The 44,861-nt window shown below is 39.7% G+C and carries 22 protein-coding genes and 1 pseudogene (1 of these 23 only partly in view); 6 read left to right on the top strand and 17 right to left on the bottom strand.

What is annotated here, in order from left to right:
- The 5 genes from V7K25_RS17065 to V7K25_RS17045 all read left to right on the top strand — a co-directional run.
- A partial coding sequence (locus V7K25_RS17065; protein WP_335159726.1) for a fumarate reductase/succinate dehydrogenase flavoprotein subunit occupies nt 1-1,383 on the top strand: 1,383 nt, incomplete at its 5' end.
- A gap of 2 nt (nt 1,384-1,385) precedes the next feature.
- Complete coding sequence (locus V7K25_RS17060) at nt 1,386-2,096, top strand: HAD family hydrolase (RefSeq protein WP_335159725.1); 711 nt, start codon at nt 1,386-1,388, stop codon at nt 2,094-2,096.
- Nucleotides 2,097-2,441: 345 nt separating this feature from the next.
- Complete coding sequence (locus V7K25_RS17055) at nt 2,442-3,224, top strand: class I SAM-dependent methyltransferase (RefSeq protein WP_335159724.1); 783 nt, start codon at nt 2,442-2,444, stop codon at nt 3,222-3,224.
- Nucleotides 3,225-3,395: 171 nt separating this feature from the next.
- A complete protein-coding gene (locus V7K25_RS17050) occupies nt 3,396-3,623 on the top strand; it encodes a 4Fe-4S dicluster domain-containing protein (protein ID WP_069068766.1) in 228 nt (75 codons plus the stop codon).
- A 30-nt stretch (nt 3,624-3,653) separates the two neighbouring features.
- Nucleotides 3,654-4,616 (top strand): HEAT repeat domain-containing protein, encoded by a 963-nt coding sequence (locus V7K25_RS17045; protein ID WP_335159723.1) that lies wholly within the window; start codon nt 3,654-3,656, stop codon nt 4,614-4,616.
- Between the two features lie 33 nt (nt 4,617-4,649).
- Here V7K25_RS17045 and V7K25_RS17040 read toward each other — a convergent pair whose 3' ends face one another.
- Nucleotides 4,650-5,165 carry a 2'-5' RNA ligase family protein gene (locus V7K25_RS17040; RefSeq protein ID WP_335159722.1) on the bottom strand — a complete coding sequence of 172 codons (516 nt, stop codon included), beginning with the start codon at nt 5,163-5,165 and terminating at the stop codon, nt 4,650-4,652.
- 119 nt (nt 5,166-5,284) lie between these two features.
- Here V7K25_RS17040 and V7K25_RS17035 point away from each other — a divergent pair, with 119 nt between their 5' ends.
- Nucleotides 5,285-6,310: an Mrp/NBP35 family ATP-binding protein gene (locus V7K25_RS17035; RefSeq protein ID WP_335159721.1), complete on the top strand. Its 1,026-nt coding sequence runs from the start codon at nt 5,285-5,287 to the stop codon at nt 6,308-6,310.
- 356 nt (nt 6,311-6,666) lie between these two features.
- On the opposite strand, the gene V7K25_RS17030 is transcribed toward V7K25_RS17035, so the two are convergent.
- The 16 genes and pseudogenes from V7K25_RS17030 to V7K25_RS16950 all read right to left on the bottom strand — a co-directional run.
- Complete coding sequence (locus V7K25_RS17030; protein WP_335159720.1) at nt 6,667-7,470, bottom strand: SidA/IucD/PvdA family monooxygenase; 804 nt, start codon at nt 7,468-7,470, stop codon at nt 6,667-6,669.
- A 285-nt stretch (nt 7,471-7,755) separates the two neighbouring features.
- Nucleotides 7,756-8,367 (bottom strand): annotated as a pseudogene (locus V7K25_RS17025) (IS1634 family transposase); the annotation flags it as partial.
- Nucleotides 8,368-8,468: 101 nt separating this feature from the next.
- Nucleotides 8,469-10,151 carry a GUN4 domain-containing protein gene (locus tag V7K25_RS17015; protein ID WP_335159728.1) on the bottom strand — a complete coding sequence of 561 codons (1,683 nt, stop codon included), beginning with the start codon at nt 10,149-10,151 and terminating at the stop codon, nt 8,469-8,471.
- A 28-nt stretch (nt 10,152-10,179) separates the two neighbouring features.
- Complete coding sequence (locus V7K25_RS17010; RefSeq protein ID WP_335159718.1) at nt 10,180-12,354, bottom strand: ABC transporter ATP-binding protein/permease; 2,175 nt, start codon at nt 12,352-12,354, stop codon at nt 10,180-10,182.
- A gap of 272 nt (nt 12,355-12,626) precedes the next feature.
- A complete protein-coding gene (locus tag V7K25_RS17005; RefSeq protein ID WP_335159717.1) occupies nt 12,627-13,031 on the bottom strand; it encodes a hypothetical protein in 405 nt (134 codons plus the stop codon).
- Between the two features lie 128 nt (nt 13,032-13,159).
- Entirely contained in the window at nt 13,160-15,250 is a 2,091-nt protein-coding gene (locus V7K25_RS17000) for a patatin-like phospholipase family protein (protein WP_335159716.1), read from the bottom strand.
- Between the two features lie 131 nt (nt 15,251-15,381).
- Entirely contained in the window at nt 15,382-16,359 is a 978-nt protein-coding gene (locus V7K25_RS16995; RefSeq protein WP_335159715.1) for an MvdD family ATP-grasp ribosomal peptide maturase, read from the bottom strand.
- 78 nt (nt 16,360-16,437) lie between these two features.
- Nucleotides 16,438-17,430: an MvdC family ATP-grasp ribosomal peptide maturase gene (locus V7K25_RS16990; protein ID WP_335159714.1), complete on the bottom strand. Its 993-nt coding sequence runs from the start codon at nt 17,428-17,430 to the stop codon at nt 16,438-16,440.
- 291 nt (nt 17,431-17,721) lie between these two features.
- The gene (locus V7K25_RS16985) at nt 17,722-17,874 is read right to left on the bottom strand and encodes a microviridin/marinostatin family tricyclic proteinase inhibitor (protein ID WP_335159713.1); all 153 of its coding nucleotides are present in this window, start codon (nt 17,872-17,874) and stop codon (nt 17,722-17,724) included.
- Nucleotides 17,875-18,358: 484 nt separating this feature from the next.
- Complete coding sequence (locus V7K25_RS16980; RefSeq protein ID WP_335159712.1) at nt 18,359-20,350, bottom strand: ABC transporter ATP-binding protein/permease; 1,992 nt, start codon at nt 20,348-20,350, stop codon at nt 18,359-18,361.
- 102 nt (nt 20,351-20,452) lie between these two features.
- Nucleotides 20,453-21,274, bottom strand: coding sequence for a pyrroline-5-carboxylate reductase (gene proC, locus V7K25_RS16975; protein WP_335159711.1), 822 nt, complete (start codon nt 21,272-21,274; stop codon nt 20,453-20,455).
- 39 nt (nt 21,275-21,313) lie between these two features.
- A complete protein-coding gene (locus V7K25_RS16970; RefSeq protein ID WP_335159710.1) occupies nt 21,314-22,420 on the bottom strand; it encodes a zinc-binding dehydrogenase in 1,107 nt (368 codons plus the stop codon).
- A 48-nt stretch (nt 22,421-22,468) separates the two neighbouring features.
- Entirely contained in the window at nt 22,469-23,266 is a 798-nt protein-coding gene (locus V7K25_RS16965; RefSeq protein WP_335159709.1) for a 2OG-Fe(II)-dependent halogenase WelO5 family protein, read from the bottom strand.
- Nucleotides 23,267-23,480: 214 nt separating this feature from the next.
- Entirely contained in the window at nt 23,481-30,740 is a 7,260-nt protein-coding gene (locus V7K25_RS16960) for an amino acid adenylation domain-containing protein (protein WP_335159708.1), read from the bottom strand.
- Nucleotides 30,737-41,959, bottom strand: a complete 11,223-nt coding sequence (locus tag V7K25_RS16955; RefSeq protein WP_335159707.1) for an amino acid adenylation domain-containing protein — start codon at nt 41,957-41,959, stop codon at nt 30,737-30,739. Before V7K25_RS16955 ends, V7K25_RS16960 begins: the two co-directional genes overlap by 4 nt.
- Nucleotides 41,960-42,010: 51 nt before the next feature.
- Nucleotides 42,011-44,861, bottom strand: the 3' portion of a protein-coding gene (locus V7K25_RS16950; protein WP_335159706.1) for a type I polyketide synthase. 881 nt of this gene lie beyond the right edge of the window; the window shows 2,851 of its 3,732 coding nt (coding positions 882-3,732); its start codon lies off the right edge, out of view; its stop codon occupies nt 42,011-42,013.

Genomic DNA, 44,861 nt, shown 5'->3' with positions numbered 1-44,861 from the left:
TTTCAAAAAGATGCCCAAGGCAACTATGACTTAAAACAAGTGCATCGTGTGGGTAAATATGTCTTACCCATGCCAGAAGGTAAAGACCTCAAAACCATTCTTACCCGCCAAGTCAAACGCCACAAAGTCAAAGTGACAAATCGCGTCATGGCAACCCGTATCTTAGTCAAATCAGGACGTGCTATTGGTGCAGTAGGATTTGATGTCAGGAACGGTGATTATATTGTCATTCAAGCTAAAGCCGTCATCCTCTGTACAGGTGCTTGTGGCAGATTAGGATTACCCGCTTCTGGCTATCTCTACGGCACTTATGAAAATCCTACCAATGCCGGAGATGGCTATTCAATGGCTTATCATGCAGGTGCAGAACTCAGCAATATTGAATGCTTTCAAATTAATCCTTTAATTAAAGATTACAACGGCCCCGCCTGTGCTTATGTTGCTGGGCCTTTTGGCGCACATACAGCCAACGCCGAAGGGAATCGCTTCATTAGCTGTGACTATTGGAGTGGTCAAATGATGTTGGAAATCTGGAAAGAATTAAATTCTGGGAAAGGGCCAGTTCAATTGAAAATGACCCATCTTGATGAAGATACAATTGCAGAAATTGAATCCATACTTTGGGCAAATGAACGACCAAGTAGAGAACGCTTTCATCAAGGTAGAAATGAAGATTACCGCACTCACGGCGTAGAGATGCATATTTCCGAAATAGGCTTATGTAGCGGTCATAGTGCTTCTGGTGTATGGGTAAATGAAAATGCTCAAACAAGTATTCCAGGTTTATATGCAGCCGGAGATATGGCTAGCGTTCCCCATAATTATATGATTGGGGCATTTGTTTTCGGTCGCATAGCTGGAACTCATGCCATTGAATATATTCAAGATTTAGATTTGTTCGAACCAGATGCAGAGTTTTTAGAAACAGAAAAAGCTAGGATTTATGCACCTTTAAATCGTCCCAATGGTGTACCTCATACTCAAGTAGAATACAAGTTAAGACGCTTAGTTAATGATTATCTGCAACCACCAAAATCAGGTAATAAAATTGATATTGGTTTGAAACATTTTGTTCAATATAAACAAACATTAGATTTAATGGGCGCTCGTGATCCCCATGAGTTAATGCGTTCTATGGAAGTACATTTTATTAGGGACTGTGCAGAAATGGCAGCTAGAGCATCCTTATATCGTCAAGAAACTCGTTGGGGACTTTATCATTATCGCTTAGATTATCCAGAAAAGAATGATGACGAATGGTTTTGTCATGTCCATTTAAAAAAAGATGAAGTAGGGGAAATGGTTTTATTTAAGCGTCCAATTGAACCTTATATTGTAGAGGTAGATTTACAACGCGAAGTTTATCATGTAGTAGTGAAATAAACATGAAATATTTATTATGGGATTTTGATAATACACTAGGTTATCGTGAAGGAATGTGGAGTGGAACTTTACACTCAATATTAATAAGTAACGAAATCCACAATATACATTTAGAAGATATTCTACCATTCCTTAATATTGGCTTTACTTGGCATTCTCCTGAAACCCCCCATAGTTTATTATTTAATGGAAAAACATGGTGGGAGTATATGAATGACTATTTTGTAGAAGTATATGAGAAAGTAGGAATAGCTAAAAAGGAGGCGATAAAATATGCTTTGCAAGTCCAGAATGAATACAAAAATATCAACAAATGGCATTTATATAATGATGTAATTCCTACTTTAGAATCTACAATTAAAAATAATTATAAAAACGTTATTTTATCAAATCATATACCTGAACTTCACGAAATCATAGATAAATTAAATATAAAAAAATATTTTGATGAAATATATACCTCTGGAAAAATTGGCTATGAAAAACCAAGCCTCAAATTTTATGATTACGTCCTAAGTGATTTAAAGATTGAAAAAAAAGAATGTGTAATGATAGGTGATAGCTATAATGCTGATATCTCTGGAGCATTACGCGCGGGCATACAAGCAATTTTAGTAAGGAAGCCCAATGATAAAAATTATAAATTCTATAGTAAAGATTTAGAAAAAATACTAAAAATAATTAGAAAAATCTCAATAGATAAAAACCAATAAGGTTAAATATAGAGTGTGTTGCCGCGCAGAACACTATCAATAATAAAATTAGGTTAAATTAATAAGTGAGGGTTTGCTATACAATTAAAAGAAACTGATTTTCCATTATTGATTTGATTTATAAAAACCTAAACTGAGCCTAACAGAACAAAATGAGTTAATATTGATTTTTGCTATTACAACCGGAAAAACCAAGTTTTACCACAAGAAGCACAACCAAAGTTTATGATAAGTGAACTGTTGCAATTGCTAGAATTGCTTAACTAACAGATGTTTAATTTGTTCATTTAAAGTTCAATTTTAAATGGTTAATTTTAAATTATTTTGAAGAATATTATCATAAATATGTCTATCTATAATTCAATCGGTCAACAATACTCAAAAACTCGCGTTCCTGATATCCGTATTGTCAATAAATTAATTAATTTACTCAATTTACCCAAAAATAGCATTATTGCTGATATTGGGGCTGGTACTGGTGGTTACAGCCAAGCGCTAGCTAATCAAGGATTTTTTGTTAATGCTATTGAACCTTCTTTGGTAATGCAAAAACAAGCATTCGAATATCCGCAAGTTAAGTGGTTCACTGGCTATGCAGAAAATTTACCTCTACCAGATAAGTCTGTTGATGGCGTTGTAAGTATTCTAGCAATTCATCACTTTACTAATCTCGAAAAAGCGTTTCAAGAAATGCAACGAATTATTAGAGATGGGATAATAGTTTTACTAAGTTTTGATATTAGATTAGCTCAGAAGATATGGCTTTATGACTATTTTCCCTTTTTGTGGGAAGATGCCTTACGATTTTTACCACTTAATGAACAGATAAACTTAATTCAGAGGAATACTAAAAGGCGTGTTGAAGCCATACCCCTTTTGTTACCATACGATTTATCTGATTTATTTGCAGCAGCAGCCTGGAGGCGACCAGAGTTATACCTTCAAACAGAAGTACGTGCGGGAATATCATCTTTTGCATTAGGAAATCAAGATTTAATTGAGCAAGGAGTACAGTTACTTAGAGCAGATTTAAGTAGTGGGGAATGGACAAAACAATATGGCAATATTCACAATTTTACAGAGATTGATCTAGGCTATCGTTTTATCCGTGCAACGCTGGATAACTAAATAATTGTAATTTAAAATTAAATCCTGACAAATAAAGTTACTAATGATCATAAACTGGAAATTCATACTTCTGATTTAAACACCAGAATAAAAAGTGCTAAAGCATCTCCGTGGGAAGGGTTAGAATTTTTCATTTAAAGTTTATTAATTGAATTAGGGAGTAATAAATGTATGGCTTTAATCACACAAAGAATAGATGTTCCTGTGATCGTTGATGAATCTAAATGTTTAGAAAAATGTACAGCCTGTATTGAAGTTTGTCCCTTGGATGTGTTGGCAAAAAATCCAGAGACAGGGAAAGCGTATATGAAATATGATGAGTGCTGGTTTTGTCTACCTTGTGAAAAAGAATGTCCTACCAATGCAATTACAGTACAAATTCCCTTTTTATTACGCTAAATATTCTCTTATTATTTGTGGTAAAAATTAATGAACGATGAACTCAAGCACTGGCTAGAAATGCTGCGTTCGCCTGATGTAAATGACCGCTTAGTGGCTGTCAAAACTTTACAACATTTAGGCGATGAAGAAACAATAGACGCTTTAATTATCGCTTTGAAAGATGAAAATATTGCTGTACAAAAAATAGCCATATCTGCACTTTGGGAAATTGCCGAGCCTGTGGCGATTCCTGCTTTAATTGAATGCTTAAATTCAGCAGATTCAGATATTCGCGCTGAAGCTGCATCAGCATTAAATGAATTGGTGACACGAGATGAGTTGTTACTTTTATTAGATAAGTTACAAATTAATGATGTCAATATACAACTAAATATTTTAGTGCTGTTGCGAAAGATTCATGATATTCAATCTTTACCGTATATTTTACCCTTTTTAGAATCAAAAAATTCTGAGTTAAGAGAAGCAGCAATTACTACACTTCGATATATAAATCAAATAGAAAAATGTCCACAAGCTTTGGATTTAATTTTTGACCAAGAACCAATAGTCCGTCGTGCTACTGCTTTAACTTTAGGGCATTTACAAGATACACAAGTAATTACAATACTTGCTCAAGCACTTACAAATGATAGTGACTGGCAAGTTCGCCGTAATGCAGCCAAATCTCTGGCTATTCATGAAAATCAGCAAGCAACTTCAGCACTAGAAATAGCTTTAAATGATGAGCATTGGCAAGTACGCAAATCAGCAGCACAAGCTTTGCAAAAAATCCCAAATATTCAAGTTATGCCGAGATTAATTCAAGCATTAACAGATGAATATGCAGATGTCCGCAAAGAGGCTGCGATCGCACTTGGTAATTTAGCTCATCCTGATGTTATTAACCCACTGCAACAAGCCTTAGACGATCCTGACAAAGAAGTGTCCATCCAAGCGCAACGGGCAATTCAGAAGATTCAAACAGATAGAATAGTCTCAATTGACCAGTAAATCACTAAGGGAAATGTCAACCCGCTCAAAGTTTTAATAATTTCGCAATACAAATTTTTTACTCCAAATTATTGACCTCTGCTCATCAGCAATATTTATTAGGTGAACTTTATTGACAAAACAACGATAATTTAAATCTAATTGCTGTGCTTCTTCTAAAACCTGCAAAAATTGAGCTATATTTTTTGTAAATCTTCCTAACGTTAAATGTGGAATAAATGGTAAGTTATCTCTGCGATATTGAGCTAATATACCTGTGTATAATTCATTGTGTAATTCTATCATATCTACCTTTCCTTCTTCAACCATTAAAAACAGATATTCATCCCATGATTTTTGCAATCCTTTGAGACAAATAGGAAATGCTTTCCATTTACTCAATATATTATCAATATGAAGAATGAGATTGTTTTCATTAATAGACTCGATTATGGGAAATACAAGTGTAATATGTGCTTCTATTAAATAAACTTGTGGATCATATTTCTGCCTTATTTGATTGATATCTTCTGTGTTAATATTGGGGTAATGTACAATTGCGTAAGACATATTGATAAATTATTAAAGGTTATACGGAAAATTTCAACTTCTCTACTTCGCATAGCGTGTCCGAGACAGAGACTACGCTAACGTGAGGTACAGGAATACCCTTTTAACATCAAGAATATATGACTATAGCCCATCAGCAAGAAGTCGTCCAATTACTCAAACAGGTTATCGAACCTACCTTAAAAAATGACATCGTTAGTTTGGGAATGGTACGAAACTTACGCATAGTTGATGACTATATTTACTTACGTTTATATATTGGTTCTCATCAGCACCAATTACAGCCAGAAATTCAATATAAATTATCATCTTTATCTTGGTGCAAAAAAACTTATATTCAAATTTGTACAATTCCTGGTGTTAAAACAACTCTTGCAGTTTCTAGTGGTAAAGGTGGTGTGGGCAAATCCACAACAGCCGTTAATATAGCCGCAGCTTTAAAATTACAAGGTGCAAAAGTAGGACTATTAGATGCCGATGTTTATGGCCCCAATGTTCCCCAGATGTTGGGTTTAGGACAAGCTGATATTCAAGTAATTAATACTCCCACAGGTGATAAGTTTTTGCCTCTAGAAGTTCAGGGAATAAAAATAATGTCAGTGGGTTTACTTGCAGAAGCAAATCGTCCTTTAGCATGGCGGGGACCTGTATTGCATAAAATTATCACGCAATTTTTGCAAGATGTGCAATGGGGTGAATTAGATTATTTATTGATAGATTTACCTCCAGGTACAGGTGATGCTCAAATTACAATTATCCAAGAAAGCCCAATTTGTGGAGTCATTTTAGTGACAACTCCTCAACAAGTGGCTGTTGCAGATGTACGACGTAATATATATATGTTTCGCCAAGTGGGTGTTCCTGTTCTTGGCATCATTGAAAATATGAGTTATTTAATTTGCGGTGATTGTGGTTTACGCACACCGATTTTTGGTAGTGGTGGCGGCGAACAACTAGCCGCAGAATTACAAACACCTTTGTTGGGACAAATTCCTATTGATCCCCGCATTGGTAGCGGTAGTGATACTGGAAATCCGATTGCAATGAGTGAATACACTTCGCCAGCAAGGGAGGTTTTTACACAAATAGCTATTTCATTAAATAGTACTTTTATGCTACACGATGAGTCTACGCAGCTTGACTAAGCTTAGTATTTTACTTTTTAGGGTGCAACTGCATTGCAATCAACGTACAGAAGTTTTGTAATCGGTTTTGCAATCGCTGTTGTGACGTCTGACAATTAGCAACCTTCTCCAAACTCTTTAACTAAGCTGTAGTTTCAATAAATCTATTCAAACCGAAATATGTCAGACATTGCTGATTCTTCTGCTTCTCAACTGTTATCGCTATATCGCGATCGCCAGTTATCACCAGTGCAGCAACCAAAGCTGCCCTAGAACTGATCAATACTTACAATAGCTAAGTTAACGCCTTTGCGATCGCATCTGCGTGCAGACCATTTTAATTCACATTAGGCGTGAATTATAAACGCTACGCAGATTTAGCTGGCTGCCACCTTAACCTTAGCTTGCTGTTTCCACACCGCATCCGCATACAATGATGTGTCGAAGTCTGGCGAAATATTGCCGCTAGCGATCCGGGCTTCGTGTAATGACCAGTCAGTGAAGAATAAGTCGTGGCTGATGCGTGCCACTACTGCTGGCACATCGCGTCGGATACTAGGTACGTCACCGATGGGCAGACCGAAGCTTACGAAGCCAGCAGGATTGAACACATGGATGTCCTTCAGGTAGGGGGCGTTGCCTACTGCCTTAGCGCCTGATTCTAATGCTACTCCTGCCGCATCAAAGGCTGAGGCCGCAGCACCCAGCACTGCTACTGTTTTGCCACGCAGATTCTTGAAGTCGATTTCATCGGCGGTATGTGCATATAAGGTGCGTGGCAGAGATGCCAATACAGGCGGTATATTTGGGCCACCAGTGCCAGCTACACCGTTGGCGAAGATAATTTTACGTGTGGTTTCCACCTGCACGACACCGTTCACTTCTAGGTGTAGACGAAAGAAATCTGCGTCCGGCTCAATCCGCACCAACTTCGTCTGATACCGAACTGGAATGCCCAGAAAATGCCGATACCAGCTGAGGTACTCAGCCCACGCCACTCGTGGAATGCGGTCAAGCCCTGTGTATGCCTCAACACCGTGCCGCGCCTCGTACCAAGCTTGAAATGATAGTGCTGGAATGCCTAGTTCTGGCCCTGGCAGGTTTTTCGGTGTATTTTCTTGAAGTTTGAACAACAAGCAATCACGATGCCTAGCACACAGTAGCATCAACCAGTCTTGCAAAGTGTGAGGAGCGAGTTTTAGCCCTTGGTATCTCCTCCAACCACGCGAAAACTCGACTTAAATCCCACATTCCGCACTTCAATAAGTATTATGCAAAAACTACATTCATGGGTAATTCAAAACAATAGTTTTTAAAAATTAAGCAACTATCAAAAAATAAATTATGTACGTAAAAATTCTAGCTTTTTGATTGTGTTTAAAAAGCCAGTAGGGCAGTTTAATTTGAATTTTTAACCTAGTGATAAAAACATAAGACCATGTAATAGAGAATTCTATATTTTAAAACTAAGATAATAAATAATACTTTTGACAAGAATTAGGTAGGAATTGCAATATCCTACAATGTTCATCCGTTAAGTTAAGAATCCTCTGAACTCCTTGTCTAATTAGAATATGAATCCCCTGAAAACATTGAAATATCCACCTTAATATGGGAGATTCTGTGGGTTTATTCAGTTGATTTTTAACAGTAGCTTTTTATGCTTTTAATGCAATTCGTAATTGTCTTTGTCCCAGATTATAAACCAAAAGACACAATGCCATTAACATCATCATTGTCTCTACTCTTTCTGGATTTTTCACAAAAAGACTATCGGCAAAAAATAACGGGTCTTTAATAAATCTAAATCCTCGCTCTGTTGATTGCTGTTCCTTATATATTATCAATATTTCTGTAGGTGCTAATTTGGTTGTGTCTAAAATATTCGTTGCTAAAATAAATCGGCCACAAGAATTTTCATGTTTTGTGATTAATTCCTGATTTTCTATTAATTTACCTTTGACTTAATAAACTACTGTTTTTCCTTTTTTTAATCTCTCGCTAATTTCTATGTCCGATGTTTGATGATATTTTAATTTTGCTGCCAGGTCTTTAATTTTTAATTCTGCTAAAGATTTAAAACGCCATTTTCCAAAAAGTAAAATTTCTATTTCTGTATCCGAAAAATGCATATTATTCATTGACTTTCCCCCCTATTATTAAATAATGCGCGATTCACTCATGGTAAAGTTTCATAACAAGTTTTGGCACGAGTAAAAAATAAATGCATCTGCCATACTAGCCAAGATCCAACTCGCCAAGCTGCCATTGGCAGGGGGGCTGTAGATGAATATGGGGGTATGTCAAATATATTTTGGTCATAATGTAACCATTTAACTGGTAGATGTCCCATCGGTGTCGTCGGGGATAATTTAAAAGTTAGTTGATCGTAATTTAACCAGTTTCCCTCTTTTCGCCAACCCAGGCGATCGCCAAGTCTTTTTTCTGTTTCATAATCTATTTGACCGCCTATTTCGTTCCAAATACTTTGCTGAACACTAAAGCCAAAGTAACCATGACTGTATTGGTGCCAAAGTCGATCAAGTTTATAAAAAGCTTCACATGAAAAGTTAATAATATCTTCTTTATAAACTTCATTCCAATCATTCTTACCCATGACTTTTAGCATTAATTTAGCTGTTTCAATATCAGCTTCTTGCCACTTGTACTGTGTAAGAAGGTTTTGCAATTTACTGTAATCAATATTCCAATTACTTTTAAATTCTGTAGCTAACTCAATATCAATATTAGGTTGCTCCGCGAATTCTGTTTTCTCGATAAAAACTTGAGAATAATCAGAAGCAATATCTGTTTCTTCTATCCCTAGCACTTTTTTTTGAGCAACCAGTTGAGTAGACATATAATTAGATATTAAGTAAATAGCTTGATTTAAAGTTATCTCATTTTTACTTAAATCAAAGTCATGAACCTGCAAATCTAATAATTTTGACTGAAAAAAAGCATCTGGTAGTCTACCTTTTTTATCATAACTTGCCACTAATAAATTAAGGATGTCATGAGACATAGTACTAGTATCTTGTATCGTTAATAAATTAACTTGATAACTTAGAGTACTACTTGCTAAATTTTGAATTTCTCCTACAATTGCATAAAAATCTGCATCTACTTTTACTACATCATCTATTAAAGATTGAAACGGACTAAAGTAATCTTGTAGAGAGTTTTCTAGATTAATTGCGGTTTCAGCTATTTTTGCTATTTCTTGACGAATTTTTGTAGCTCTGACTTGGTATTCATAAATTTCTTGATACACCTCTATATCTTTAAGTATTTTCTGAATAGCTTGCTTTTGATTTTTGGTATCTTCCGCTAATTTTTTAATTCCTTCACTGAGTAGTTTTACTTTTTCTAAAATTAAAAAATTAGTATTGCTTAACAGCAAAATAGATTTTAAATTTTCTTCTTCTTCCCATTTTAACTTGTCAATTATTTGAAAATTTTTATTATTCTTTATCTCTAGCTTATTTCTTTGTTCATTTACTTTTCTAATTTCATAATATTTTTGGTTAAAGAGATTTTTCCAGTCATCTATAAATTTTAATAAAAAATTTTGATAACTATTTTTATAATTTTCTAAAAAATCAAGAAGTTGAGTATAATCTCTAATTAATAATTTAACCTCTGCTAAAGTTTCTCCTTGACTAATTTCTTTTTTCCGTTTGATTATTCCCCAAAAATAAGAATTATATTTAGTACCTTCTTTAATTAAGTTTTGGCATTTTCTAATTTTACTTTGAACTTTTTTTAGTTTGGGATTTTTTAAAGTAGGAAATTTATAACTTTTTTCATAAATCGTAATAGATTCATAAGTAACCAATTGTTTTTGCTTTCTAGTTAGCATCACTTGTTTTGAAATATATAAATAGTTACTAAACTCTTACCCATTTCAATACCTCCGGGTTTTTGTTATAGCGGTAGGTTACACCATCCTTAGTAGTCACAGACTTTTCTTGACTAGCCTTGGTTCTGATAGTACTAAGAGAATAGTCTGTTAATGTCTGAAGCTCTTTATGAGAAAGTCCTATAATTGTGGCGTAGACGCTTTGCGGTGAGGGAGTCGCAGTCTTCTCTACGAGAGGCTGCGCCAAGGCGGTTCCCGTCAATTGCGATAGCGTAGCGTTAGCGACGTTAGGAGCGTCACTCTCGAACCCGTTGGCGCAGCCTCTCGTAGAGAAGGGCTTGTCGTTAGACATCGCTGCTGATTCTAGTTTTATTTTGAGTTCATTTTCCGGGTAAATATCTATCGGAATTTGCTTCTTTTCTGATGGGTTAACAGCAATTCCTTTTTGCAATTTATAATCTGGCATAGAAACAAGTTGCCAATTAGATTCTTGTGAAAGTTCTAATACCCATTGATGATAATTAAATAAGCTTTCTCTATGTCCAACACTGATAAAAGTTGTTTTCGTTGATTGTAACTGTTGATATAAATTACCTTCGTTATTTAAATCTAAAGCGCTCGTCGCTTCATCTAAGATAGTGAAACTAGGATGTGTGATTAATAGCCGTGCAAAAGCGAGGCGTTGTTGTTCTCCTAAGGATAATATATTTTCCCAAGGAAATTCCGTATCAAAGCCATTTACGCGGGTAAGCAAGTGTTGCAGGTTAACTTGTTGCAAAATGTGTTCAAGTTCGCGATCGCTCATTTTCCTGTCTGTGTGAGGATAGAGCAACTGTTCGCGCAAAGTCCCTAAAATAATATAAGGCCGTTGGGGTAAGAATAATACTTCTTTTAGGGGAGGACGCACTAAACGACCAGTTCCCGCATTCCACAAACCAGCGATCGCTCTCAACAAAGAACTTTTACCCCTACCACTAGGGCCAACAATCAATAAACCTTCTCCTGGCTGAACAGCTAGTGACAAGTTTTCGACGATTACCTGTTCATAATTTGGCGTTTGTAAAGTGACATTCTCAAAAGCTAAATGTTCTTCTTCTATAATTTTAATAGTACTGGCGTTCTCTGGTTGTTTACTAGCAGCCTGTAGCGCATCTGAAAACTCTGCTAAACGCTTTACATAACCAGAAAATCGTCCTGAAATTCCAAACTCTGATATTAGTTCTCCTAGAGCATTAGAAAACATAAAACAAGCAAAACTAGCTTGGTTTATTTGTCCATAATCAATTTGATCTTGAAGAAATAAAGGTGTAAGAATAAACATTGAAAATACGCTAATAGCAGACTGATATGCTCTGCCAAAAGCGTCTTGTCCCCTCTCTAAATTCAGCCTGCGTTCAGAAGTTTTCAAAACATTATTAAATCGGCGTTTAATCATATTTAATTCTTCATTTTCTCCCTGAAAAAAGGCGATTGATTCAGCGTGATTACGAACATGAGTTAAGCAATATGCAAAATCTGCTTTAAATGCAATTTCTTCTTGATTAACTTTATTTATTGCTTGATTCAAGTAAACAACTATTAAATTACCTATAATTGTATAAATAACTAAATAAATCGCAATTTGTGAAGAAACTATCCAGAGAATTATCAAAGAACTTACCATTTCTAAAGATTTTTCTAGTAAAGAAGATGATAATTTTAAGCCAATACTAGTAATAGGTTCTATTTCTTGGGATAAACGTTGATCTGGATTATCTATATTAGATTTAAAATTGATTTTATAATAAGCTTGATTACTTAAATATTTTTCTATAACATGAATATTTAGCCATTTATACCAGTCAAGAATTATTTTTTTTCTAACATATCTCAAAAGAGTTACTAACAAGACCATCCCTACAATAATGAGGCTAGATAGCCATAAAGTACTATTGTATTTATCAAGGTCTCTCTGTTCAATAACGATATCAATTACATAGCGATTCCAGTAACTATTTGCAGCATTTGCACCGACAATCACAACTATTAATAATAATAAGAGAATGAGCATTCCCCATGAGCGAATTACATCTGAAAATACTCTTCCTTCTGCTTTTGTTGGATACCAATAAGGTTGAGCAACTACTTTCACATCCTGCCAAAATTGAATTAAGGCTGAAAAAGGATTTGTTGTGTTTTGCTCACGCACAGATGGAGTTTGCATATTTTAAAAATGTAGCCGTTACTAATTACACTAGGAATTTTCAAATGGTCTTTGAGAATTAAGTAAGACTCAAAGACCATTTTTCCTTTTAGAGAATGTCTGAAAACTTTTATGGTGTTGTATTCGAGATTTGTAGATCCCCATAAATTCCCCTTTTTAAGGAGGAATTTAATTAAATTTCCCCCCTTTTTTAAGGGGAGCCAGCTACGTTGTCAGCATTAAGGCAGGGAGGGTAGCAACTGGCGTGGGCTAGGGGGATCAAATCGAATGCATTAGGTCAATGGTTCGTCATCAACAATTTCGACTGTTCTCGGAAAAGGGCCTTGGTCAGGCTCAGTAACGACTACTGGGCTAATATGATGTTTCAGTTTGAGTTTTAACTCATCTGAAATGGGCAATTCTTGAATTTCTTTGAGAAGAAATCTGATAGATTCAGTTTTGCTACGTTCTGTATAAATGAGCTTGAGAATATTTTCAATTCCAAATCCCGCTATATATTCCCCTAAAACGGCTACCAGCCCAAGCAAGCCTAAACCTCCTAAGAGGCCTAAAGGTCCCCCCAGCGTTGAAAGCATAGCGACAACGGCAGCGACATTACCCCCTGATGCACCCGTTGCTATTACGAAAAGTATGCCAGGAAGTCCTAAACCAGAAATTTTTTTGACGAGTTCATCCATTGTACTTACCTACAATCCTTATAAAGTGAAAACATGACTAAGAGAGTCATTACTAATTTCTTTTGTGAAGAAATTAAAAATCTTACATCTTGCACTAGTTAGTTGGTGCAAGATATAAGAAATCTGATTTAGCCCAACAAAAGACTACACAGTTCATCAATTTGTTGACTTTTGTTAGATATTAGTCGATGGGCTATAGCTTGTAACTGACGAGTATTTTGAAGTTTGGTATTATCTATTTCTTCTAGTTCACTATCTAACAATGTTTGAAAGCGATAATAAAAACTTTTAGCTTCTTTATCAGTAGGTTCAAACAACTGTTCTAATTCTCCAGCTACTACTTCACTACTACCATCAAACATAATATTTAAAAGCGGTCTTCCCCATTGCAAAAGTCCCCAATTTTTGACTTCTTTATAAGGGTAGACGCTCGTCAGAGAACCTGTACCCAAAGAAACTACTAAAATATCTTCTGTATTGAGGACTTTTTGTGATTTTCGTTTACTACTAATTTGTGCTTCTAAAATAGCTAAATGGGCTGGATTATTAGCAAATACTCCACCATCGATTAAAGTATAGGCGATGCCGCTATTGTGGGGGTTGACAATCCGATGAGGAGCAAAATAAGTCGGAGTAGCAGTAGTTGCCAATGCTGCATCTAGGAGCGAAAAACCGCCACATAACTTCTGAAAATTCTTAGATTCTATCTGCTCTTTTTCTAGTTGGTTTGTAAAAAATATCGGAATTCGCTGCTCGATATCGTAACTCGTTACAAAAACTTCTTTGAGATTATTTTCTAGAGGGGCGTTACCAAAATATTGCCTGAAAATTTCTTCTTTGCTTTCGGAAGGATATTTTGGCTGGAGAAATATATCTTCTAATGGGCCAAGTAGTCTTTCAAACAACGGCTCATAAAATATTTCTACCCCATACTCAAGAAATAACTGTAGAAGATCCTCAGCAGTGTATTCAGCTACTGACAAGTTATCAGATACATCGGAACTTAATCGTGGTTTAGTTAATCCAAGCGCTAAAATTCCGCCACTGGAAGTGCCAGTAATTAAATCAAACAAACTGAATATAGGCTTTTGTGCCCGCCTTTCAATTTCTGCTAGGAGTAATGCAGGAATAATGCCCCGAATACCGCCTCCATCAATGGAAAGTATTTTATATTTGGCTTTTGTATTCATAGTTTCTGGCGATTCCTCCTGAATTAATATTTGTGCTTGTTGGATATTGAGGGGATCTTCAGTTTGGTCTGTTTTTGTTTCCTCGTCATGTGGATCGAGAGCGATCGCACTTGGAATAATCTCGGATTCTTCGCTGTTTATTTTTGTCTGTTGAATTTCCTTTGGTTGGTTTTCGTCGTTGCTTACTAACGATACCGTTGCTGCTAATAAACTTGTGGTTAGTGGTGAGATATTTTCTTCAGGAATAACTGCTGTCTCAGTTTGGATCTCTTCTTGAATATCTTCTTGATTGGATAATTCTTCTGCAAATGGAACTGGATTTGATGATTGTGTTGCGAATGGAATTTCTGCTAAAGTCCAAATAGGATTACCACGAAAATTTCCTTGATAAGACTTTCCAGTTTTATTTTTGACAGTTGTACCTTGTCCGTCATCTAATTTCCAGTAAGCCACTAATCCTGATTCATCTCCGACTATTAGCCCACAACGATGAGTCTGGATTTGTGCTTGACTACAGGGATAATTCCAAACACTAATATTTGCTAATTGTCCTTTGAAATAGACCTGTTTGTGTAACGTTGCTCCCAGAGTTATAGAACTTGTGGCTTTGTTTAAAGATGAACCTCTAAGAGAATCGTTGTATTCGTGCTCGTCAATGTATACGGCTAGTTGACCACTATTAAAAACAATAGCAAAAAAATGCCATTGTTCTATAGTTAGTTCTCCTTGTCCGAAGGTTTTGATACCTTTGCTAACACTTTCATCTATGTAGACATCTAGGTTTCCTGTTTCATTGATGCCGAATTCAAAATTATCGCTGTATCTTTCTGAAGAACGGGCAAAAAATACATTACGCGTCCCGTAACTAGTGGCTTTATTTGTTAGTTCATGTGGATTTACCCATCCTGAAATGGTAAAAGCTGAACTCCCTTGAGCGAAAACGCCGCCAATATCGTTTCTGCCAAAATCTATATAATCCTTTTCCCCATCAAATGTCAAAACTGTTTGTGTATTTACTAGGTTTATCACAAGGATTTAATCTCCAAATATAAATAAATTCATAATTTTAAATAAGGAATTTAATATTAACAAACTTAATAGTGAAATCTCACTAACACCTTTCAAAATGGAAGGCAATAAAAATATACTAGCGAAATTCCCTAATTTTTATTAGTCAGTAATACTTCTGCGATCGCTTGCGAAATAGGGTAGTGTGGTGAATATATCTCCATCCAAAAAAATTCCCCGACTGGGTTAACTTCGAGAAATACATGGCGACCATCGGGCGTGACAATAATATCAATTGCTCCATAGTTTAAGCCAAAATAAGCCATCAGTTTGAGCAGTTTTTTCTCAATATCTTCTGGCAAATTGTAGGGTTGCCAATTTTTAACTAAGGCTCTCCCCTCTTTGCGCCAGTCGTAAGTAGATCCTTCTAACCTTTGAGAATCTACTGCGGCAGTAAATACGCGGTGTCCAACAATAGTTGTCCGCAACTCCAGCGCTTTGGGCACATTTTCTTGAAACGTCATCGGGCAAAGACCCAGTCCTTCCATATTCTCCAGATCGTCATTTGTAACTGGAGTGGTAAACACAACGTTTTCTCGCCCCCGATCATCATAGATAGCAAAGGAAGAAAGCATTTTGGTAACTATACCTTGCTTACACTCTTGAGCAAATTGCTTGACTGCTTCTGGATTGTTTGAAGTCAGAGTATGTGGAGTTAGAAGACCAACTTTTCGTGCAACTTGCAATTGTAGTTGCTTATTATTAGCCCGATCCACATTGGACATTTGATCAAAGTGGAATCCCTGAAGGCTGGCAATCATACCCCTGACTGTGGCGCGACATTCGTTAATTGACGCATCTCTGTATTGCTTGTCCATTGATTCGGGGATTTTTTGTGCGTAGCGCATCCGCCGATACCAAACTGAGGAGACCTCACTCAAATCTAGCTTCTGTTCGCCATCAGTAATAATTACCCGTTCAGTATCGCCAGAGTAAATATCTAACTTGACTTCAGTGGGATATCTGTCTGTGTCAAACCGAAATACTTTTTCTCCTCTAGCCTCAATTTCTTTGATGACTAAAGGAATGCTTTCGTTGTCTTTACTAAACGTGACTATTAATACGGTCATAAAAAGTATGAAGTGTGAAGTATGTAGACACCTTTTGGGTGGCTTACCACAGGCTAATATCAAATATTAAATTTTTGATTATTCATTCCTTCTTTGAAGTAGGGCGTCTGCGATCGCACTTGCAATGGGTAAGTCTAAATCCTTTTCTAGCATTCCCCACTCCCCCACAGGGTTGATTTCCAAAAAGACGTATTCGCCTGATGGTGTGACGATGAAATCTAACGCTCCAAACAACAACCCAAATTTCCCCATAAAGGCTTTGAGACGACTAACTACTTCATCAGGAAGTTGGTGGTGTTGCCATGCGCCAACCTCAACACCTGGTTTACGCCAATCAACTTTGGCTGCTGCATACACATCTGCATTTAGCGCCCCCACAAATACATTACTATTCACATACACCACCCGTAATTCCTGTTGCTTTGGAATTTGCTCTTGAAAAACCATTGGGCAATAGCGCAGTGACTCGGCATCAACTAAATCTTCTTCCTTGACGATGCTGGTGTACAGAAAAAACGAGGAGTTAGCTTCCATACTGTAGGAAAGCGCAGTTAAGAGCTTGCTCACCATTTTTCCGTTGACTTGCTGAAAAAACTCTCGTGCTGCTTGAGCTTTGTTGGTGATAAGAGTCTGGGGAATAACAAAACCTACTTCAGACGCAATCCGTAGTTGACGCAGCTTGTTACTTGCATAATCTATCCGCTCTAAATTATCTACCCACGTAGCTTCCTTGAGACTATCCCAAAAACCATCCAAAGTTGCAAGTGATTCTCTAACACAAGCTTCTCGGAACTTTGGCGCTAATTCTTGACTCAGTTGTGGTTCCCAAATACGGCGCATCCATACAGCTTGCACCTGCTCTGTGCTAATAGAGTGGTTGTTACATTCTATAGTGTGGTAGCTTTTAGACTTATCAAAATGTGCTGCTAATTGCACTTCCAGAGGAAACTTATCAGTATCTAGACGAAATGGTTGCACCCCTTTTTTTGATAAGGCTTCTGCCACTCTATCTATTGTGAAGAAATCACCACTGTGGGTGATTAATAAAACAACATTACGAGACAGGTGCATAAAATTTTTTTTGATACTTTTAGGAGGTAGCTATTAAGTAATAGCAAACAAATTACTTTCGATACCAAAAATTATTTAAAGAATTTAGGTAACTAGAAAAAGCAATCACCTCCATGTTGGGAAAAGGTAATATGAAAGCGATCGCCTACGGCAGGCACTCTGCGCCATCGTATTTCTATGAGTAGTTTTTACTTATTTGATAACTGCTACTCTATGAAATTATGATTCAGCCAATTACAAGGTATCTTTCCGATCAGATAAGCTACTTTCAGATGTAGAAGAGTAAATAAATTATCTATCTTCCAAATCTGAAGGATACTTGTAAGTCCAAGGAACCTCTGTTCCTTCAGTAGCTTCAGTAGCTTCAGTAGCTTGCTCTTCCAAGAAACGCGCAAAAAATGGTATGGCTACGACATCCACTGTTTTGACTGTGTTTGTAGGCATAGATTTTCCCTTAAAGTAAATTGATTTTTCAAGTAAAATATATCATTAATTAAATATATTCTCAAGGTCAGTTAAGACAGTTAAGAAGTAATTGTTTAAAGGTAGTTAGGAAAGTTAAGAAAGTTAAGAAAGTTAAGAAAAAATATTTAATAATTATCAATTTAAGTAATCAAGATTATAGTAATTTTATTTGATTATTGAATAAGTAGGGGTGGGATCGCCGAGATCATCATTAGTAATTAATAAAATTTTTAAAGCCGCCTCTACTTTTGCCTGTTTTCTTTGCTGTTAACTTCTTTCATACAAATTATGTTTAATAATAAACCAGATCCCTATACACATCAGTCATAAGTCATTAGTGAACAACAAAAACCCCAATTTTAAAAAATTTGGGGTTCTGAGCGAGTAAGATTTTTACAAATCAAAATAGAAAACTATTCTTTCACAGGTGATAATTCAACAGACTGAACAGATTGTCTAATCGCTAAACTTTCAGCCATTTCAACACACTTGAGTTCTTGTCATAGCGGTACATCAAACCATCCCTAGTAGTAATAGAATCTCCTTTGCTTGCCTTACTTCTAATAGTGCTAATGGAATAGTTAGTTAATTCGCTTATTTCCTTATGAGTGAGCTTTTCACTTGTGATTGTTTCTGTCAATATTTGAGATTGATTTTGCGGCTCATTATTAGACGTGCTTTGAATATTTATTGCTTTTTGATTTCGATAATCCTGCACAGTCACAAGTTGCCAACTAGAATCTTGTGAAAGTTCCAAAACCCATTGATGATAATCAAACAGGCTTTCCCGATGCCCAACACTGATAAATGTTGTTTTCGTAGATTGTAGTTTTTGATACAAACTTCCTTCATTTTGCAAATCTAAAGCACTCGTTGCTTCATCTAATATAGTAAAGCTAGGATGAGTAACTAACAGTCGTGCAAAAGCCAAGCGTTGTTGTTCTCCTATCGATAATATATTCTCCCAAGGAACTTCTGTATCAAAGCCATCGACTCGACTCAATAAGTTTTGTAGGTTGACCTGTTGCAAAACTTCTTTGAGTTCTGCATCAGTCATTTGACGACTGGTATTAGGATAGAGCAATTGTTCGCGCAAAGTTCCCAAAATTATGTAAGGACGTTGGGGTAAAAATAAAACTTCTTCTAATGGAGGTCGCACTAAACGACCAGTTCCCGCATTCCACAAACCAGCGATCGCTCGCAATAAAGAACTTTTACCTCGACCACTTGGCCCAACAATCAATAAACCTTCTCCCGGTTGAACAGACAAGGACAAGTCTTCAACGATTACCTGTTCATAGTTAGGCGTTTGTAAGGTAACATTCTCAAAAGCAAGATGATTTTCTTCTGTTATTTTAATGGTGCTTACATTCTCCGGTTGTTTGGTCACTTCTTCTAAAGCACTCGAAAACTCAGCTAAACGCTCAACGTAACTCGAAAAATTTCCAGAACTGCCAAATGCAGTTATTAGTTCTCCCAAAGCAGTAGCAAACATAAAGCTAGCTACACTAGCTTGTCCAACTTGTCCGAAATCAATTTCACCTTTAATATACAAAGGCGCAAGTATGAATAACATAAAAAGTTCTATGGCAACCTGATATGCTCTGTTAAAAATGTCTCTATTTCTCTCCCAATCAATCTTGCGTTTAATGTTTGTGGTCAACTTACTAAATCGGCGTTCAATTATATTTGATTCTTGTTTTTCTCCCCGGAAGAAAGCTATTGATTCAGCGTGAGTACGAACATGAGTTAGGCAGTAATTATAGTCAGCTTTAGATTCAATTTCTGCTTGATTAATACTATTTAATTCTTGATTTAAGTAGACAGCAATCAAATTGCCTATAATCGTGTAAATAACCAGAGCAACAGCAATCTGTTGGGAAATTGACCAGATAATTGCTGTAAAAGTTATCATCTCCAGTACTTTTTCTAGAAAAGTAGCTGAAAAATAGAGGACATTACTGGTAATTGGTTCAATCTCTTGGGATAAACGTTGATCTGGGTTATCAATATCAGCTTTAAAATTAATTTTATAATAAGCACGATTGCTTAAATATTTATCTAAAATCTGATTATTAAGCCATTTGTACCAATCAAGAGCAATTTGTTTTCTAACAAATTTAGAAAATCCTAATAAAAGCGTTACCAAGACAAGTCCAGCAGCATAAAAGTATATAATATTAATAAATTTAGAATAATCTTTTTCTTGAAGTATGATATCAACTATGTAGCGATTAATAAAACTATTAAAAGCAGTTACACCTACAAATGCAATTATTAGTAATATTAGGAGAATAAGCATTCCCCATGCACGAATTACGTCTGAAAATGCTCTTTGTCCTGGCTTTGTTGGATACCAGTAAGGCCCAGCGATCGCTTTGGCATTTTCCCAGAATTGGATAAAATCTGAAAAGACATTCTTTGAGGGTTGAGCTTGAACAACTTGGGTTGGCATATTTGAGAAATAAATTAAAATCTTTTATCAGCTTTAATACTTTTTAGTGTTGAATAATCAGTAATAAGTACCGAATGAGCAACCCCAATCAGCGCTAATTTTTTAACTGATATTACCTAATTGTTGAGTGCGGCTCAAAGCGGCTAGCACTGCATTAGAAATAACAGTTCGCATACCACCTTTTTCTAACTCGTAAAGACCAGCAGCAGTGACTCCTCCAGGACTTGTTACCTTGTTTCGTAAAACTGCTGGATGTTCATGAGTCTGAAACATCAGTTCTACACTACCAGCAATCGTATGCAATGTTAGTTCTTGGGCTTGTGTGCGAGTTAAACCCATCTGAACGCCAGCATCAATCATTGCTTCGATGTAGAGAAACACAAATCCAGTCCCCGCGCTACTCAACGCCGTTGCCATATCAAGGTAATGTTCATTTTGGGTAGTAAATTCCTTACCTAATGCTTCTAAAATGACTTGGGTATGCGATCGCTGTATCTCTGTCACACTTGATGATGCACTCCACACTGTAGTCCCATGACCAACTTGTACTGCAATATTGGGCATTGTACGGACAACAGCAGGATGATTCAACCCTTCGCACAGAGATGAAATACTCGCTCCACTCACAATACTAATTACTAAAGCATTAGGTGGAATTTTATCCTTAATCATATCCAGAACCTCTGCCAAAACCTGTGGCTTCACCGCCAATATCACAATAGATGCGCCAAGAACCGCTTCTATATTGGAGGTTGTAGTACGTACTCCATATTCCCTTTCTAAATGAAGGCATCGCGCAGAAACTGGATCGCTGACTATAATTAGATCGGCTTTTGGAACAATTTTCGTTGATAACAATCTACTAATTATCATTTCCCCCATCGTGCCACCGCCGATAAAGGCAATTTGTAAATCTTCGAGCATATCTTCTCCCTATTATCTAAGTCATTTGATATATTTGCATCAAGATAGATTAGGTTGAATCACAGCTTTTAATACAGAGCCTTGCTCTACATCTGCCAGTGCTTGATTAATTTCTTTTAATGTATATGAACGACTAATTATGCTTGACCAAGCAATATTTTTACTGGAATCGCTATGACGTTTTAGTAATTCAATCATTCTATAAAAATGGCTGAAATCAATTCCCCAAGTCCCGCGAATATCAATATGTTTTAGATTAATTTCCAGGTGTGGATTGATGAGAATTTCACCCGTGTTTGTGTAATGCCCGACAATAACATAGCGACCTCCATTTCTGGTCATGTTTAAGCCCTCTTTGACAGCAATGGGAATGCCTGTGGCTTCAATAGTGACATCAGCACCGTGTCCGTTAGTTAATTCCAAAACTTGCTCAATATGTTGTCTTGGATCATCAGCCTTAATTGTAAGGGTTTCATCTACACCGAAGGATTTTGCAACTACTAATCGGCTCTCAAATTTATCAATTACAATTACTTTGCCTGCACCTGAGAGCAAAGCTAGAATTGCCGCACTCAAACCCACAGGCCCGCAACCCTGCACTACGACGACATCACCAATTTGAATCTGCGCTCGATCAATAGCGTGTAGTGCAGTTGGTAAGGCACATCCTCCAGCAATGAATTGCTTTGGTGAGACTTCTTCGGGTAGAGTTAGAACCTTAACCCCTGGTTTGAGGTAAATTAATTGAGACCAACCACCCAGCAACCCATCATTTGCTGAGTAGGTGACACCATAAACTTTGCGTTGGGGACAGCGAGTGGATGCTTTGGCTACTAGACAATACCAGCAGTTGTAACAGGTTTCGTGGACATCTAAAAAAGTAGCGATCGCTCCAGGCTGAATTAATTTACCATTGACATCACTAACTGCTCCACCTGTTTCCACCACACGACCAACTGAGAAGTGTCCAGGGATGATGGGATACGGTACTCCCTCTAAACGCCCATGTAGTAAATGTACATCAGTTCCACAAACCTCAGAATATAAGGTTTCAATAATGATTCCACCCTTTTCTAGAATCGGCTCTGGTAATTGTTGGACTTCAACTGGTTGATTAGGTGCAGTCATCACAGCTGCTAAGGGCATGAATTATTTCCTCACTATATTTACCAAATTGCTTCCTGCTGCTCACTTTCAAGACCACAAAATAATTTCACCGTTAGGTAGTAATCCGATCGCAGAAGTGAAAGTCACACGTTGTCCATCCATCGGTTCAACAGTGTGATAGTTGCGTGTATTGAAAATGAACACATCTCCCACATAAGGTTGGAAGGCGATCGCGTCTGCATCTGCAATTACTGTATCACCATAGCCATAGGAATCGAGTTTATATTGCTCATCTCCTGGTTGCCACTGGCGATCGTAAATGCGTGTTTGACCATGATTGTTTGGAGAAAATTTCAAGTACAAATTCCAAGAGAGTTGATAAATAACTGTACCAATTTCCCATTTTGATTGTTCTAACGGAGCATAATCAATATGAAGTTGAGTCCCCTGCTCTATTTTTCTGATCAGTCCTGCATAATAACTACCATAGAGTGGTTCCGAAGCAATTCGTACAGTCGCGCCTGTACATTCTCGAATTTTCACCATTAAGCGTTCTAATGGATTAAAAGAGCCTGCCATAATGCAGTCTCTTAATTTAGTTGTGCGTTCTACTGCTTGAAAATAAGCCGCTTTACTAATGCGATTATATTCAAAGACTGTGATACCAATTCGCTCAATTTTGGGATTCACATTCTGATAGGAATCGAAGTTGAATAATTCAGCTTGAGCAACTAACATTTCACACTCTTGGGGTGTAGCAAATTCTTTTAGCCGAATTAAAGGAATTCGGTTTTCCAACAGCATTCTTAAAGATTCTATAGTTAAGGGATACTCTTGCTTGTTGTCCCAAACCTTGGATTTAATCTGGTTAGAAGTAGCAGTCATAATACAATTCCTTACATTTAAATTTGAACTCAAATGAATTTACTTAATATCTACAGGATGCGTGTTATATAAGAACTTGAGAGGGCGAATATGATTATCAAATTCAGAGGATATCTGAGAAGTATCAAATATTTGTTGATCCCCTCTAACCCCCCTTTTTTAAGGGGGGAATAAGATTCTTGAAGTCCCCCTTTTTAAGGGGGATTTAGGGGGATCAACAAGGGTTAGGTGTATACAAAAAAAACTTTTCAGACATCCTCTCAGGTTTATATTCATCGCCTCTAACTTCTTGTGCTTGCTCAATGCAAGCTTTCAACTGTTCCGCTAAGACCTGAACTTGGGGTAGATTCATCATCGTCACATGATTACCTGGGACAAAATGGACATTCACTGGTTCGGCAGAAAATTTGCTCCAGCCCCAGTGCAAATCCTGCAAAATATCAGAAAGGACTTCACTATTAGATTCATCAACCTTGACGATATTCTCCTTGGCGCGTAAGAGAGTAATTTTGGTTGGATAAATCTCTCGTGGTACATAATTAACTACAGCGTTAGCTTTGAGCAGTTGCACCATATTATTAAGCTGCATAATTTCATCGTCAGGAGGTAATATATCAGCATTCTTTAACCTTTCTAGAACGTATTTAAGTTGATCTTCCCAAAGCATAGATTGAAGAATATCAACAGAACAATCCATCTTTTTCCCGTAAACAACTTCAATTGTGTCTGCTAATTCAGCCAACCATTTAGTGTTATCCAAATCAAAAACTGATGGATTTTTCTGATGAAATGGTGCGGTAGTATCAAGAATGGCAACTAAAGCAACCTTATGACCTTTACGAAGTAACTGCTGCGCCATTTCAAAGGCTAATTTACCGCCAAAAGAATGCCCTGCTAAAAAATACGGCCCCTGTGGTTGAACAACAAAAAGTTCTTGAATATAACGGGCGGCTACATCCTCAACTTGGGTAATTAGTTCTCCTCCTTCACCAGGAGCAATTGCTTGGAAACTGTAAAATGGTTGGTCTGAACCCAGACAACGGGCTAAATCATACAAGTAAAAGGGATAGCCCGCAGCCCCTGGAAGACAAAACAAAGGTGGCTTAGAACCGTGCGGCTGAAGTATTACCAAGGGAGATCCACTCTTAGAATCTGAATCGAATGGTACAATAGTTGCCAATTGTTCAATAGTTGGATTTTGGTAAAGGCTGGCGATCGCAATATCTTTACCAAACTGCTTTTTAATTTGAGCCATTAAGTAAGGAGTTAAAAGAGAGTGACCACCGAGGTCAAAGAAATTATCTTTTACTCCCACCTTGTCAACTTTCAAAATTCTTGACCAGATTTGCGTTAGTTCCAGTTCTACTTGGTTGCGTGGAGCAACATATTTGTCTGAATTACTGCTGTGTAAATCCGGTGCAGGCAATGCACGGCGGTCTACTTTGCCGCTAGGAGTTAGTGGCATTGACTCCAACATTACAAAAGCGTTTGGCACCATGTAGTCTGGTAGCTTTGCTTTCAGGAATTGCCGCAGTTCGCTGATTGTGGGTGTAGAGTTATGATGTGCTACCACGTAGGCAACTAGCCTTTTATCACCTGGAGTGTCTTCGTGGGCAATGATACAACATCCCTCCACATCTCCATGCTGGCTCAGTACTGCTTCAACTTCTCCCAATTCAATGCGGAAGCCTCGCACCTTAACCTGATTGTCGATGCGTCCCAGGTATTCAATGTTGCCATCCGGTAAATAGCGGGCTAAATCCCCTGTTTTGTAGAGGCGTGAATGCCCGTCAGTGCTAAAGGGGTTGGAGATAAATCTCTCTTGTGTTAACTCTGGCCGATTGAGGTAGCCTTGCGCCAAACAGACACCACCAATGTGCAATTCTCCTCCTACACCAACGAGTACAGGCTGTTGGTACTGATCCAGGATGTAAATTTGCGTATTAGCAATGGGACGACCAATCGGAGGCAGTAGCGGCCAAGTATCTACTGAGTTATTCAGAGTAAAAGTGATAATTACATGGCTTTCCGATGGCCCGTAATGATTGTGCAAAGTACAATCATTTAATTTGCTTAACCATTGAGAAATCGCGGGAGTAATCTGCAACTGTTCCCCAGCAGTAATGATTTCCCGCAGATGACTATTAACTAATTCACTACCAATAGCAACTTCAGCTAGTTGCTGTAAGGCAACAAAGGGAACAAACAGTCTCTCAACAGCTTTTTCTTGAAGAAAACCTAACAAAGCTGAGGTATCTCGGCGCAATTCCTCCGTAATTAAGAACAATGTGCCTCCCGAAAACCAGGTAGAAAACATTTCTTGGAAGGAGACATCAAAGCTAATAGGAGCAAATTGCAGCGTTTTTGCTCCAGTATAAATTGTATTATTTTGCAGTTGCCACAGAATTAGATTGCAAAGAGCAAGCTGATTCAAAGCTACACCTTTAGGCTTACCTGTAGAACCAGAGGTATAAATTACATAAGCCAAATTAGTTGCTTGCACACAAGAAATGAGATTATCCTGATTAGACTGAGAAATCAGTTGCCAGTCAGTATCCAAAAAGACTTGGCTTGCTTGATGCTGAGGTAATCTGTCGAGGAGTGAATCTTGGGTTAGCAACACTGAAACTTGAGCATCTTCTAACATGAAAGCCAAACGCTCTTGAGGGTAGTTTGGATCAAGTGGCACATAAGCCCCACCAGCTTTGAGAATGCCAAGTAGTCCTACTACCATCTCTAGCGATCGCTCTACACAAATGCCTACCAGCACATCTGCGGATACTCCTAAAGACTTCAGGTAGTGCGCCAACTGGTTAGCACGGCAGTTTAATTGGTGGTAAGTGAGTTGTTGATTTTCAAACTCCACTGCGATCGCATTGGGTGTACGCTCTACTTGTTCCTCAAACAACTGATGGATAGATTTATCACGGGGATAATCCGTCTGAGTATTGTTCCATTCAACTAATAACTGCTGTCGCTCTGTCTGTGACAGCAAAGGCAATTGCGAAATCCGCTCCTCTGGGTTAGCAACAATTCCAGAAAGCAATGTCATAAAATGTCCAGTCATCCGTTCAATTGTGCTGGCATCAAATAAGTCAGTGTTATACTCCCATACACCCACCAGTCCATTACCAGTGTTCTGTATTGATAAAAACAAATCAAACTTGGCAGTTGCGCTTTCTACTGGCAAAGAACTGATAGTTAAGTCAGCAAGCTCTATCTCAGACATAGGCACATTCTGGAGGGCAAACATGACTTGGAAAAGTGGTGTATGACTGAGATCGCGTTCTGGCTGCAATACTTCTACTAGCATTTCAAAAGGTAAGTCCTGATGAGCATAAGCATCTATTGCCATCAATCGAACGCGACCAAGTAATTCGTTAAAGCTGCGATCGCCTGATAAGTCAGTACGTAACACTAAAGTATTGACAAAAAAGCCAATTAACCCTTCAATTTCATTACGATTACGGTTTGCAATTGGCGAACCCACCAAAATATCTTCCGTACCTGTGTAGCGGTAAAGCAGCGTATCAAACGCTGCCAACAACGTCATGAACACAGTAACCCCTTGCTCCTGGCTCAGTTTTGTCAGCTTATTGCTTAACTCAACTGAGAGTGCAAACTCTTGATGTCCACCAGCGAAAGTCTGCACAGCAGGTCTTGGTCGGTCTGTGGGTAGGGACAACAAGGCTGGTGCATCTTTGAGTTGCTGTTGCCAGTACGAGATTTGAGTTTGCAGTACCTCCCCTTGTAACCAATTTTTTTGCCAGATAGCAAAATCTGCGTACTGAATCGACAGTGGTGTTAAAGGTGACGGCTCACCCTGAGGGTAAGCGTTGTACAGTGCTGCTAGTTCTTGAATAAACACACCCATTGACCAGGCATCAGAGACAATATGGTGCATACATACACTCAAAACGTGTTCTGTCTCGGACAGCACAATTAATGTTGCCCTAACTAATGCTTGGTTTGTTAAGTCAAACGGTTGATTAGCTTGTTGTTGCGCTAATTGCTGTGTAGCAATTTCTTGTTCAGTTGTTGATAAATACTTCAAGTCAACAATTGAAACTGTCCAATTCGTTTGTGTTTGAATAAGTTGAGAAGGTTTTCCATCAACTATCACAAAGTTGGTGCGTAAGGCTTCGTGGCGATTAATGATTTCATACAAGCTTTGTTCTAAGGCAACTTGATTAAGTGTTCCGACTAGACGCAAAGCCATAGGAATGTTGTATATGGCACTGTTTGGCTCGAACTGGTCTAAAAACCAAAGACGCTGTTGAGCATAAGACAGTAGTAATTCTGCATTCTCTGCCCTTGCTAAGATGGGTGGAGAAACCAGTTCTAAGTCTTGTTGCTGCAATTGCTCAATCGAAAGCGCTAATTCGGCAACTGTTGTTCTGGCAAAGAACTCACGCAATGATAGTTCTACTTTGAAAATATTGCGGATACGTGAAACTAGTTGCGTTGCTAGCAGTGAGTGTCCCCCAAGTTCAAAGAAGTTATCATATATGCCTACTTGGTCTACTTTCAGCGCTTGTGTCCAAATTTGCGTCAGTATTTCTTCAATTGGGCTGCGCGGGGCAACAAAACTTATTTCCAGTCCTTCACGAGAGTCTGGCGCTCTCAATGCGCGACGGTCTACCTTGCCGTTGGGAGTCAGAGGTAAAGACTCTAGCATCACAAAAGCATGAGGTATCATGTATTGTGGCAGTTGACTAGAAAGAAACGATCGCAACTGGCTGATTGTAGGTGAATGTTGTTTATGTCCTACCACGTAGGCAACTAAGCGTTTATCACCTGGATTATCTTCGCGGGCAATAACACAAGCTGCCTGCACATCGCCATGTTGGTTCAGTAATTCTTCAATTTCTCCTAACTCGATACGGAAGCCCCGAATTTTTACCTGATTGTCGATGCGTCCTAGGTATTCAATATTGCCATCGGGTAAATAGCGTGCTAAGTCTCCAGTTTTATATAATTTACTCTCTCCTGCTCCCTTAAACGGGTTGGGAATAAATTTTTCTTTTGTCAACTCTGGGCGATTAAGGTAGCCTCTTGATAAACCAGTACCACCAATATGCAATTCACCTGGTACACCAATCGGCACTGGTTGCAGATATTCATCTAAAATATAAACCTGGACGTTGGCGATCGCCTTACCAATAGATATTTTATTGTCATCTTCAGTGCATTTTGCGATCGCAGCACAGACACTAGCTTCTGTTGGCCCATAGGCATTGAAGAAGTTTCTGCCAGCAGACCATTGTCTGATTAATTCCGATGAACTTGCTTCTCCCGCTACAATTATTGTTTGCAGTGCCGGAAGTTCCGACCCAGGCATAACTGCTAACGCCGATGGTGGTAGGGTGATATGGGTAATGCAATGATTGCTTAATTGCTCAATTAATGGCTTCCCAGGTAGTAGAGAGTCTTTTGTTCCCAGACATAGCGTTGCACCTGAACCCAAAGCCATCAAAATTTCTGAGATGGAAGCATCAAAACTGAAGGAGGCAAATTGAAGAACGCGACTATCCGAAGTCAAGCCAAAAGTTTGAATCTGAGCTTGAGCTAGGTTGCATAATCCCTTATGCTCAACCATCACACCTTTAGGTTTACCTGTTGAACCAGAAGTGTAAATCAGATTAGCTAGATGAAAAGCTTTGACTTCACTTGTTGGGTTATCTTGATTGTTTTGGGCAATTTGTTCCCAAGCTTCATCTAAACAGATAAGTTTTGCTGGATGCTCAGGAAGTCTGTCAATAAGTCGCTGTTGAGTCAACAGTATGGAAACTTGAGCATCTTCTAACATGAAAGCCAAACGCTCAGTAGGATACTCTGGGTCAAGTGGTACATAAGCTCCACCCGCCTTGAGAATCCCCAATAGTCCCACCACCATTTCTATTGAGCGTTCCACACAAATACCCACCAGCGTATCTGGTTTTATACCCAAAGACTTGAGGTAGTGCGCCAACTGGTTAGCACAACTATTCAACTGGTGGTAAGTTAGTTGTTGATTTTCAAACACCACAGCTACAGCATCGGGTGTACTCACAGATTGCTCCTCAAACAACTGATGAATACACTTATCAACAAAATAGTCTGCTTGAGTATTGTTCCATTCAACTAATAACTGCTGTTGCTCTGTCTGTGACAGCAAAGGCAATTGCGAAATCCGTTCCTCTGGGTTAGCAACAATACCTGAGAGCAATGTCGTAAAATGCCCACTCATCCGTTCAATTGTGCTGGCATCAAATAAGTCAGTGTTATATTCCCATATCCCCACTAGTCCAGCACTTGAGTTGTGCATTGACAAAGTTAAATCAAACTTAGCAATTGTGCTTTGGGCGCTCAATGAACTGATAGTTAAGCCAGCAAGTTCTACTCCAGACATCGGCGTATTCTGGAGGACAAACATCACCTGGAACAGTGGTGGATGGCTGAGATCCCGTTCTGGTTGTAATGCCTCAACTAGCATTTCAAATGGCAACTCTTGATGAGAGTATGCTCCTAGAGCTATTTGCCGAACGCGAGAAAGTAACTCGCTAAAACTGGGGTTGCCTGATAAGTCAGTACGCAACACTAAAGTATTGACAAAAAAGCCAATTAACCCTTCAATTTCACTGTGTTCGCGGTTTGCGATCGCAGACCCTACCAGAATGTCTAATTGTCCTGTGTAGCGGTAAAGTAGGGTATCAAAGGCTGCCAAAAGTGTCATGAACAAAGTCACCCCTTGTTTCTGGCTCAGTTGTGTCAGCTGATTACTTAACTCAACTGAGAGGGCAAACTCTTGAATTGCGCCAGCGAAAGTCTGTACAGCAGGTCTTGGTCGGTCTGTGGGTAGGGACAACAAGGCTGGTGCATCTTTTAGTTGTTGTTGCCAGTACGAGATTTGATTTTGCAGTACCTCTCCTTGTAACCACTCTCTTTGCCAGATGCCAAAATCTGCGTACTGAATTGCCAGCGGTGTTAAAGGTGACTGCTCACCTTGAGAATAAGCGTTGTACAGTGCTGCTAGTTCTTGGACAAATACACCCAATGACCAAGCATCAGAGACAATATGGTGCATACACAGTAACAATATGTGTTCTGTCTTAGACAGCACAATTAATGTCGCCCTGATTAATGCTCCCTCTGCCAAGTCAAAAGGCTGAATCGCTTGTTGTTGCGCTAATTGCTGTATAGCGATTTCTTGTTCGCTTGGTAGCAGATTTTCGCACTCAACAACTGAAACTGTCCAATTAATTTGTGTTTGAATGATTTGAGAAGGTTTTCCATCAACTGTGATGAAGTTTGTGCGTAACGCTTCATGGCGATCAATAATTTCTTGAAAGCTTTGTTCTAAGGCAGCCCGATTGAGATTTCCCACTAGACGCAAAGCTAAAGGGATGTTGTATATGGCACTGTTCGGCTCTAACTGGTCTAAAAACCACAAACGCTGTTGAGCATAAGATAGGGGTAATTCTTCAGTCATCATCTCTTGCTCCTTGGTAGAATGCGTGGAACAGTTAGGTCTGAGTTTTGTTGCTGTAACTTCCCGATTGATGGCGCTAATTCAGCTATAGTCAGGGTATTGAACAATTCGTGTAAAGGCAGTTGGACTTTAAAGCGATCGCGGATGCGTGAAAGTACTTGTGTTGCTAGTAGCGAGTGTCCTCCAAGTTCAAAGAAGTTATCGTGTATGCCTACTTGCTCTACTTTCAGCACTTGTGACCAAATTTGTACCAGTATTTCCTCAATCGGTGTGCGCGGTGCTACATATTTTTCTGTGCGATCGCTGTGTAAATCTGGTGCAGGTAGGGCGTGACGGTCTACTTTGCCGTTGGGAGTGAGTGGCATTGATTCCAACATCACAAAAGCGTTTGGTACCATGTAGTCTGGCAGCTTTGCTTTCAAAAATAGCCGCAGTTCATTGATTGTGGGTGTATGCTGATGCGGCACCACGTAGACAACTAAGCGTTTATCACCTGGGGTATCTTCACGGGCGGTGACTACAGATGCCTGCACATCGTTATGTTGGTTGAGTAATGCCTCAATTTCTCCCAACTCAATACGGAAACCACGTATTTTTATTTGGTTGTCAATGCGTCCCAGGTATTCAATATTACCATCAGGCAACCATCTGGCTAAATCACCAGTTTTGTAGATTCGTTCTTTTTTACCAAATAAGTCGAGTTCGATGAATTTTTCAGCTGTGAGTTCGGGAAGGTTGAGATAGCCACGGGCTAAACCAGCCCCGGCAATACAAAGTTCCCCAGGAATGCCGACAGGCAGGAGTTGGTTTTGGTTGTCTAAAATGTAAATACGTACATTGGCAATTGGCTGTCCGATTAATAAATCGCCCGCCAGATCCCTTTTTCCAGTTGCCTCGTAGACACAACACCCAACAACCGCTTCTGTCGGCCCATATTCGTTAATCAGGCGGGTATCAGGAGCATGAGTCAACCAGGGAATTATTTGGTTAGCGTGTAATGCCTCACCGCCTAAAACAAAGGCATTGACCCGATTCGGCATGGTATCAGGCTCAATTTGCTGATTGAGTATTTCCAGATGGGAAGGTGTGATTTTGACGAGCGATAGATGATTGTTTTGTTTAACAATGTCTGCTAGAAGCTGCAATTCTTGTTTTTCTCTTACCAAGATGGTGGTACGCCCACAAATTAGAGGGAGGTACAGTGATGTAATGGTTGCATCAAAGCTCAGAGAAGACTGCACAGGTGTACCTTGTCCTTGTGCTACTGCGTAGTAGTCTTTAGCCCAATGTAAATAATTACTTAAACCTCGGTGCAGTAGTTGTACCCCTTTGGGTTGCCCTGTAGAGCCTGATGTGTAGATTACATAAGCTAAATCATCGGGTTGACTTTGCCGACTGGGGTTCTCTGTAGATTGGTTGGCAAAGTTATCGCCATCTAAACACAGTATCAAAGGGGATTGCGGAAAAGTTTCTTTATTCCCAGTCCCTGATCCCCAATCCCCAGCCCCCAATTTGAGTTGACTATGGGTGAGCAAAACCTTTGCCCCACAATCTTGCAGCATGAAACGAATCCGCTCTTGTGGGTAGTTCGGGTCAATTGGCACATAAGCTCCACCCGCCTTGAGAATGCCCAATAGTCCCACCACCATTTCCATTGAGCGTTCCACACAAATACCCACAAGCACATCTGCGGACACTCCCAAAGACTGCAAATAATGTGCCAACTGGTTAGCACGCCAGTTCAACTGTTGGTAAGTAAGTTGTTGATCTTCAAACACAACTGCCACAGCATCGGGTGTGCTATCTACCTGCTCCTCAAATAACTGATGGAGACATTTATCTAGTGGATAATCCGCCTGAGTATCGTTCCATTCAACGAGTAATTGCTGTTGCTCTGTCTGTGACAGCATAGGCAGTTGCAAAATCCTCTGCTGTGGGTTAGCAACAATTCCCTCAAGCAATATTTGGAAATGTCCTAACAAGCGAGTAATTGTTGCATCATCAAAGCGGCTAATATCATAGCTAATCTTCACTAACAATTGCTTACCAGCAGCAGCAATTACAGTCAGAGGATAATTAGTTTGTTCAATAGCGTGAATCTTGTCTATAGAGAAACTGTAATTGTGCGATCGCACTGCCTCATCAACTGGATAATTCTCAAAGACAACAATGCTCTCAAACAAAGGCGTTCCTCTGTTGATTTCACTCTTACCTTGAATTTCCACCAATGAGCTATATGAATATTGCTCAGATTCAACCTGTTGCGCCTGTAAATCCTTCAACAAAGCCAACACTTGGGTATCGTCTGAAACTTGAACTCGCACTGGCAAGGTGTTGATAAATAGTCCCACCATCGACTCGATACCAACAAGAGACGGTGGACGACCGGATACAGTTGCACCAAAAACTACATCAGTTTCTTGGCTGTAGCGACACAGCAGTAATGCCCAAGTTGCTTGCACCAGATTATTGATCGTCAGTTGATGCTTCCGTGCAAAACTTTGGATTGCATCTGTCGCTTGCACTGTCAGTTGAATTTGTTGTTCGCTATAGCTATAATCTAACTTTTTACGGTTTGATGATTGTTTTTTATCAACACTCAAAGGTGTGGGTGCGGTAAAACCTTGGAGTTTTTCTCTCCAAAATTGTTCAGCTTGGGCTAAGTCTTGTTTCTGTAGCCAAGCAATATAGTTGCGGTAGCTTTGAGTTGGTTGAACAGCTAAATTTTCACCCTGATAAATCGCTTGATAAAAGTACAATAAGTCTTTGAAAACCAAAGGCATCGACCAGCCATCAAGCAATAAGTGATGAGAACTCCAAATAAATTGATAACTATCAGCACTCAATTGAATGAGGCTCAGGTGTATCAGTGGTGGTTCAGACAGTTGGAAACCTTGTTTTCGCTGTGAGTGCAACAAAAACTCTAATTGCTGTTGTTGATCTTGTGCAGATAGCTGTTGCCAATCATGGCTGTTGAGGTTAACATCCACCTGCCGATACACTACTTGAAGTGGCTCGGCTAATTGCTCCCAAACAAAAGCAGTCCGCAAGATTGAATGCTGTGCTACCACTTGCTGCCAAGCTTGCTCAAATGCTGCCACATTCAACTTTCCACTCAAAGTTAAACTTAACTGCTGAAAATATACTCCTGAGTCTGGAGCGTACAAACTCTCAAACAGCATACCCTGTTGGGTTGGCGAGAGCGGGTAAATATCTTCAATATTTCTGGAGTTAGTTTTGCCTGATTGATTTTTGAATACTAAACTTGCCAACAGTTGGTCTATTTCTGGCTGATTGAGCTTGACTAGGGAGAAATCTGAAGGTGTATAACCTCCACTCTCTGGTGATGAACAATGAGCAATTAGTCCAAGCAATGTCTTGACAAATTCTTGTGCCAGACTTTCGATTGTGGCGTGCTGGTGGATATTTGGGCTGTAAGTCCAATCTATTTGTAACCGTTCTCCAGCAATAACGCTATTAATATCTAGTAGATGAGCGCGGTTGTTCTGCAAACCGTGGCTGTGTCCCGTAGACTCACTAGCTAGCTGCATCCAAGAAGATGTATTAAGCAGTTGGTCAAATTGACCCAAATAATTAAAACTGATTTCTGCTTGCGGTAATGTCTGTAGTTGAGCAGCAATTTGTGCATCTTGAATCAGATAACGCAATAAGCCATAGCCAATTCCTTTATTAGGAATAGCCCGCAGTTGTTCTTTGACAGATTTTAAGGCATCGGCTGGATTTGTTGTTGCTCCCAGTTCCAAAAGTACAGGGAAGATGGTTGTAAACCAACCGATAGTGCGCGACAAATCTACACTATCAATAATGTCTTCCCGCCCATGAGCTTCTAAGTTGAACAGCACACTCTTAGAGTTAGTCCATCTGCTCAAAACCAGCGCCAAAGCAGTCAGTAATATATCGTTAATCTGAGTGTTGTAAGCTTTTGGCACATCTTGCAGTAAGGCACGAGTTTGTGTCTCATTTAACGACACTATTACTGTACTAGTAGACGCAACAGTATTCGCCCCTTTTGTATAATCAATAGGTAGGGGAGAAACTGCAAAGCGAGATTCATTCAACCAATAAGCTACCTCGGATTTTATTGTTCCTGACTGTGCATATTTGGTTAGTTTGCTAGACCAATCTTTGAAAGAAGTTGTTTTAGCAGGCAGTGCGTAGTTTACCGCCGAAGGCATCGCTTTACCTTGAGCAATTTGCTGATAAGCTGTCTGCAAATCCTCTAACAAAATTCTCCAAGAAACGCCGTCAACCACCAAGTGGTGGATAACAATTAGTAATCGTGCCCTTTTGTCAAGACCCAGATGGAAAAAGGCGACTTGCACTAGATTCTCTGACAGATTCAAACTCGCCTGTAAGCAAGTTGCGCTAGCTTCAATCGCAGTTTTTTGCTCATTCTGTGGGAGTGCCGATAAGTCTACATAAGAGAAAGCAACACTATCAGTTACAGCAGAGTGAGTTTGCTGCCAAGTAGAGTCAGATTGTGTAAAACGTAGGCGCAGAGCATCATGATGTACTAGCAATTGCTGTAATACTTGCTTTAATAATTCTGGTTTGAGGTCAGATGGTACAGAAAGCAGAAATGATTGATTAAAGTGATGCGGCTGTTGTAAATTTTGCTCAAAAAACCAGTGTTGAATCGGCGTTAGAGGTAATCTCCCTGTTACCAAACCTTGTTCTATTTGGATAACACTCGCTACATTTGCTACTGTGGCTAATTCTGCAATTGTTTGATGTGCAAATAATTGCTTGAGAGTCAGTTGCAATCCTGCAAGTTTTGCTCTGCTGATGATTTGAATACTGAGAATAGAATCTCCGCCAAGTTCAAAGAAGTTATCATGTATGCCTACTTGCTCAACTCTCAGAACTTCTGCCCAAATCTGCGCTAATATTTCTTCGATTTGATTGCGTGGGGCTACAAAACTGACTTCTAGTTCTCCACGAGAGTCTGGTGCTTTCAATGCGCGGCGGTCTACCTTGCCGTTGGGAGTAAGAGGCAGGGACTCTAGCATCACAAAAGCATGAGGTATCATGTATTGTGGCAGTTGACTAGAGAGGAACTGACGCAACTGGCTAATTGTAGGTGAATGCTGTTGATGTCCTACTATGTAGGCGACTAGGCGCTTATCACCTGGATTATCTTCGCGGACAGTGACTACAGATGCCTGCACATCGTCATGTTGGTTCAGTAATGCCTCAATTTCTCCCAATTCGATGCGGAAACCACGTATTTTTACTTGGTTATCAATGCGTCCGATGTATTCAATTGTGCCATCCGGTAAATAACGTGCCAAATCCCCAGTTTTATATAATTTTGAATTGTCAAACGGGTTAGAAATAAATTTTTCTATTGTCAATTCTTTTCGGTTCAAGTAGCCTCGTGCCAACCCCAAACCAGCAATATGCAATTCTCCGGCTACACCTACAGGAACTGGTTGCAGATGCTCGTCTAAAATGTAGATTTGTGTGTTGGCGATCGCACGACCAATCGGTACTGTCCTGAGATTTCCATCTGGAAAGCATTGCCAATAGGTGACATCTATTGCCGCTTCTGTTGGCCCATAAAGATTGTGCAATTCACACTCTAACCGAGTAAAAAAGCGTTCCTGAAGTTCTACAGGTAAAGCTTCACCACTACATATAACTCGTTTCAAGCTACGGCAATTTTCGAGACTTGGTTCTTCTAAGAAAACTTGGAGCATAGAAGGAACAAAATGCACATGAGTAACCTGCTGCTCTAAAATTAGGTTGACCAAGTAAGCACTATCTTTATGCCCATCTGGTTTAGCCACAACTAAACGCGCTCCTGTGATTAATGGCCAGAAGAACTCCCAAACTGAAACGTCGAAGCTAAAAGGAGTTTTCTGTAAAATGCAATCTACTGCTGTTAATTGATAAGCTTGTTGCATCCACAACAGGCGATTGCAAATTCCCAAGTGAGTGTTCATTGCTCCTTTGGGCTTGCCAGTGGAACCGGATGTGTAAATCACATAAGCCAAGTTACTATCTTGCACTGTAGTAATTGGATTTTCCTGACTGGACTGAGAAATAAATTGCCAGTCAGTATCTAAATATACAACCTGCCCTTGATGCTGAGGTAACTTTTCTTTGAGTTGCTGTTGTGTCAGTAGCACTCTCAATTGAGCATCTTCTAGCATAAAGCTCAGGCGCTCTTGGGGATAGTCTGGGTCAAGTGGCATATAAGCCCCACCTGCCTTGAGGATGCCCAGTAATCCCACAACCATTTCTATGGAGCGCTCCACACAAATACCCACCAGCACATCTGCTCCCACTCCCAAAGACTGCAAGTAATTTGCCAACTGGTTAGCGCGACAGTTTAATTGGTAGTAAGTCAGTTGTTGGTTTTCAAATATAACCGCTACAGCATCGGGGGTGCGCTGAACTTGCTCCTCAAATAACTGATAGATGCACAAATCTTGTGGATAATCTACCTGAGTATCGTTCCACTCCACTAATAATTTATGCTGTTCAACTTCTGTCAGCAGGGGCAATTGTGAGATTTGCTGTTCTGGGTTAGCAATAATACCTTCAAGCAATGTCTGAAAATGTCCAGTCATCCGCTCAATTGTGCTGGCATCAAATAAGTCAGTGTTATATTCCCATACACCCACTAGCCCAGTAGCAGTATTCTGCATGAATAAATTTAAATCAAACTTTGCAGTTGTGCTTTTTGGCATCAATGAAGTGACGCTTAACCCAGCCAACTCTACTCCAGACAAAGGCACATTCTGAAGTGCAAACATCACTTGGAACAATGGTGTATGACTGAGGTCTCTTTGTGGTTGCAATGCTTCCACCAGCATTTCAAAAGGCAAATTCTGATAAGTGTATGCCTCCATTGCCATTTCTCGAACACGAGTCAGTAATTCACCAAAGCTCGGATTACCTGCTAAATTGGTACGCATCACTAAGGTGTTGACAAAAAAGCCAATCAACCCTTCTATCTCACTGCGATCGCGGTTAGCAATGGGAGATCCCACCAAAATGTCTTCTGTACCTGTGTAGCGGTAAAGCAGGGTATCATAAGCTGCCAACAGCGTCATAAACAAGGTTACTCCTTGCTTTTGACTTAGTTGTATCAATCCTTGAGTGAGCTTCTGTGAGAGTGCAAACTCTTGATGTGCGCCAGCGAAAGTCTGCACAGCAGGTCTTGGTCGGTCTGTGGGTAGGGACAACAAGGCTGGTGCATCTTTGAGTTGCTGTTGCCAGTAGCTCAGTTGGCTTTGCAGTACGCCTCCTTGTAACCATTGTCTTTGCCACAGTGCAAAATCTGCATACTGAATCGGCAGTGGTGTTAGAGGTGACGGTTGAGCTTGAGAATAAGCGTTGTACAGTGCTGCTAGTTCTTGAAGAAACACACCCATTGACCAGCCATCAGAGACAATATGGTGTATACACACTAACAAGATGTGTTCTGTCTCGGACAGCACTAGTAATGTCACCCTAACTAATGCTTGATTTGCCAGGTTAAAAGGCTCAATAGCTTGTTGTAGTGCTGATTGCTGTGTAGCGATTTCTTGTTCAGTTGTTGATAAATGCTTCAAGCCAACAACTGAAACTGTCCAATTCGTTTGTGTTTGAATAATTTGAGTTGGTTGTCCATTAACGGTAACGAAATTGGTGCGTAATGCTTCGTGGTGAGCAATAATTTCATGTAAGCTTTGTTCTAGGGCAACTTGATTAAGAGTTCCGACTAAACGTAAAGCTAAGGGAATGTTGTATAAGGCACTGTTCGGCTCAAACTGGTCTAAAAACCACAAACGCTGTTGAGCATAAGACAGTGGTAATTGAGCATTCTCTGCCCTTTGTGTGATGAATGGTGTAGAAAGTTCTAAGTCCTGTTGCTGCAATTGCCCAATCGATTGCGCCAATTCGACAACTGTTGCTCTTGCAAACAATTCACGCAATGGTAGTTCCACTTTGAAAATGTTGCGGATACGTGAAACTAATTGCGTTGCTAGTAGTGAGTGTCCTCCAAGTTCAAAGAAGTTGTCATGAATGCCTACAAGCTCTAGGTTCAGCACTTGCGCCCAAAGGAGTGCCAGCATTTCCTCAATGGGTGTGCGTGGGGCGACATATTTTTCTAGCAGTGTGGTGTCTAAGTCTGGTTTTGGTAAGGCGCGGCGGTCAACTTTGCCATTTGAAGTCAGGGGTAAGGATTCCAAGATTACAAAAGCACTTGGCACCATGTACTCTGGCAGCTTTGCTTTGAGGAATTGCCGTAGTTCGCTGATTGCGGGTTTACAGTCCTGATGTGCTACCAAGTAGGCGACTAAACGTTTATCACTAGGGGTATCCTCACGGGCGATAACACAAGATAACTGCACATCACTATGTTGGCTCAATACTGCTTCAATTTCGCTCAACTCGATGCGGAAACCACGTATTTTTACTTGGTCGTCAATGCGTCCGGCGTATTCTATATTGCCGTCATTTAAATAGCGTGCTTTATCCCCAGTTTTGTAGAGGCGGGAATGTGATTCATCACTAAAAGGATTGGAGATGAATTTTTCTTGTGTTAACTCTGGACGGTTAAGGTAGCCTTTTGCTAATCCTGCACCGCCAATATGCAATTCTCCTGGTACACCTACAGGTACTGGTTGTAAATAAGAGTCCAATATATAGATTTCAACATTGGCTATAGGGCGACCGATGGATGGCGAGATATTATTATCCCGCCCATTAGAAACAACTAGTCCTGAAGTTGCGACAACAGTATTTTCAGTTGGGCCATAGTTATTAACTATCTGGAAAGGGAGTAAACCTGATGGATATCGATGAAGCTTATCCCCCCCAGTTAGTATAGTTCGCAAAGTTGTACTTTCTGGCCATTCCAGAGACAATAATTGCTCTGCTATTGGTGTTGGCAGAAAACTGATAGTGATCTTTTTGGATTCCAACCAATCTTGCAAATCTACTGGAGATAGAAGAATTTCAGGTTTGACTAAATAGATACTTGCTCCTGCGGTCAGGTAAGGCCACAACTCCCAAACAGCAGCATCAAATGCTGTTCCTGCTAGCTGAGTAGCTTTCTCTACTGAAGTGATTTTAAAAGTGCGTTGATGCCAGAACACCAAATTTAGCAATCCTTGATGGGCAATCAGCACTCCCTTGGGTTGACCTGTAGAGCCAGAGGTGTAAATCACATAAGCCAAATTAGTTGCTTGTGTCTCAGGTATTAAATTATCCTGACTTAACTGAGAAATAAGCTGCCAGTCAGCATCTAAACAAACACGCTGTGCAGTATGCTCAGGCAATCTGTCGAGGAGTTTCTGCTGAGTCAGCAATACTGAAACTTGAGCATCTTCTAACATCAAGCGCAAACGCTCAGTAGGATAGTCTGAAGCAAGTGGTAAATAAGCGCCACCCGCCTTCAGAATCCCTAGCAGTCCCACCACCATTTCTAAGGAACGCTCTACACAAATACCCACTAGCACATCGGCTTTTACACCCAAAGACTTGAGGTAGTGCGCCAACTGGTTAGCGCGACAGTTTAATTCGTGGTATGTAAGATGTTGATTTTCATACACCACTGCTACAGCATCGGGAGTAAGTTCAACCTGCTCCTCAAATAACTGATGAATACATTTATCTTGGGGATAATCTACCCCTGTATCATTCCACTTTAGTAATAACTGCTGTTGTTCAATTTCTGTTAGCAGAGGCAATTGTGAAATCTGTTCTTGAGGGTTAGCAACAATTCCTTCGAGCAATGTTTGGAAATGCCCCCTCATCCGCTCGATTGTGCTGGCATCAAACAAGTCAGCATTGTACTCCCACACACTCACCAATCCAGTTGCAGTATTCTGCATTGATAAAGTTAAATCAAACTTGGCAGTTGCGCTTTGGGCTGGCAATGAACTGATAGTTAAGCCAGAAAGCTCTACTTCAGATATGGGCGCATTCTGGAGGACAAACATCACCTGAAATAGTGGCGTATGACTGAGGTCGCGTTGTGGCTGCAATGCTTTTACCAACTCCTCAAAGGGCAGGTCTGGATGAGCGTAAGCTTGCAGTGTCAGTTGCCGCACTCGACTTAGCAATTGCTGAAAACTGGGGTTGCCTGACAAATCGGTACGTAATACTAAAGTGTTGACAAAAAAGCCAATTAACCCTTCAAGTTCCAAGCGATCGCGGTTAGCAATGGGCGTACCCACTACAATGTCATCGGAGTCTGTATAGCGATAAAGCAAGGTGACAAATGCTGCAAACAGCGTCATGAATAGGGTGGCTCCCTCTTGCCTAGTGAAATTAGCGATCGCTTCACTCAGTTCAACTGAAAATTCTCCATATTGAATTTCGCCCCGAAAAGTTTGAATCGCTGGTCTTGGTCTGTCTGTGGGTAATTCTAGTAAGGTAGGAGCGTTTTTGAGTAGTTGCTTCCAGTAATCAAGCTGCGTTTGGAGTACTTCTGATTGCAACCATTGCCGTTGCCAAATCGCAAAGTCGGCATACTGAATTGGTAGCTCAGGTAGCTCTGGGGACCAGTTATTGCAGATGGCTGAGTAAATGGTTGCTAACTCGCGCATCAATACGCCTATTGACCAACCATCCACTACGATGTGGTGTATTGTTAGTACCAAAGCGTATTCTACCTCTGTGAGTTTAACCACAGAAGCTCGGATTAAAGGAGAACTAGCAAGGTCAAAGGGTTGATTAGCTTCAGTTGTGGCTAATTGTTGGCAAGCGATTTCTCTTTCACTTTCAGGTAATTCTGATAGGTCTACTATTGGCAAATTTAAGTTTAAGCTGTCAGTAATTACCTGGACTGGCTGCTCATTGATAGTGCGAAAGTTAGTACGTAAAGCTTCGTGGCGATCGATAATTTTGTTGAGGCTTTGCTCTAGCGCCACGACGTTTAATTTACCGTGAAGTTTTAGAGATGCTTGTTCGTTATAGAAGGGGTTATCTGGTTCTAACTGGTTTAATAACCAGAGTCGTTCTTGGGCAAAAGACAGAGGTAAGTTCTGAGGACGCTCGGCTTTGATCGGGGGGAAATCTATATTGGTGTCCGCATTTTTCTCGTGCAGCAAGAAGATAAGTTCTGCTTTATTTTTAGCTAATAAGTCACGAGTTTCTAGTGTCAATACCCCTTTTGGAGCATTAACACGCAACTGCTCACCTTCAACCCACAACTTTACACCCTGTTTACTAAGATCAACAACCAATTGTTCGATGTTCACAGAAACATTACCTCTACGTCAGCTAATTCGTAATTTAAAAGTATTTGTTACTCAAATTGTTATTTCTTCTCTCTCACTCGCACCAAACTTTGTATCTGGATCTAGTTGTTTTTCTAGCTTTGGTGCTATTTCAGCTACTGTGGGCGACTCAAATAAATTTGCTACAGATAATCGGATAGAAAAAATATTTAGTATCCGGGATAAAACTTGAACGGCTATTAAAGAATCTCCTCCTAATTTAAAAAAGTTGTCATGGATTCCCACCTGTTTAATTCCCAATAATTCTTCCCATATATCGGCAATTTTTTGCTCAATCTCATTACGGGGAGCTAGATAAGAATTAGGCAAATCAGGTCTTGAGTGGAGTGCAGATAATTTTTCTAGCTGAAAAATATCTGGCTTTCTTTGTGACGAAATCTCTGATTTCTGGTTATTCTGTTCTAGCCTAGATTTTATGCTAAATGCGGCTGATGTAGAAGCTTGAGCCAATGGCAATAATTTGAACACTTGTTCCAAACTTGAGTGCAAAATAGATTTATAGTAAGTATTTAAGGGAGATTCTGAATGTGAACCGTTGTTTTCTTTTTGGTAAACCAGTTCATTGAAAATCTCTAAGGGTTCTTGTTCAACAACAATAGCAGCTAAATTTTCACCACAGCGTTGCACTAAATCTAAATCTACTAAAGGTGAAGTAACAAACCTAGCTCTAGCTTCTTCTAAATGTTCATTAATATAATCTTGTGAACATGGCAGCAGTCCAGTAAATAACCCCTCCTGTTCCTGTAGTTGTCCTTGCTCAACTAATATTTGCAACCATCTAGAAAACAATTGCTGATAGCGAGGAGAAATATGGCATTGCGCCAACAAATTCTCCAAAGAATACTTTTCTTCGGCATTGCTAAAAGCCCCTAATTGCCTGAATGCATAGTTGATGTAGGCTGTACATAAACGATTCAACCACTGTATGTTTTCCTTATATGTTAACTCGTTGAGTTCTGCATTTCTAATATTTGCTTGATTTTGACCTCCTTGTACAAGCGATGTCCATAATTGTGATGGTGTGGATAATGCTTGCAACTGTCCCCAAGCTGTTTTTTGTGGGGGGTCAATCCAATAACGTTGGCGCTCAAAGGGATAAGTCGGTAAGGGAAGGCGGTAATGCTCTTGGTGACTATAGAATCCAAACCAATCTATATTGACTCCAGCTAGCCAGAGTTGACCTAATGTAGTGAATAAAACATGATTATCAGATTGTTTTTCTTGAGGATGACGTACCGAAGTCAACACTGTTTGTGCAGCTGCTTTGTCTGGATGTCTTTTGACTAATGTAGTCAGTGTGTGTCCTGGCCCCACCTCTAGTAAGACTTGCTCAGGTGTTGCCAATAATTTATCGACACCTTGGGCAAACAGCACAGTGGAACGCAGATGTTGAGCGTAGTAGTCGGGATTTGTGGCTTGGGTAACTGTAATCCAAGTACCAGTCAGGTTGGAGATATAAGGAAGTTTTGGGGGATTTAAAGTAACTTTTTTGACTCGTTCTGCAAATGCCTTTAAGATTGGTTCCATCATTTGAGAATGGAAGGCATGGGAAGTATGCAGTTGGCGACATTCAATCCCTTGAGCAGCAAGCTGATTTTGTAGTGTATCTACTGCTGCTGTGGAACCGGAAACTACACACTGGGAGGGTTGATTAATCGCTGCAATAGAAAGTTCTTGCCCTAGTAGGGATTTTATCTTGTCTGCGGGCAGGGGAATTGAAAGCATTGCTCCAGTAGGCAGTTGCTGCATCATCTGTCCGCGTGCTGCTACCAGAGATAAGGCATCTTCTAGGGAAAAAACTTTTGCTAGAGTTGCTGCTACATACTCGCCAATACTGTGACCGATCGCAGCTTGTGGCTCCACTCCATAAGACTGCCATAATTTAGCTAGGGCGTATTCAATTACAAAAATAGCAGGTTGAGCAACGCCTGTTTGTTGAAGTTGCTTTGATGCCTCATCAATCTTTTCTTCAGTGGGGTAAAGAAGATGACGTAAATCTAGCCCTAGTAAGGGTTTAAGAATTTCTGAGCAATAATCAACTTGTTCTTTAAATACTGTCTCAGTTTGGTAAATTTCTCGCGCCATGTTCACATACTGTGAACCTTGACCGGGAAACATAAAGACAACAGACCGTTCTGTAATCTCTGTATAATTGGTAGAAACTTGTTGGGCTGCTAAACTAGCAAGAGTTTTGACAGCATCTTCTAAGTCTTGAGAAATCAACATCCGTCGGTAATTAAAACCCCGCCGACCACTATTGAGGGTATAAGCTACATCGCCTAAGTCCAGTTCTGGATGCTCTTTTAAATGCGTGATTAAATTAGCTGTTGCTTGCTCAAGCGCACTCCCAGTTTTAGCCGACAGACACAACAATTGATAATTTCTCCCCTGCTCCCTGCCCTGTGCCCCCTGCCTCAACAAAGGTGCTTCTTCTAAAATTACATGAGCATTAGTACCCCCGATACCAAAAGAACTAACTCCAGCACGGCGAGGGGTGTTATTTGTTTTCCATTCAGTCAGGGTTGTATTGACATAAAAAGGACTATTGGCAAAATCAATTTTGGGATTTGGTGTCTCGAAGTGCAAACTAGGAGGCAACATTTTATTTTGCAGTGCTAATACAGTTTTAATCAAACCTGCCACACCTGCTGCTGTATCTAAATGTCCTAAGTTGGTTTTTAACGAACCAATAGCGCAAAAACCTTTTTTATCAGTACTTTGATTAAAAGCTTGAGTTAAAGCGGCAATTTCAATCGGATCTCCTAAAGGTGTAGCTGTCCCATGAGCTTCGATGTAGGAAATTGTTTCGGCATCTACACCAGCTATAGCTTGAGCTTCGCCGATGACTGCTGCTTGACCGCTA

Origin of the sequence: Nostoc sp. (assembly GCF_036919495.1) — a bacterium.
Taxonomy (GTDB): Bacteria; Cyanobacteriota; Cyanobacteriia; order Cyanobacteriales; family Nostocaceae; genus Nostoc.
Note: the sequence above shows the minus strand (reverse complement) of the source record. Positions and strands in the feature narration are given on the sequence as shown.

What these genes read in the sequence shown, in the direction of transcription:
- V7K25_RS17060 (WP_335159725.1), top strand. Translation starts at nt 1,386, where the DNA reads ATGAAATATTTATTATGGGATTTTGATAATACACTAGGTTATCGTGAA.
- V7K25_RS17055 (WP_335159724.1), top strand. Translation starts at nt 2,442, where the DNA reads ATGTCTATCTATAATTCAATCGGTCAACAATACTCAAAAACTCGCGTT.
- V7K25_RS17050 (WP_069068766.1), top strand. Translation starts at nt 3,396, where the DNA reads ATGGCTTTAATCACACAAAGAATAGATGTTCCTGTGATCGTTGATGAA.
- V7K25_RS17045 (WP_335159723.1), top strand. Translation starts at nt 3,654, where the DNA reads ATGAACGATGAACTCAAGCACTGGCTAGAAATGCTGCGTTCGCCTGAT.
- V7K25_RS17040 (WP_335159722.1), bottom strand. Translation starts at nt 5,165, where the DNA reads ATGTCTTACGCAATTGTACATTACCCCAATATTAACACAGAAGATATC.
- V7K25_RS17035 (WP_335159721.1), top strand. Translation starts at nt 5,285, where the DNA reads ATGACTATAGCCCATCAGCAAGAAGTCGTCCAATTACTCAAACAGGTT.
- V7K25_RS17015 (WP_335159728.1), bottom strand. Translation starts at nt 10,151, where the DNA reads ATGCTAACTAGAAAGCAAAAACAATTGGTTACTTATGAATCTATTACG.
- V7K25_RS17010 (WP_335159718.1), bottom strand. Translation starts at nt 12,354, where the DNA reads ATGCAAACTCCATCTGTGCGTGAGCAAAACACAACAAATCCTTTTTCA.
- V7K25_RS17005 (WP_335159717.1), bottom strand. Translation starts at nt 13,031, where the DNA reads ATGGATGAACTCGTCAAAAAAATTTCTGGTTTAGGACTTCCTGGCATA.
- V7K25_RS16995 (WP_335159715.1), bottom strand. Translation starts at nt 16,359, where the DNA reads ATGACCGTATTAATAGTCACGTTTAGTAAAGACAACGAAAGCATTCCT.
- V7K25_RS16990 (WP_335159714.1), bottom strand. Translation starts at nt 17,430, where the DNA reads ATGCACCTGTCTCGTAATGTTGTTTTATTAATCACCCACAGTGGTGAT.
- V7K25_RS16985 (WP_335159713.1), bottom strand. Translation starts at nt 17,874, where the DNA reads ATGCCTACAAACACAGTCAAAACAGTGGATGTCGTAGCCATACCATTT.
- V7K25_RS16980 (WP_335159712.1), bottom strand. Translation starts at nt 20,350, where the DNA reads ATGCCAACCCAAGTTGTTCAAGCTCAACCCTCAAAGAATGTCTTTTCA.
- proC (WP_335159711.1), bottom strand. Translation starts at nt 21,274, where the DNA reads ATGCTCGAAGATTTACAAATTGCCTTTATCGGCGGTGGCACGATGGGG.
- V7K25_RS16970 (WP_335159710.1), bottom strand. Translation starts at nt 22,420, where the DNA reads ATGCCCTTAGCAGCTGTGATGACTGCACCTAATCAACCAGTTGAAGTC.
- V7K25_RS16965 (WP_335159709.1), bottom strand. Translation starts at nt 23,266, where the DNA reads ATGACTGCTACTTCTAACCAGATTAAATCCAAGGTTTGGGACAACAAG.
- V7K25_RS16960 (WP_335159708.1), bottom strand. Translation starts at nt 30,740, where the DNA reads ATGATGACTGAAGAATTACCCCTATCTTATGCTCAACAGCGTTTGTGG.